This window comes from Tsukamurella serpentis (assembly GCF_054780975.1).
This window is the reverse complement of sequence record NZ_BAAGVH010000002.1, coordinates 1-57,671: the sequence shown is the minus strand read 5'-3', so window position 1 is coordinate 57,671 and position 57,671 is coordinate 1. Positions and strand designations below refer to the sequence as shown.

At 68.8% G+C, this 57,671-nt stretch carries 54 protein-coding genes and 1 riboswitch (1 of these 55 running past the window's edge); of the genes, 43 read left to right on the top strand and 11 right to left on the bottom strand.

Features of this window, described 5'->3' with window-relative positions; genetic code table 11:
* The 13 genes from ACYVHG_RS02695 to ACYVHG_RS02635 all read left to right on the top strand — a co-directional run.
* Positions 1-88: the final stretch of a sugar transferase gene (locus tag ACYVHG_RS02695; protein ID WP_461165905.1), read on the top strand. The gene continues 1,400 nt to the left of window position 1, outside the view; 88 of the gene's 1,488 nt are visible here — the last part of the coding sequence; its start codon lies off the left edge, out of view; its stop codon occupies positions 86-88.
* 76 nt (positions 89-164) lie between these two features.
* Positions 165-1,193, top strand: a complete 1,029-nt coding sequence (gene gmd / locus ACYVHG_RS02690; RefSeq protein WP_461165904.1) for a GDP-mannose 4,6-dehydratase — start codon at positions 165-167, stop codon at positions 1,191-1,193.
* Positions 1,190-2,158 (top strand): GDP-L-fucose synthase family protein, encoded by a 969-nt coding sequence (locus ACYVHG_RS02685; protein WP_461165903.1) that lies wholly within the window; start codon positions 1,190-1,192, stop codon positions 2,156-2,158. Before gmd ends, ACYVHG_RS02685 begins: the two co-directional genes overlap by 4 nt.
* Entirely contained in the window at positions 2,158-3,390 is a 1,233-nt protein-coding gene (locus ACYVHG_RS02680; protein WP_461165902.1) for an alpha/beta hydrolase family protein, read from the top strand. Before ACYVHG_RS02685 ends, ACYVHG_RS02680 begins: the two co-directional genes overlap by 1 nt.
* Positions 3,387-3,926: an LbetaH domain-containing protein gene (locus ACYVHG_RS02675; protein WP_461165901.1), complete on the top strand. Its 540-nt coding sequence runs from the start codon at positions 3,387-3,389 to the stop codon at positions 3,924-3,926. Before ACYVHG_RS02680 ends, ACYVHG_RS02675 begins: the two co-directional genes overlap by 4 nt.
* Positions 3,923-5,161, top strand: coding sequence for a glycosyltransferase (locus tag ACYVHG_RS02670; RefSeq protein WP_461165900.1), 1,239 nt, complete (start codon positions 3,923-3,925; stop codon positions 5,159-5,161). Before ACYVHG_RS02675 ends, ACYVHG_RS02670 begins: the two co-directional genes overlap by 4 nt.
* Positions 5,154-6,482 (top strand): hypothetical protein, encoded by a 1,329-nt coding sequence (locus tag ACYVHG_RS02665; RefSeq protein ID WP_461165899.1) that lies wholly within the window; start codon positions 5,154-5,156, stop codon positions 6,480-6,482. The genes ACYVHG_RS02670 and ACYVHG_RS02665 overlap by 8 nt, the downstream gene beginning before the upstream one ends.
* Positions 6,479-7,633: a glycosyltransferase gene (locus ACYVHG_RS02660; RefSeq protein WP_461165898.1), complete on the top strand. Its 1,155-nt coding sequence runs from the start codon at positions 6,479-6,481 to the stop codon at positions 7,631-7,633. The genes ACYVHG_RS02665 and ACYVHG_RS02660 overlap by 4 nt, the downstream gene beginning before the upstream one ends.
* Positions 7,630-8,400: a hypothetical protein gene (locus ACYVHG_RS02655; RefSeq protein WP_461165897.1), complete on the top strand. Its 771-nt coding sequence runs from the start codon at positions 7,630-7,632 to the stop codon at positions 8,398-8,400. The genes ACYVHG_RS02660 and ACYVHG_RS02655 overlap by 4 nt, the downstream gene beginning before the upstream one ends.
* Positions 8,393-11,218 (top strand): hypothetical protein, encoded by a 2,826-nt coding sequence (locus ACYVHG_RS02650; RefSeq protein ID WP_461165896.1) that lies wholly within the window; start codon positions 8,393-8,395, stop codon positions 11,216-11,218. The genes ACYVHG_RS02655 and ACYVHG_RS02650 overlap by 8 nt, the downstream gene beginning before the upstream one ends.
* On the top strand, positions 11,215-11,937 hold the full coding sequence (locus ACYVHG_RS02645; RefSeq protein ID WP_461165895.1) for an SGNH/GDSL hydrolase family protein: 723 nt from the start codon (positions 11,215-11,217) through the stop codon (positions 11,935-11,937). The genes ACYVHG_RS02650 and ACYVHG_RS02645 overlap by 4 nt, the downstream gene beginning before the upstream one ends.
* A 41-nt stretch (positions 11,938-11,978) precedes the next feature.
* Complete coding sequence (locus ACYVHG_RS02640; RefSeq protein WP_461165894.1) at positions 11,979-13,280, top strand: YveK family protein; 1,302 nt, start codon at positions 11,979-11,981, stop codon at positions 13,278-13,280.
* Positions 13,281-13,282: 2 nt separating this feature from the next.
* A complete protein-coding gene (locus tag ACYVHG_RS02635; protein ID WP_461165893.1) occupies positions 13,283-14,359 on the top strand; it encodes a YveK family protein in 1,077 nt (358 codons plus the stop codon).
* Between the two features lie 13 nt (positions 14,360-14,372).
* Here ACYVHG_RS02635 and ACYVHG_RS02630 read toward each other — a convergent pair whose 3' ends face one another.
* Positions 14,373-15,671, bottom strand: a complete 1,299-nt coding sequence (locus tag ACYVHG_RS02630) for a glycoside hydrolase family 71 protein (protein ID WP_461165892.1) — start codon at positions 15,669-15,671, stop codon at positions 14,373-14,375.
* Between the two features lie 332 nt (positions 15,672-16,003).
* Complete coding sequence (locus tag ACYVHG_RS02625; RefSeq protein ID WP_461165891.1) at positions 16,004-16,387, bottom strand: hypothetical protein; 384 nt, start codon at positions 16,385-16,387, stop codon at positions 16,004-16,006.
* On the opposite strand from ACYVHG_RS02625, the gene ACYVHG_RS02620 reads away from it, so the two are divergent.
* The 5 genes from ACYVHG_RS02620 to nusB are packed head-to-tail and all read left to right on the top strand — an operon-like array spanning position 16,376 to position 19,492.
* A complete protein-coding gene (locus tag ACYVHG_RS02620) occupies positions 16,376-16,714 on the top strand; it encodes a hypothetical protein (protein WP_461165890.1) in 339 nt (112 codons plus the stop codon). The two genes, ACYVHG_RS02625 and ACYVHG_RS02620, sit on opposite strands and share 12 nt — an antisense overlap.
* Positions 16,715-16,766: 52 nt before the next feature.
* Positions 16,767-17,300, top strand: a complete 534-nt coding sequence (locus tag ACYVHG_RS02615) for a YceI family protein (RefSeq protein WP_461165889.1) — start codon at positions 16,767-16,769, stop codon at positions 17,298-17,300.
* A gap of 5 nt (positions 17,301-17,305) precedes the next feature.
* Entirely contained in the window at positions 17,306-18,406 is a 1,101-nt protein-coding gene (locus ACYVHG_RS02610; RefSeq protein WP_461165888.1) for a M24 family metallopeptidase, read from the top strand.
* Between the two features lie 15 nt (positions 18,407-18,421).
* A complete protein-coding gene (gene efp / locus ACYVHG_RS02605) occupies positions 18,422-18,985 on the top strand; it encodes an elongation factor P (RefSeq protein WP_461165887.1) in 564 nt (187 codons plus the stop codon).
* Entirely contained in the window at positions 18,986-19,492 is a 507-nt protein-coding gene (nusB, locus tag ACYVHG_RS02600) for a transcription antitermination factor NusB (protein WP_461165886.1), read from the top strand.
* Positions 19,493-19,498: 6 nt separating this feature from the next.
* Here nusB and ACYVHG_RS02595 read toward each other — a convergent pair whose 3' ends face one another.
* Positions 19,499-21,505 carry an FAD-dependent oxidoreductase gene (locus tag ACYVHG_RS02595; protein ID WP_461165885.1) on the bottom strand — a complete coding sequence of 669 codons (2,007 nt, stop codon included), beginning with the start codon at positions 21,503-21,505 and terminating at the stop codon, positions 19,499-19,501.
* Between ACYVHG_RS02595 and pyrR the strand changes: the two genes are divergently transcribed.
* From pyrR to ACYVHG_RS02520, 15 genes are all read left to right on the top strand, one after another.
* The gene (pyrR, locus tag ACYVHG_RS02590; RefSeq protein ID WP_461165884.1) at positions 21,490-22,134 is read left to right on the top strand and encodes a bifunctional pyr operon transcriptional regulator/uracil phosphoribosyltransferase PyrR; all 645 of its coding nucleotides are present in this window, start codon (positions 21,490-21,492) and stop codon (positions 22,132-22,134) included. The two genes, ACYVHG_RS02595 and pyrR, sit on opposite strands and share 16 nt — an antisense overlap.
* Positions 22,131-23,078, top strand: a complete 948-nt coding sequence (locus tag ACYVHG_RS02585) for an aspartate carbamoyltransferase catalytic subunit (RefSeq protein ID WP_461165883.1) — start codon at positions 22,131-22,133, stop codon at positions 23,076-23,078. The genes pyrR and ACYVHG_RS02585 overlap by 4 nt, the downstream gene beginning before the upstream one ends.
* Complete coding sequence (locus tag ACYVHG_RS02580) at positions 23,075-24,424, top strand: dihydroorotase (protein WP_461165882.1); 1,350 nt, start codon at positions 23,075-23,077, stop codon at positions 24,422-24,424. The genes ACYVHG_RS02585 and ACYVHG_RS02580 overlap by 4 nt, the downstream gene beginning before the upstream one ends.
* A complete protein-coding gene (locus ACYVHG_RS02575; RefSeq protein ID WP_461165881.1) occupies positions 24,421-24,912 on the top strand; it encodes a PH-like domain-containing protein in 492 nt (163 codons plus the stop codon). The genes ACYVHG_RS02580 and ACYVHG_RS02575 overlap by 4 nt, the downstream gene beginning before the upstream one ends.
* Positions 24,913-26,088, top strand: a complete 1,176-nt coding sequence (gene carA / locus ACYVHG_RS02570) for a glutamine-hydrolyzing carbamoyl-phosphate synthase small subunit (protein WP_461165880.1) — start codon at positions 24,913-24,915, stop codon at positions 26,086-26,088.
* Positions 26,088-29,453 carry a carbamoyl-phosphate synthase large subunit gene (gene carB / locus ACYVHG_RS02565; RefSeq protein WP_461165879.1) on the top strand — a complete coding sequence of 1,122 codons (3,366 nt, stop codon included), beginning with the start codon at positions 26,088-26,090 and terminating at the stop codon, positions 29,451-29,453. Before carA ends, carB begins: the two co-directional genes overlap by 1 nt.
* A 5-nt stretch (positions 29,454-29,458) precedes the next feature.
* Positions 29,459-30,256: an orotidine-5'-phosphate decarboxylase gene (pyrF, locus tag ACYVHG_RS02560; protein WP_461166893.1), complete on the top strand. Its 798-nt coding sequence runs from the start codon at positions 29,459-29,461 to the stop codon at positions 30,254-30,256.
* A 24-nt stretch (positions 30,257-30,280) separates the two neighbouring features.
* On the top strand, positions 30,281-30,763 hold the full coding sequence (locus ACYVHG_RS02555) for a cation:proton antiporter regulatory subunit (RefSeq protein ID WP_461165878.1): 483 nt from the start codon (positions 30,281-30,283) through the stop codon (positions 30,761-30,763).
* Complete coding sequence (locus tag ACYVHG_RS02550) at positions 30,760-31,962, top strand: cation:proton antiporter (protein WP_461165877.1); 1,203 nt, start codon at positions 30,760-30,762, stop codon at positions 31,960-31,962. Before ACYVHG_RS02555 ends, ACYVHG_RS02550 begins: the two co-directional genes overlap by 4 nt.
* Before the next feature lie 345 nt (positions 31,963-32,307).
* On the top strand, positions 32,308-32,622 hold the full coding sequence (gene mihF, locus ACYVHG_RS02545; protein ID WP_068520860.1) for an integration host factor, actinobacterial type: 315 nt from the start codon (positions 32,308-32,310) through the stop codon (positions 32,620-32,622).
* A 19-nt stretch (positions 32,623-32,641) separates the two neighbouring features.
* Positions 32,642-33,226 (top strand): guanylate kinase, encoded by a 585-nt coding sequence (gene gmk / locus ACYVHG_RS02540; protein ID WP_461166892.1) that lies wholly within the window; start codon positions 32,642-32,644, stop codon positions 33,224-33,226.
* Between the two features lie 47 nt (positions 33,227-33,273).
* Positions 33,274-33,549 (top strand): DNA-directed RNA polymerase subunit omega, encoded by a 276-nt coding sequence (gene rpoZ, locus ACYVHG_RS02535; protein ID WP_461165876.1) that lies wholly within the window; start codon positions 33,274-33,276, stop codon positions 33,547-33,549.
* 10 nt (positions 33,550-33,559) lie between these two features.
* Positions 33,560-34,798: a bifunctional phosphopantothenoylcysteine decarboxylase/phosphopantothenate--cysteine ligase CoaBC gene (gene coaBC, locus ACYVHG_RS02530; RefSeq protein ID WP_461165875.1), complete on the top strand. Its 1,239-nt coding sequence runs from the start codon at positions 33,560-33,562 to the stop codon at positions 34,796-34,798.
* 42 nt (positions 34,799-34,840) lie between these two features.
* Complete coding sequence (gene metK / locus ACYVHG_RS02525; RefSeq protein ID WP_461165874.1) at positions 34,841-36,064, top strand: methionine adenosyltransferase; 1,224 nt, start codon at positions 34,841-34,843, stop codon at positions 36,062-36,064.
* A gap of 58 nt (positions 36,065-36,122) precedes the next feature.
* A complete protein-coding gene (locus tag ACYVHG_RS02520) occupies positions 36,123-38,048 on the top strand; it encodes a primosomal protein N' (protein ID WP_461165873.1) in 1,926 nt (641 codons plus the stop codon).
* 29 nt (positions 38,049-38,077) lie between these two features.
* Here ACYVHG_RS02520 and ACYVHG_RS02515 read toward each other — a convergent pair whose 3' ends face one another.
* A complete protein-coding gene (locus ACYVHG_RS02515) occupies positions 38,078-38,881 on the bottom strand; it encodes a hypothetical protein (RefSeq protein WP_461165872.1) in 804 nt (267 codons plus the stop codon).
* Between the two features lie 166 nt (positions 38,882-39,047).
* Positions 39,048-40,106 carry an alpha/beta hydrolase family protein gene (locus tag ACYVHG_RS02510; protein ID WP_461165871.1) on the bottom strand — a complete coding sequence of 353 codons (1,059 nt, stop codon included), beginning with the start codon at positions 40,104-40,106 and terminating at the stop codon, positions 39,048-39,050.
* A gap of 143 nt (positions 40,107-40,249) precedes the next feature.
* Here ACYVHG_RS02510 and def point away from each other — a divergent pair, with 143 nt between their 5' ends.
* From def to ACYVHG_RS02495, 3 genes are read left to right on the top strand one after another with little or no spacing between them, the layout of a single operon-like run.
* Complete coding sequence (def, locus tag ACYVHG_RS02505) at positions 40,250-40,780, top strand: peptide deformylase (protein ID WP_461165870.1); 531 nt, start codon at positions 40,250-40,252, stop codon at positions 40,778-40,780.
* Positions 40,780-41,724, top strand: a complete 945-nt coding sequence (locus ACYVHG_RS02500; RefSeq protein ID WP_461165869.1) for a methionyl-tRNA formyltransferase — start codon at positions 40,780-40,782, stop codon at positions 41,722-41,724. Before def ends, ACYVHG_RS02500 begins: the two co-directional genes overlap by 1 nt.
* Positions 41,721-43,079 carry an RsmB/NOP family class I SAM-dependent RNA methyltransferase gene (locus ACYVHG_RS02495; RefSeq protein ID WP_461165868.1) on the top strand — a complete coding sequence of 453 codons (1,359 nt, stop codon included), beginning with the start codon at positions 41,721-41,723 and terminating at the stop codon, positions 43,077-43,079. The genes ACYVHG_RS02500 and ACYVHG_RS02495 overlap by 4 nt, the downstream gene beginning before the upstream one ends.
* Positions 43,080-43,088: 9 nt before the next feature.
* Here the strand turns inward: ACYVHG_RS02495 and ACYVHG_RS02490 are convergent, their stop codons facing one another.
* The gene (locus ACYVHG_RS02490; protein WP_461165867.1) at positions 43,089-43,943 is read right to left on the bottom strand and encodes an LGFP repeat-containing protein; all 855 of its coding nucleotides are present in this window, start codon (positions 43,941-43,943) and stop codon (positions 43,089-43,091) included.
* A 132-nt stretch (positions 43,944-44,075) separates the two neighbouring features.
* Here ACYVHG_RS02490 and rpe point away from each other — a divergent pair, with 132 nt between their 5' ends.
* From rpe to ACYVHG_RS02460, 6 genes are all read left to right on the top strand, one after another.
* The gene (gene rpe / locus ACYVHG_RS02485; protein WP_461165866.1) at positions 44,076-44,753 is read left to right on the top strand and encodes a ribulose-phosphate 3-epimerase; all 678 of its coding nucleotides are present in this window, start codon (positions 44,076-44,078) and stop codon (positions 44,751-44,753) included.
* Between the two features lie 8 nt (positions 44,754-44,761).
* Positions 44,762-45,754 (top strand): bifunctional diaminohydroxyphosphoribosylaminopyrimidine deaminase/5-amino-6-(5-phosphoribosylamino)uracil reductase RibD, encoded by a 993-nt coding sequence (gene ribD, locus ACYVHG_RS02480; RefSeq protein WP_461165865.1) that lies wholly within the window; start codon positions 44,762-44,764, stop codon positions 45,752-45,754.
* Positions 45,755-45,799: 45 nt separating this feature from the next.
* Positions 45,800-45,961: riboswitch (FMN riboswitch) on the top strand.
* Between the two features lie 55 nt (positions 45,962-46,016).
* Positions 46,017-46,664 (top strand): riboflavin synthase, encoded by a 648-nt coding sequence (locus tag ACYVHG_RS02475; protein WP_461165864.1) that lies wholly within the window; start codon positions 46,017-46,019, stop codon positions 46,662-46,664.
* Entirely contained in the window at positions 46,661-47,908 is a 1,248-nt protein-coding gene (locus ACYVHG_RS02470) for a bifunctional 3,4-dihydroxy-2-butanone-4-phosphate synthase/GTP cyclohydrolase II (protein WP_461165863.1), read from the top strand. Before ACYVHG_RS02475 ends, ACYVHG_RS02470 begins: the two co-directional genes overlap by 4 nt.
* Positions 47,905-48,381, top strand: a complete 477-nt coding sequence (gene ribH / locus ACYVHG_RS02465) for a 6,7-dimethyl-8-ribityllumazine synthase (RefSeq protein ID WP_461165862.1) — start codon at positions 47,905-47,907, stop codon at positions 48,379-48,381. Before ACYVHG_RS02470 ends, ribH begins: the two co-directional genes overlap by 4 nt.
* A 34-nt stretch (positions 48,382-48,415) precedes the next feature.
* Positions 48,416-48,868, top strand: a complete 453-nt coding sequence (locus tag ACYVHG_RS02460; RefSeq protein ID WP_461166891.1) for a PH domain-containing protein — start codon at positions 48,416-48,418, stop codon at positions 48,866-48,868.
* Positions 48,869-48,871: 3 nt separating this feature from the next.
* Here ACYVHG_RS02460 and ACYVHG_RS02455 read toward each other — a convergent pair whose 3' ends face one another.
* From ACYVHG_RS02455 to ACYVHG_RS02435, 5 genes are all read right to left on the bottom strand, one after another.
* The gene (locus ACYVHG_RS02455) at positions 48,872-50,377 is read right to left on the bottom strand and encodes an aldehyde dehydrogenase family protein (protein ID WP_461165861.1); all 1,506 of its coding nucleotides are present in this window, start codon (positions 50,375-50,377) and stop codon (positions 48,872-48,874) included.
* On the bottom strand, positions 50,374-51,969 hold the full coding sequence (locus ACYVHG_RS02450) for a GMC family oxidoreductase (protein WP_461165860.1): 1,596 nt from the start codon (positions 51,967-51,969) through the stop codon (positions 50,374-50,376). Before ACYVHG_RS02450 ends, ACYVHG_RS02455 begins: the two co-directional genes overlap by 4 nt.
* A gap of 66 nt (positions 51,970-52,035) precedes the next feature.
* On the bottom strand, positions 52,036-53,502 hold the full coding sequence (locus ACYVHG_RS02445; protein WP_461165859.1) for a peptide MFS transporter: 1,467 nt from the start codon (positions 53,500-53,502) through the stop codon (positions 52,036-52,038).
* A gap of 36 nt (positions 53,503-53,538) precedes the next feature.
* Positions 53,539-54,534 (bottom strand): hypothetical protein, encoded by a 996-nt coding sequence (locus ACYVHG_RS02440; protein ID WP_461165858.1) that lies wholly within the window; start codon positions 54,532-54,534, stop codon positions 53,539-53,541.
* 174 nt (positions 54,535-54,708) lie between these two features.
* Entirely contained in the window at positions 54,709-55,377 is a 669-nt protein-coding gene (locus tag ACYVHG_RS02435; RefSeq protein ID WP_461165857.1) for a DUF4352 domain-containing protein, read from the bottom strand.
* Between the two features lie 371 nt (positions 55,378-55,748).
* Here ACYVHG_RS02435 and ACYVHG_RS02430 point away from each other — a divergent pair, with 371 nt between their 5' ends.
* Entirely contained in the window at positions 55,749-57,662 is a 1,914-nt protein-coding gene (locus ACYVHG_RS02430; protein WP_461165856.1) for a DNA/RNA helicase domain-containing protein, read from the top strand.
* Positions 57,663-57,671: the final 9 nt, after the last annotated feature.

The window sequence follows — 57,671 nt, the reverse complement described above, 5'->3', positions numbered from 1 at the left end:
CTACGTGGAGAACTGGTCGCTCCCCTCCGACCTGCGCATCCTCTGGCGCACACTCCGGGCCGTCCGGGAACACGACGGTGCCTACTGAAACGCCGCTCCGCCTCCAGTACTCCGAACCATCTCCGACCGAGCATCGCGCTCCGACACAGCAAGGACGACACCTGATGACCAAGAAGGCACTGATCACCGGGATCACGGGCCAGGACGGCTCGTACCTTGCCGAGCTGCTGCTCGCCAAGGGGTACGAGGTACACGGAATCATCCGTCGCGCCTCCACGTTCAACACCGCGCGGATCGACCACCTCTACCAGGACTCCCACGACGAGGGCGCGAAGCTGTTCCTGCACTACGGCGATCTGAGCGACGGGGCGCGGCTGGTCACCCTGCTCTCGGACGTCGCGCCGGACGAGGTCTACAACCTCGCCGCCCAGTCGCACGTACGGGTGAGTTTCGACGAACCCGAGCACACCGGTGACACCACCGGTATCGGCACCACCCGGCTGCTCGAGGCGGTTCGGATGTCCGGAGTGGACTGCCGCTACTACCAGGCGTCGACGTCGGAGATGTTCGGCGCGACGCCCCCGCCGCAGAACGAGGACACCGTCTTCTACCCGCGCTCGCCGTACGGCGCGGCGAAGGTGTACTCGTACTGGATGACTCGCAACTACCGCGAGGCCTACGACATGTTCGCGGTGAACGGGATCCTGTTCAACCACGAGTCCCCGCGTCGCGGAGAGACGTTCGTGACCCGCAAGATCACCCGTTCGGTCGCGCGGATCAAGGCTGGTCTGGAGCAGCACCTGTACATGGGCAATCTCGACGCCATCCGGGATTGGGGCTACGCCCCCGAATACGTTGAGGGCATGTGGCGAATGCTGCAGGTCGACGAGCCGAACGACTTCGTGCTGGCGACGGGCGTGCAGTGCACCGTCAAGGAGTTCCTTGTCACGGCCTTCGACCACGCCGGCCTGGACTGGGAGGAGCACGTCCGGTTCGACGAGCGCTATCTGCGTCCCACCGAGGTCGATGCGCTCATCGGCAACGCCGCCCGCGCCGCCGAACTGCTCGATTGGAAGGCGCAGGTGCACGCACAGGAACTGGCGCGGATCATGGTCGACGCCGACATCGCGGCCCTCGAGTGCGCCGGCCGGCAGTGGGTCGACCGCCCCGTCTTCAGTGGGGCGACCGCATGAGCGCCGAATTCGTCGCCGGCCCGCTGCGCAAGGATGCGCTGGTCTACGTCGCAGGGCACCGCGGCCTGGTCGGTTCGTCGATCGTGCGGGCCCTGGTCGCCGCCGGACACACGAACATCACCGGATATCCCAGTTCCGAGTTGGACCTGCGCGACCGTGCCGCCACGATGGACTTCCTCGCCGATGCCAAGCCGGACATCGTGGTCCTCGCGGCGGCGAAGGTCGGTGGCATCGCGGCGAACAACGCAGAGCCCGTGGAGTTCCTCTCCGACAACCTGCGGATCCAGACGAACGTGATGGACGGTGCACTCGCGGCGGGGGTGCCGCGACTGCTGTTCCTCGGGTCGTCGTGCATCTACCCGAAGTTCGCCGAGCAACCGATCCGTGAGGATTCGCTGTTGACCGGCGCTCTCGAGGCGACCAACGACGCCTACGCCATCGCGAAGATCGCCGGCATCATCGGTGTGCAGGCGGTGCGCCGCGAGTACGGCCTGCCGTGGATCTCCGCGATGCCGACCAACCTCTACGGCCCGGGTGACAACTTCTCGCCCGAAGGCAGTCACCTGTTGCCCGCACTGATCCGGCGCTACCGCGCGGCGGTCGACGAGGGCGCGGACGTGGTGGTGAACTGGGGGACCGGTACTCCCCGCCGCGAACTGCTGCACGTCGACGACATGGCCTCGGCGTGCCTGCACCTGCTCGAACACTACGACGGGGCCTCACACGTCAACGTGGGTACCGGGGTGGACCACACGATCGCCGAGATCGCCTCCATGGTGGCCTACTCGTCCGGGTACGGCGGCGTCACGCAGTGGGATGATTCCAAGCCCGACGGTACGCCCCGCAAACTGCTCGACGTGAGCAGGCTCGCGGATCTGGGCTGGTCGAGCGCGATCAAGTTGCGTCGCGGTATCGACGAGACGGTCGCGTGGTACTCCGTGAACCGTGATCTGGTGCGGAGCTGATGGCCGGATTCCGCCGGAGCGTCCTCTCCGCGGCGGCCGGCGCCGTCGTCATTGCTCTCACCGTCACGGCGTGCTCGCCGTTCGCCGAAGGCACGCAGTCCGATTCCCGCAGGCCCCTGCCGCCGCTGCCTCGGTCGACACCCGCACACCCCACCGGCGACGCCGATCAGGTCGGCGAGATCGCCGGGCGGCAGAACTTCGGATCGCTCGACGCCGGTGTGGTGGCCGCGTCCTCGCTCGCGGTCCGGGCGACCTACCGATCCCGGAGCGGGACCACCGGCGAGCCCTCCGTGGTGAGCGGTTCGTTCTTCGTGCCGCGCGGCGCTGCGCCGAGCGGGGGCTGGCCGGCGGTCAGTTTCGCTCACGGCACCACCGGGATTCAGAGCGGTTGTGGCCCCTCGACGAGTGCGGATCTCCGCGGCTTCGCGAGCACCGTGACCCAACTGCTCGACTCCGGTTACGCGGTGGCCCTGACCGATTACACCGGACTCGGGCCCGACGATCAGGCCGGGACCCATCCGTACCTGGAACCGCGGACGGCGGCGCACGATGTGATCAACGCCGTGCGGGCACTGCGCCGGCTCGCGCCGTCGGTCTCGAACCGGTGGGTCGCCGTCGGAAACTCCCAAGGCGGGCAAGCCGCTTGGGCGGCCGCCGAGCACGACCCGAGTTACAGTGCCGGCCTGAAGCTGTTGGGCGCCGCGACGCTGGCGCCCGCCGCCGATATCAGCGGGATCGCGGTGCGCGCGCAGGAGGGCACACTCTCGGCGAACCAGGCGGGGGTCTCGGCGATGATCGTGGCGGGCCTGCAGCGGGCGTACGGCTTCGATCCGTCGCGGGTGCTGAGCGGAGCCGCGACGTCCACCGCGATCCTCGGATGCGACGGCGCCGCCCGATCCGGGCTCGGCAAGCTCCGTCCGCAGGACTTCAAGCCGGTCACCGATGGTGACACCACCGAGTATCGAGACCTCCTGCGCGCCAATTCACTGCCGCAGGCGCCACTGACGGCGCCGCTGCTGGTGGTCAACGGTGACGACGACGACGTGATCCTGCCGGCATGGACCGATACCGCCGTGGCGCGCGCCTGCGCGCTGGGTGGCACCGTCCAGCACGTGGTGCGTCGCGGGGTCGGGCACGCCGAGACCGTGCCCGACGCGGCCTTCGCGCAGTGGATCGCCGAGCGTTTCGCCGACCGTCCGGCCCCGAACGATTGTGGGAGGAGGGCCGAATGAACCGGTTCGATCTCGCGGGCTTCACCGGAGCCGGCTACGACAAGGGCCGTCCGCTGCCGGTTCAGGCGCTGTGGCTCGCGGTCTCAACGACGATCGTGCAGCGCTGGTGGTGCCCGGCATCGCTGCGGGTGCGGATCCTGCGCGCCTTCGGGGCCTCGATCGCCGACGGTGTCTTCATCCGGCAGGACGTCAAGGTGCACTGGCCCTGGAAGCTCACCATCGGTACGAACAGCTGGATCGGAGAGGGCGCCTGGATCCTCAACATCGAACCCGTGGTGATCGGCGCCGACACCTGCATCTCGCAGGAGGTGCTGCTGTGCACCGGCAGTCACGACCGTGACAGTCCCACGTTCGAATTCGACAACGGTCCGATCGAGATCGGCTCGTCGGTGTGGGTCGCCGCCCGGGCCACCGTGCTGCGCGGCGTCCGGATCGGCGATGGCGCCACGGTCGGTGCGACCGCACTGGTGGTCTCCGACGTGGCCCCCGGAGAGACCGTTGTGGCACCCGCAGCCATCGTGAAGGGAGTCCGATGAGGATCACCGTGGTCGGTGTGAACTACGCGCCCGAACCCACCGGCATCGCTCCCTACACCGCCGGCACCGCCCGTGGACTCGCGGCTCTCGGCCACCGGGTCACGGTGCACACCGGATTTCCGCACTACCCGCAGTGGGAGGTGGCGCCCGAGTACCGGGGACGCGGGCGGGTCGTCGAGGACGACGGCCCGGTCACCGTGGTGCGACACCCGCTCGCCGTCGAGCCCGGCACCGGCACCCGTGGCCGGATCCGGATGGAGGCGGGCTTCGCGGCGCGGGTCCTCGGCGCCCGCTGGGAACGGCCGGACGTGGTGCTCGTGGTGAGCCCTTCGCTGTTGTCCGCCGCCGCGACGGTGGCCCGGGCCCGCGCCGCCCGGATCCCGGTCGGTGTGCTGGTCCAGGATCTGTACGGCCTCGGGGTGGTCGAGACGGGGGCGATGGCGGGTCCCGTCGCCGGGCTGGTCGCGGGGCTCGAACGCCGGACGCTGCTGCGCGCGACGTCGGTGGCGGTGATCCACGACAAGTTCGCCGAGCAGGTGACCGGTATGGGGGTGCCCCCGGAGCGGGTTCGAGTGATCCGGAACTGGACCCACGTGGACGTCGCTGCCTTCGCCGGTATCGGCGAAGGCGACCGGTTGGCCCGCCGCCGGGAGCTGGGTTGGCCGGATGACGAGACGGTGGTTCTGCACGCCGGGAACATGGGCGCCAAGCAGGGTCTCGACAACGTGGTCGAGGCGGGCCGTCGCAGCGACGGCCGGCGCCTGCGCTTCGTCCTGCTCGGTGACGGCAACCAGCGCGAGAGCCTGGAGCGCGCGGCACTCGGAGTCGATGCGGTGCAATTCGTCCGTCCGTTGCCCGATCCGGAGTTCGTGGCCACCGTCGCCGCCGCCGACGTCCTCCTGGTCAACGAACTGCCCGAGGTCGGTGACATGGCGGTACCGAGCAAGCTGACCACCTACGCGGCCGCCGCGCGCCCGGTCCTCGCCGCCACTCGCTCGGACAGCGCATCGGCGCACGAGATCCGCACCGGTGGTTTCGGTGTGGTGATCCCGCCCGCCGATCCGTCCGCCCTGCGCGACGCGGCACTGGCGATCACCGCCGATGCCGACGGTGGCCGCCGGATGGGCGCCGCGGGTGTGCGGTACGCCACCGAGGTGCTCGACGAGAGCACCGCGATCTCGGCCTACGAGCACTGGTGCACCGACCTCGCCGCCATCGGTCGTGGCCGTGGTTGAGGGGGCCGCGCGGCGCGCCGGCCGGGGCGTGCCGTGGACGGCGGCGCGGGAGGGCGTTCGGGTGGGTCCGCTCGACGTCCTCAACGCCCACGACTACTGCGCCGCGATCATCGGCCCTGTGCAGGGCGGCTCGCCCGACGAGGTGCACAGCTGCCTGCAGGCGCTGGCCGACGAACTCGGGGCGCAGGCACGCATCGGCCTGCGTCCCCGGACCGATTCCCGGATCTGGGAGTACGACAGCCGGATCGACGACGCCTACGTGGTGACCGACCGGATCACCGTGGCCGGGCTGGAGGACCTGCTGGCGGATCTGATCAGCCGTCCGCACGCGCGGCCCGTCGAGGTGGGATCGGCGCAGGGGTACGTCTCGTTCGCCTACGACCACGGGATGGGCGACGGCAACCTGTACGCCGCGATCATCTCCACGGTCTCCGGGGCGGCGGACCACGACCGGACCCGAGAGCGCCCCGAGCTCGGCCTGGCCGACCCGATGCGGGCCCTGGTTCGGCAGGCCCTCGCCGAGGACCGTGAGGAGTTCACCGCTGCGATCCTGGCGAACCTGCAGCGCGTCGGCCGCCGGATCGTGCAGCGCCGGAACACTCCCGCAGGTGCCGCCCCGGCACCGGCGGCGCAGGAAGGCGCGCTCGCCGTGGTCACCGTGCGCTCCGGAGCCGACCTGCTCGGCCGTCTCGACGCCCGCCGCAAGTCGGGGGACGCCCCGCTCAGCCGGGCGGCGGTGATCTCCTTCCACCTGCACGGCGGCCTGGTCGCAGCGGGTTTCGACCTCGTCGACGAGGTGGAGATGCTGGTCGACCTGCGTCGCGCGACCGGTCCCGGCGCAAAGGGAACACTGGCGAACGTCTTCGCCGTCGTCGACGTACCGCTGCGTCCGGCGGACAGCCTGGGAACCTTCGAAAGCGCGCTCACCGCATCCGTGCGACCGGCCCGCGCCGTCGCCCGCCTGCTCACCTCACTCGTCGTGCGGTACCCGGTGCACCGGATCCGGCAGGCGCTGCCTCGGCGCACGGCGGCCGCGGCGCGCACCCGCACCGAGGGGCCGGCGCACCTGACCATCACCGACCTGTCCCAGGCCCCGGCACTGCGGAGGATCCACTGGATCGACGACGACCGACCCGCGGTGCACGCGGTGGCTGTCGGCCCCGGTACCCCGGCGCACATCGCGGTCGCGGTGACCGAGGGCCGGGGAGTACTCAACGTGACCGCCACCTTCGACGGTGGCCGGTTCCCGGCCGAGCGGGTGCGTGAGGGCATCGAACGCGCGCTGCGCGAGGTCACGGCGTGGATCGAGGCCCCCGCGTGACCGGGCCCGGACGGCGACTGCGGATCCTGTCCGTGGTGACACTGGTGTCACCGGACGGGGCCTTCGGCGGGCCCCTGTCGGTGGCGATCAACCAGGCCAGGGCGTTACGCGCCGCGGGCCACGAGGTCGTGCTCGCCGCAGGGGCCACCGGCTACGACACCGCACCGACCGAGATCTCGGGGGTACCGGCACGACTGTTCCCCGCGCATCGGGTGCTCCCGATCCCCGGCTACGCGGCGATGCGGGCCAGGGGACTGAACCGGTGGCTGCGGGGCGTGGTGTCCGGTTTCGACGTGGTGCACGTGCACCTCGCTCGTGACCTGGTCACGATGCCCGCGGCCATCGCGGTCCGCAGGGCGGGGGTGCCGTACGTGGTGCAGACCCACGGCATGATCATCGCGGGGTCGAACCCGGCGTTCGGCCCGATCGATCGGATCTGGACACGATCGGTGGTGGGCGACGCCCGCGCCGCCTACTGCCTGGACCAGCGGGAGGCGGACGACCTGCGTGCCGTTCTCGGTCCGACATCCGCGCGAGTGCGGCTGCTGCGCAACGGGATCCTGGCCGATGAGCGGGACACCGCCGTGCGTCCGCTGCCCCCTGAGGTGCTCTTCCTCGCGCGGCTGCATCCACGTAAGGGGGCCGGCGTCTTCGCCGCAGCCGCACTGGAGCTGCTGCGGCGGGGAGTCCAGGCCCGATTCCGGGTGGCCGGGCCCGAAGAGGGAGCCGAGTCCGAGGTGGACGCCCTCGTCTCGGTGGCCCGCTCCGAGGGATTCGGCGAGGACCGTCTGCGGCGCGAACCGCCGGTACCGCCCGAGCAGGTCCCGGCCCGGATGGCCGGAGCCGCGGTCTTCGTGGCTCCGGCGGTCCGCGAGCCCTTCGGCATGACGATCGTGGAGGCCCTGTCCGTGGGTACCCCCGTCGTGGTCTCCGATGACGGGGGCCTCGCGGACTTCGTGCGCCGGACCGATTGCGGCCGGGTGGTCGAAGTGGGCGTCGGCACGGTGGCGGACGCGATCGGCGACCTGCTCGCCGATCCCGATGCGGCGGCCGCGTGCGGCCGGCGCGGCCGCGCAGCGGTACAGGCGCAGTACGGAATGGACGGCATCGTCGCGGATCTCGTCGCGACGTATCAGGAGGAGGCCGGATGAGCAGGACTCGCATCATCGCCGCGATCGTGATCGCGGTGATCGCCGCGGTCGCCGCATGCTGGTGGGGATTCACCCGCGGCGACCGGACCCCGCCGCCGGGGCTGTCCGTCTCGCTCGACCTCGCCAAGACACCGGACGGCGCGGTACCGGGGGAGTTCGGACCGGGCCTGCCGACGATGGTCTCACCGGCCGCACCCACCGATCCGGGCAGCCGTATGCGAGTGGCGGGAGGACGGCTCGTGTTCGTGCCGACCGCAGCGGAATCGGCCGCCGCCTACCTGAGCACCCCGGACCTGCGGCGGCCGATCACCGAGATCGGTGCGCGCTTCACCTTCCTTCCCCCGGTGAAGGGTGGTGACCCGGCTCCGAAGGGCAACGCCGGAGCGGTGGCCCTGATCGTCTCATCGAAGGTCGAGAACCGGATTCCGCAACCGGTGACGCCACTTCCGGTGCACCTGGTGATCAATGCGATCAACTGGAACTTCGCGGTGCAGCCGACCGATCCGACCGCACCGTTGGTGGTCCTGGCCGCAGGAGCCTTCAAGACGCAGCTGCGCGAGGACGGCAAGCAGTCGTACGAGGCGCGCGTGAAGCTCGACGGCTCCACCGCCGAACTCACCCTGCCCGACGGCTCCCAGCGCATCATCACCGATGACCGGATCAGTACCTGGCGCGGCTCCTTCGGAACGTTCGAGTTGTACTCGAACCACGCGGCCGCCGACACCCGTGGCGCCTTCGACAAGGTCTGGGCGAGTGCCGGTGGATAAGAAGAACGCGCTCGCGGGCTCGGCGGACCAGGTGTTCGCGAGCCTGAGCAACGGGCTGATCCTGTACGCCCTCGCGGTGGTCACCGGCGTCGACGACTTCGGTTTCCTATCACTGCTGTTCACCTTCCTCGCCGCGGGAATCGGCCTGTTGCGCGGCGCGCTGGGAACACCCCTGTTGCTGGCCGCCGACCGGGGCGCCGACGGGGTGCATGCGGAGGGACGGTTCGCGGTGTCGGTGGCGGCCGGGGCCGGGCTCGTGGTGGGCGCGATCATCGTGGTGTGGACGGTGGCCGGGGGACACCCGCAGGCGATCGTGCTCGGCGTGGTCGCGCCGTTCGTGATGATGCAGGACTGCCTGCGGTACGTGGCGATCGGCTCGGGAGCGCCTCGGGTCGCGGCGACGTGGGACGGTCTGTGGTTCGCCGGATCCGCGGCGCTGCTCGTGACCGCCTGGTTCGTGCCGTCCTCGCTGGACCAGGGTGTGCTGATCTCCGGCTGGGCTGTGCTCGGCCTGGTCGCCGCCGCCGGCATGGCGGTTCGGCTTCGGATCCGTCCGCGGATCGCGGGGCTCGTGCAGTGGTGTCGGGAGGATCTGTGGCACCGGGTGCGGTTCGGGCTCGACGCCGGTCTCGAACAACTCGGTGTTCTCGCGGTCCTACTGATCAGCGGTGCGGTGATCGGGAACGCCTCGGCCGGGGCGCTACGTGGCGCCGTAGCCGTTCTCGCGCCGTTCGCGGTACTCACCGCCGCGATTCCGCTGGTGGTGATTCCGGCTGCGCGCCGATCGGGCGCCGCCGGCGAGCGCACCTGGTCGCTGCTGCTGAAGATCGCCGTCGTCTCCGCTGCGGGTGCACTGATCTTCGGCCTGGTGGCGGCGGCGCTACCGGCGTCGATCGGCCGGCTGCTGTTGGGCGAGACGTTCCTCCCTGCTCGTCCGGTGATCGCGGTGATGGCGGTGGAGTACGCGATCAGCGCACTACTGTTCGCGATATCGACGTGGCTCCGCGCCCTGAAACTGAGCCGGGATCTGCTCGTCATGAAGCTGGCGCACGTGGCGCTGGCCTTGGCGCTGTGCACCGGCGCCGCGTTCGTGCTGCACACCGCGCTCGCGGTCGCGGTGGCGATCGCGGTGTCCACCGCGATCATCGTCGCGGTCGCGCTGATCGCATTGCGGCCGTGGCGCCCGCGGTCGGTCGCGGACCGGCCGGCGACGTCCACCGCGCTCGCCACCTCCGAAGCGTCCCCAGCGGCCGGCCGGATACCGGGCCGGTCGGGTATCCGCCGCCGGCGCCGGGTGCTTCCGGAACCCGGGTGGAAGACGGTGATCGGGACCTGGACCCTGGTGCTCATGGCCGTCCTCATCCCGGGACTGTTGATCTCGACCACCGCATCGCCGTCGGAACCGGACTGGCTCGGCACGCTGGTGGTCACGACGGTGGTGTCCGTGCGGTTCGCCTTCCTCGTGGGCGCGGGAGAGCGGCGGCTGTTCGAGATGACCTTCTGGGTCTTCACCTATGTCTTCATGGGGTTGGCACCGATGGCGCAGCTGCGCCAGCACTCGTTCCCGGACACCGTGTTGCGCACCGATTGGACGGCCAACAACCGGGCCACGGCGGTGGTTCTCATCGGGATCGTCGCCTTCTTCGTCGGTGCCGCGTTGGCGCGCAGACGGCCCTCGACCGAACGTGCAGCCCTCCGGGCCGGCCACGCGGAGGGGGCGGGAGCCGCGTCACCGGCGGACGGGGGCGCGTCCGCGGGCGTCTACGGTGACCTGTCGTACTGGCGGGTGGTGGCGCTGTCGCTGGTGGCGATCGCGTACAACGTGGTCTACCTGTCCTCGGTGGGGTTCGCGCAGTTCGCCATGACGAGGTACGACGCCTACTACAACCACGTCGCGGTGTGGGGCTCCGGGGCCGGTGGTGTGCTGATCCGCTCGTCCGTCGGAATGACCATCCTGGTCGCGGTGCTGGCACTGATGCGACTGTGGCGCATCATGCGGGCGACCGGCGATCCGGCGGACCGGAAACGGCTCTGGCTGGTGGGCCTGCTTCTGGTGGTCGCGGGGCTGCTGCTCGCCGACACCTTGAACCCGATCTCGAACGCGCGGTACCTCGCCGGCACGGCGATCCTCGCAGTACTCGCCGCCTTGGGCCTGTTCGCGACATCGGCACGGTTCCGCGTGGTGGCGCTGGGCTTCGTCTGCGCCCTGGTGCTGCTGTTCCCGTTGGCCGACGCCTTCCGCTACTCCACCAGTGGAGAGTTCAAGTCGAAGGGCCCGCTCGACTCGCTGTTGTCGGCGGACTACGACTCGTTCGCACAGGTGAATAACGCGATCACCATCGTCGAGCGGGACGGGCTCAGCGTCGGACGGCAGTTCCTGGGGGTGCTGTTGTGGTTCTTCCCGCGTGCACTCTGGCCGGACAAGCCGGTCGACAGCGGCATCCTGATCGCCAACCAGCGCGGCTACCGGTTCACGAATCTGTCTGCGCCGCTGTGGTGTGAGGCCTACCTCAACGGTGGGATCATCGCCGTGATCGGCGTCTTCCTCGTAGTCGGGTACGCCCTGTACCGCTGGGACACCAAGCTCGACGCGCAGCTTCGGCAGCTGCCCATGCCGGGGATCATCGGCTGCGTGATGCCGTTCTACATGCTCATCCTGCTGCGCGGCTCACTGCTGCAGGCGATGTCCTATCTGACGGTGGTCTACCTGTGCTACTTGGCGGTCCGGAGATACCCGCCACGAAAACAGGTAATGGCGCCCGCGGAACGGTTGATACCCAGATCGCTGCAGCCGCTACCGGAGAGGGGGCGGCCATGAGCGCCCGCAAGTCCCGCGCCGCCGCGCTGTACGTCATGATCGTGGCGGTCTCGGTGATCGTGCTCGCCGTGTCGATCACCTTCGCCTGGCAGCGGACCACCGGGTCCGCGACGCCCGCCACATCGGATTCCGATCAGATCGGCCGACCGGTTTCGATGCTGATGATCGGGGACAGTTTCGTCGGTGGCGCGGGCGACCCGTCGTTCCCGCTGTACTGGACACTCGTCGCGCAGGACATGGGCTGGATCGGCCGGATCGACGCCGTCGGCGGCAGCGGGTACTCGCCGAATACGATGCGGCCGCCCTTCATCAGTCGCATCGACCAGATCAAGGCGTCCTTCCACCCCGACGTGATCATCGTCGACGGTGGCCGCAACGACCTCGGTCTGCCGGCGACGACGGTCGCGCCCAGGATCCACCAGTTCCTGCGGGCGCTCCGGGACGCCTTCCCGAAGGCGGCGGTGGTCACCGTCGTCCCGACGTACGTGACCGATCTGATCCCGCCCAACGAGCCGGGGATCCGGGACGCGATCGTCGCGGCGTCCAAGGACATCAGCGGGTACGTGATCGACCCGGTCGCGGAGGGCTGGTTCCGTGGGCGCGACCTGAAACCGCTGCTGTGGCGGGACAAGATCCACCCCGGTGCCGAGGGGAACCGGTACTACGCGGACCGGATGGTGACGGCGTTGAAGGCACTCGGGCTCAGGCTCGGGCAGTGAGGACGAACCAGTGAGGACGAATCAGTGAGGAGGGACCAGTGATGAGCTCGGTGCGATCTTCGATCATGCGGTGGCTGTTGCTCGGACTCGTCGTGGGCTGCGCCTGCGGTGGTGCGGTCGCGGCACTGTGGCCACCGTCTTTCAGCGCGACGGCGCGCGTGATGATCGCGACGCCGGAATGGAACGACTCGACCGGCATCGGCGACGAGCAGGCCGCAGCGAACGCCACCGCCTACGGCGACGAGTTCACCCAGCAGCGGATGTCCTCCTACCTCGAACTCGCGGAGTCGACGAAGGTTCTCGGCCCTGCGGCGAAGGACCTGGGTGCGGGCAGCGCCGCCGACCTGCGTTCGTCGGTGACGACCCGGCTGGTCACCGATTCGGTGATGCTCGACGTGGGTGCGGTCAGTGATGATCCGCAGCGGGCGGCCGATATCGCGAACGCGGTGGCGCGTCGTCTGGCGGACGCGATCCGCGAGGTCGAACGGCCGACCACCAACGCCAACTCCCCGGTCCAGCCGGTTCTGGTGACGGGAGCGGTGGCCCCTGCACGGGCCACCACGCCGCACCTGCTGGTGATGCTCGTCGGCGGAGCGGCTCTCGGCTCGGCGATCGCACTGACGGCCGTCGTCGCGGTGCGTAGGGGCAGGGTCCGGGTGGAACGGGTCGATGGTGGGCACACGGTCGGGGGTCTGCCGCTACTCGGTGACCTCGGTGACCGGCACGGTGTCGACGAGGCGCGTGCGCGGCTGCTGTTGGCGATCGGGAAGGACACCGGTGAGCGCTCCCGGCGCGGTGCCCATGCGACCGACGACACCCCGGTGATCGCGGTGATCGCTCCGGGGCCGGCCGGTTACGCGGTGGATTCCGCGGAGCGTCTGGCCGCTTCGGTCGCGGCGACCGGCCGGAAGGTGGGCGTGGTGCGTGCGGAATCGGTGGCCACCGGATCGGAGGACGGAGAACCGGCACTCGTCGGCGAGCCGATGGCGGGGACCGCCGGTGTGACACGGTTCGCACTCGGAATGCCACCCGAGGCGATCGCCGGGTACGTCGGGTCCTCGGGGCTCGCCGAGGCGTTGGGGGACCTGACGCGAGCGGCGGACGTCGTCCTCATCGCGGCCGGATCCGCCGAGGGCGCTGCGGTCCCGCTCGGTGTGGCGACCAGCGCCGGCTCGTGCGTGCTGGCGGTACCTCCGGAGGGTTCGGCGAGTGAGCTCGCGGACCTGCTCGCGGATCTCGACCTGCTCCGCCGTGAACCGGTCGGCGCCGTGATCGCCCCGGAACCACCGGATTCCGGTGTCAGTGAACTCATCCCCGAAACCTCTCTTGTGAACGGACAGTGATTGTGGAATACCTCAAGCTCGGTTGGAACGTGCTCAAGCGGCGCTGGTACGTGCCCGTTCTCGCGCTGGCGCTGGCCGCGACCGCAGTCGGCCTCACGGTGGGTTTCTTCCCACCCGAGAAGCAGGCTTCGGCGACGATGTTCCTGCGTGCACCCGATGTGAAGACCTCGGCCAGCGCCTACCAGGGTGATCTGTTCTCGCGCCAGCGGATCCAGACCTACCGCGACTTCGTGACCAGTCCCGATCTCGCCCGGATGGTGATCAAGCGGCTCGCGGTGGGCGAGACGCCCGGTCAGCTGATCGCCAAGACCACCGCGACCTCGAACAAGGACACCGTGCTGCTGACCATCTCGGTGACCGACCCGGACGCCCAGCACGCCGCGGACCTGGCGAACGGCTACGCGGCGGTGTTCGCCGACTACGTCGCGCAGATGGAGCACGTGCAGAACAACCCGGACGTGCCGCCGTTGGCCACCCTCGTCTCACCCGCGGACGCGCGTGACGCGACCACCACCGGGATGAAGTTGTGGGTCCTGTTGAGCGCGGCCGGCGCTGGTGCGGTGGTGCTCTCGTTGCTGGCGATCTGGCTCCTGGAGTACTGCGATCGCCGGGTCCGTTCGCGTCGCCAGGTGGAGAACGCCGTCGGGGCGCCGGTGCTGGGCGTGATTCCGCCCGCTGCAGCGCTCTCCGGTGACGACGTGGACGACGAGGTGACCGACGCCGTCGGACGGATCGCGGTCAACCTCGGGGAGCGGGTCCGTGAGCAGGGCACCCTGCTCGTGGTCGGTGTGCCCGCGGACGCGGATGCCGAGGGGGTCGCAACACTGCTGGATACGCAACTGCGGCAAAGGAATGCGACGGTGTCGGTGGTCACCGGACCGGACGATCTGGGGTCCGCCGAGTTCGCTTCGGCTGTGGCGGAAGCCGACGGTGTGCTGGTCGTGGCCGTCGCCGGCCGGACCAATGCCACGCTCCTGGCGCAAGCGGCGCGCGAGGCGGAACTGGCCGGTACGCCGATCGTCGGCGCTGTGGTCAACCGTAGCCGGCAGACCGCCACCCCGGCGGGCGTCTACGTCTAGTCCGATGTCGTACTCAGCGCCCGCTCGACGCGACGACGTACTGCTCGTCCTGGACGTAGGGCGTCGAGGTGACCTGATTGCTGGAGAAGGTCACCGCGACCCACGTATTGTCCCGGAAGATCCCGGCGGCGATGTCACCGGTACCGAGCGGGAAGTTGCAGGTGGTCACACCGCGGCCGGGTATGGAGCACGGTGTGATCGCGCCGGAGACCGCCACCGCACCGTATCCCGCCGCGGTCGAGAAGGCCACGACCTCGATGGTGTCCTGGGGGGCGTTACTGCCCGGCCCCGGGTACATCAGCCGTTGCGTGGGATAGACCGGCCGGGCCGCGAACGACTGGGTCCGGTGCACCACGTAGACCATGTCGCGCACGATCGTCGGCGGACCCCACTTGAACGTGGTGAGGAAGTAGGCGTTGAGATCGAGCAGGGCCCACCGGTGTTTGAGCGACGGTGCGAACGACGTGGTCTCGGCGTAGTCGTTCCAGGTGATCATCTGCGTCCACTCCGCGGATTGATCGGTGGCGATCTTCCAGGTGTTGCGCAGTGCGGCCGAGCCGACCGCCTCGTCGAAGCGGCCCTGACTGGGCCGGTTGTCCTGGAAGAAGATCGGAGCCATCCAGATCCGGCCCGCTGCGTGTGCACGGCGGGTCAGATCGACCAGGGTGCCGCGTGCGCTCGATCCGGGGTCCGCGGCACCGGGGCTGCGGGCGCCGCCCCAGGCGCTGAGCCCGTAGCTGATCGGGGCGAACGTCTCCAGGTGGGTGTTGGCGTCCAGCAGGATCGGCACGAACGCCACCTGTTTGCCGATCTTGCCGGCGAGCTGCGTGAGAACGGTCGTCCACCAGGCGACGTTCTGGCGTTCGGCGAGGAAGGCGCTCAGCACCGGGCGGCCGTCGGGGAGTCTGGTCACGGCGGGCGAGACCAGGTAGCGGGCGAACTCGTCGACGAAGGCCGCCGGGCTGAGACCGCCGAGCGGGCCGGCCATGTCGGCGATCGGCATGATGCTGAACCCGTTGCCGGTCGCCGCTGCCGCCGCCTGGAGTTTCAGGGGCACGTCCGATTGGGTGGACGGCAGGATGATGTCGACGCTGAAGCCGTCGATGCCGGCCGAACGTGCCTGAGCGATATCGGTGTTCAGATCGGCGGTCTTCCAGTCACCGGCAAGTGGAGCACGGGGAGCCGGGCGGTCGCGGAGGTAGCCGCCGTAGGCCGCGTGCTTCCCGTTCTCGCCGCCCGGGGTCATCAATTGGGTGGCGTAGTAGTCCGATGCGCCGTCGACATTGTCGTACGAGATCGGGAAGTTCGGCATGTAATGAGCGAACACGCGGCGATCCGACGCGGAGGTGGGCATGTCGAAAGGCAGATTCGTGGACGCGACGGTGGAGATCGAATGTCGGCTCGTCGTCTGGCTGAAATGAAATGCGGCCGCGCTGGCCACCAGGGATACGACCGCTACGATGGCGATTGCTTTCGTGGACGGGGTCCCGCTGGAGCGAGGCATGCCGAATCTCCCTGCTGTGAACGGCCGGCGTTGTCGGCTCGAGTGAACCGCTACAGTCTTATTGAATCGATGCGCCGAATCAAGCAGGCGCGCAGTGTCTTAGGTATGAAGAAGGAGATCGCATCGTGAGGTACCTAGAGCTACTGTGCTGGCTGCTCCCCGCGTCGCGGACGAAGAATCGCATTCTCAAAAGGTTCGGCCGAAACGTGCATCCGGATGCCCGAATAGCGCCGAATCTGGTGTTCGGTGTTCGCGATGTCATCATCGGGCGGGATGCGTACATCGCCGTTGGAAACGTCTTCCGCGGGTTGTCGTTGTTGCAACTCGACGACGAGACGGACATCGGTTCCTGGAATTGGATTTCGGCGCATCCGATTTATCAGGGAATCGACCCGCGGTCCGGAACCCTTTACCTCGGATTCCGGGCGCGGATCGGAAGTCGTTGCTATATCGATTGCTCCGGAACTGTTGTTCTGCGAGCGCTGTCGTCGCTCGGTGGGAACCGGGTCACGGTGCAGACCCATGAGCCGGTCCTCACCACCGCGATGCAGACGGTGGGGCGCGTCGAGCTGGGGGAGTCCGCCCTCGTCTCGAGCAACACCGTTCTGCTCCAAGGGGCTGCGATGCCGGCGCACTCGGTGCTGGCCGCCCACGGAACCCTGCTCGCGCCCCGGGAGGGGGACGAGATGAAGCCGGGCGTCTACGTCGGGACGCCCGCCAAGTGGAAGGCCGACATCGACGGAGCGTGGTTCAGTCGCGACTTCCGGGAGATCACCGAGCACCGCGTGGTCTCCGTGCAGGGTGTCACCGACGCCGACCGTGAACGTCCCGAGCAGGTCCGCGAGCGCTGAGCGGCACGGTCGTCCCGATCGTCAAGCCCTCCGGCGGCGTACCGTCGAGTGCGTGAGCGAGACCACCATCGACCAGGACTCCGGCGTACTCGAGGTGCACACCGACGTCGCGGGTCGCTCCGCGAGACTCGGGCACCGTCTGGTGCTCGCGCCCGCGACGTGGCGCACGGTCGTCGGAACCGACGACGGTCGCCCGACCCGTATCGACGTCACCGTCGAGGCCTCGTCACTGCAGGTGATCTCCGGGCACGGCGGACTCACCCCACTCTCCGCACCCGAGCGCGCGGTCGCCACCGCCAACGCGCATCGCTCGCTCAAGGTCAAGGACTTCCCTCTGATCGAGTACCACTCCACGTCCGTCGACTCCGCCGATGGGGGCTTCGATGTCCGCGGAACACTCACCATCTGCGGGAGAGCGCGGCCGTGCGAGTTCGCGCTGCGTCACGAGCCGGATCAACCGTCCGGCACCCTCGCCGCCGTCGTCTCCGTCGCCCAGACCGACTTCGGGATCAAGCCGTTCTCGCTGATGATGGGGACTCTCTCGGTCGCGGACGAGGTCACCGTGCTCGCTCGCGCGATACCCTGAGGGGTATGCCCGCCGCCATCGACGATCACGCCCGCCGCCGTGAGAACCTGCGAGCCGCGCTCGCGGGTCACGAGCCCGCGCTGGATGCGCTCCTGGTCACCGACCTGGACAACGTGCGCTACCTCTCCGGATTCACCGGTTCCAATGCCGCGCTGCTGGTCGGTGCGGATCCCGGTGGTGACGCGATCGCGACCGATGGGCGGTACCTCACCCAGGTCGCCGAACAGTCCGGTGACCTGCGCGCCGTCATCGAGCGGGACGTTGCGAAGGCGCTCCTCGCCGAGGCGGAGCAAGCGGGGGTCGGTGCCGTCGGCTTCGAGGCGACGGCGCTGAGCTACGCCGACCACAGCCGCCTCGCGGGCGAGAACGGCCCTCGGTTCGTACCCACCGCCCGCCTGGTCGAGCGGCTGCGTGAGGTCAAGGACCAGGGCGAGATCGAACTGCTCCGCCGGGCCTGCGCGATCAGTGACCAGGCTCTCGCCGCCCTGGTCGAGGAGGGGGCGATCACGCCCGGTTCCACCGAACGGCAGGTCGCCCGGCGGCTGGAGAACCTGATGTACGAGTTCGGCGCGGAGGCGGTCGCGTTCGAGACGATCGTCGCCGCCGGAGCGAACTCGGCGATCCCGCACCACCGGCCCACCGAGGCCGTCCTCGCCGCCGGTGACTTCGTCAAGATCGACTTCGGCGCCCTCTACCAGGGCTATCACGCAGACGAGACGCGCACCTTCGTGCTCGGCGAACCCGCGGCGTGGCAACGTGAGATCTACGACCTGGTGCGGGCCGCACAGACCGCCGGCCGGGAGGCCCTGGTTCCCGGCGCCGACGTTCGCGCAGTGGATGCCGCTGCGCGGTCGGTGATCGAGGCCGCAGGTTACGGCGAGCAGTTCCTGCACGGCCTCGGGCACGGAGTGGGCGTGCAGATCCACGAAGCCCCGACGCTGGGCAAACTCGGCAGCGGTACACTGTCCGACGGTGCTGTGGTCACCGTGGAGCCGGGTGTGTACCTCCCGGGCCGCGGTGGAGTCCGCATCGAGGACACCCTCGTGGTCCGCGGCGGCGGACCGGAACTGCTGACCCGCACCACCAAAGACTTGATCGCACTCTAGGAGAATCGACACAACGTGGCATCGACTGCTGATTTCAAGAACGGCCTGGTCCTCAACCAGGAGGGCCAGCTCTGGCAGATCATCGAGTTCCAGCACGTGAAGCCGGGCAAGGGTCCCGCCTTCGTGCGCACGAAGCTCAAGAACGTCGTCTCCGGCAAGACGGTCGACAAGACCTTCAACGCCGGCGTCAAGGTCGAGGTCGCCACCGTCGACCGCCGTGACTTCAGCTACCTGTACCACGACGGCTCCGACTACGTCTTCATGGACGGCGAGACCTACGACCAGATCAACCTCGACGAGGCCAAGGTCGGCGACGGTGCCAAGTTCCTGCTGGAGAACATGCAGGTCCAGGTGTCGATGCACGAGGGAGAGGCGCTGTTCGTCGAACTCCCGATCTCCGCGGAGTTCGTGGTCAAGCACACCGACCCGGGCCTGCAGGGCGATCGCTCCACCGGCGGCACCAAGCCCGCGACCCTGGAGACCGGCGCAGAGATCAACGTCCCGCTGTTCATCAACACCGGCGACAAGCTCAAGGTCGACACCCGTGACGGCAGCTACCTGGGGCGCGTGAACTCCTAAGTGCCCGAGCAGTTTGAGAATTCGCGCTCCAAGGGCCCGAAGAAGTCGGGCGCTCGACACCGAGCGCGCAAGCGAGCCGTCGATCTCCTCTTCGAGGCGGAGGCGCGCGGCGTCACCGATCTCGACGGTCTCCTCGACGAGCGCCGCCGTCTGGCTGCCGACGATGCGGCCGTAGCACCGGTCTCCGAGTACACCGCCACGCTGGTCACCGGCGTCGGCCTCGACCAGGACCAGGTCGATTCGGTGATCTCCTCGCACCTGACCGGCTGGACCCTGGAACGACTTCCCGCAGTCGACCGCGCGATCATGCGGATCGCGGTGTGGGAGCTGTTCAACGCCGTCGACGTACCGCCGGCGGTCGTGGTGGACGAGGCCGTGGAGCTGGCCAAGGAACTGTCCACCGACGAATCACCGACCTACCTCAACGGTGTATTGGGCAAGGTCGCCTCCCTGGCGCCGCAGGTACGAGCGGCCGCGGCGGCGCAACCGGCCGAACGCTCCGAGTAGGAGAGTTCACTTCCCGAGCCGGGCGGCCAGCGCTCTCGCGTTGCGCAATGCCAGGGCCTGGACCGTCCCGATCGGGTGCACACCGCATGCGGTGGGCAGCATCGACGCATCGGCGAGCACCACGTTCGGTACATCCCATAGGGCGCCCTCGGGATCGGCCACGCCCCGTCGGTTCGACGAGGCCATCCGGGCGGAGCTCATCGGCTCCGTCGATCCGATGGCGATCTCGCCGACGCCGTATCCGGCCGCGTGCGAGCGCTCCAGGAACCGCTCCAGCGACTGCTCGCCCGGTACGTAGTCACCGCCGCGCTGCTGCCCGGTGAAGATGCGGCGCGCCCCGGCGGATTCCAGGATCCGAACCGCGGTGTCGACCCCGGTGCGCAGGTGGGCGCGGTCGGCCTCGGCCAGCTCGTACCGCACCGACGGTTCGCCGGAGGCGTCCATCGCCAGCTCGCCAGCACTGCGATCGCGGACCACCACTCGCACCACCGACAGGTGCGGCAGTTGGCGCATCACATTGAGGTGCTCGGTGGAATTGCGCCACGGAACGAAACTCGCCGCCAGCGCCGGGGTCAGCGGGATGGTCTCGTAAAGGGTTCCGAAACCGTTGCCGTCCAGGTTGGCGTGCGCGTCGCTGAAGCACGCCGACGGCGAACCCTCCCACGGATTGACCGTCTCCCCGAAGACCCCGAGTGCGGATGCGGTGGGGTGCAGATGCAGGTGCTTGCCCACGTGGGGACCGCCGATCCCGGAGCGGGCCAGCAGTGCCGGGGTCTGGAAACCGCCCGCAGCGACCACCACCGCGCTGCAGCGCACCGTCAGCCACGAGCCGCCGAAGGTGCGGGCGGTCACGGTCCGCGCCCGCCCGCCCTGTATCTCGATGCTCCTGGCCTCGGCGCCGGTCACGATCCGGGCTCCGCGCTTGTGCGCATCCCGCAGCCAGGTCTGTGCGGCGTCCTGCTTCCCGGCGACCCGGCTCGCCGACCCCCAGCGACCGTCTGCGGTCGCGGGCTCCCCGGCCTCCGGCATCGGTACCGGCTGCACCGGCAGGCCGATGCCGCGGCAGCCCTTCTCCAGCAGTTCGTCCCGCACGGACAGTGGGGTAGTGGCGATAGAGACGTCGGAGCGCCGCCACACCTCGTCCAGGGCGGCGTCGAACTCGGGCCCGGTGTCGATGCCGCGGTCCGCCCAATCGGCCCGGACCTGCTCCGAGGGCCGGAAGTAGCCGCCGTGCGAGACGGTGGTGCCGCCGCCCAGGCATCGCGCGGTGATCAGGTACGACTGGCCGTTCTCGCTCCAGAACGGTCCCGGGGCGTACAGCTGGTCCAGGTTCTCCGAATCCGTGTCGCCGATCTCCAGCGGGGAGGGGTAATCGCCCCGCTCGAGGACCAGCACGTCCAGACCGGCCTCGGCCAGCGCGGCGGCGGCGACCGCGCCGCCCGCGCCGGAGCCGATCACCACCACGTCGCAGGCGGTGGTGGCGTCGATCTGGTACCGGGTAGGGGTCAATGGACGCAGTGCCCGCATGGTGCGTGCCCGTGGTTTCTTCGGGGGCGCGGGGCTGACGTAGCCGATCGCCGACATCAGCTCGGCCCCCGGGCCGTGATCGCCGCCGGCACCGCCGGCCGCGTAGTACGACAACAACGCGATGTTGCGCAACCGCTTGAACAGCATCCGCTTCTGCACGAACCGGGAGCGGGACAGGTCGATGAGCACCTTCTCCCGGTCCGCTGCGGACAGGTCCGCGAACCGCTGCCCGCGCGTGCCCAGCACGGTGGTGCCGAAGATCCGGTTGTCGAACAGTGACAGCGACTGCGACAGCGAGATCCCGTCGCTATCGCGGGGGCTGCGATCGGCATAGGAAACGGCCAGTTCACCGGCGCTGACCGAGCTCGCCGACGGGACCGCCACGCCGTCGCCCGGAGCGAACGCATCCACGATCGCAGAGAGCGTCTCGCGCTGTCTGGTCGACAATTCCATGAACCGAACGTACTGGTATGCTGCGTCTTGCATCAAGGCATCCTTTAAGTCCGTCCCGAGAGGCGGAGCGAGCCGTCCGGAGAGGCGGAGAAGGAGGTCACGTGGCTCGGGAACTCATGTCCGCGGCCGATGTCACTCGTACGGTGGCACGGATCGCGCATCAGATCATCGAGAAGACGGCCTTAGACAGTGCCCGCTCGGACGACGCCGGCCAGCCGGCTCCGCCCCGAGTCGTTATGTTCGGCATCCCCACTCGCGGCGCTGTTCTCGCCGCTCGGCTGGCCGCCGACATCGAGGAGTTCTCCGGGGTGAACGTGCCCGTGGGGCACCTCGACATCACCCTCTACCGTGACGATCTGCGGCACAAGCCGCACCGTCCCCTCGAACGCACCACCGTTCCGCCCCAGGGCGTCGACGATGCCCTGGTGATCCTCGTCGACGACGTCCTGTTCTCCGGCCGTACGGTTCGCGCCGCACTGGACTCGCTGCGCGATATCGGCCGCCCCGCTGCGGTGCAACTGGCCGTGCTCGTCGACCGTGGGCACCGGCAGTTGCCGATCCGCGCCGATTACGTGGGGAAGAACATCCCCACCTCCCGGGCCGAGGACGTGCAGGTCCGTCTGCAGGAGAAGGACGGCGAAGACGCCGTGGTGATCGAATGAGCCGGCATCTGCTCTCCGCAGCGGATCTCGACCGCGACCGCGCCGAGGCCGTCCTCGACGAAGCCGACCGGCTGCAGCAGGCGCTGCTGGGCCGAGAGGTCAAGAAGCTGCCGACGCTGCGCGGACGCACCATCATGACCGTGTTCTACGAGAACTCCACCCGCACCCGGGTCTCGTTCGAGGTGGCCGGCAAGTGGATGAGTGCGGACGTGATCAACGTCTCCGCCTCGTCGAGCTCGGTGGCCAAAGGGGAGTCCCTCCGGGACACCGCGCTGACCCTGCACGCCGCGGGCGCCGACGCGCTGATCGTGCGGCACCCGGCATCCGGTGCGGCGCAACAGATCGCTGCATGGACCAATCCCGCGGGAGCGGCCCTTGGGCCGGTGGTGATCAATGCTGGTGACGGCACCCACGAGCACCCCACCCAGGCCCTGCTCGACGCGCTGACCCTGCGACAGCGGCTCGGTGGCATCGAGGGGCGCCGCGTGGTGATCGTCGGTGACGTCCTGCACAGTCGGGTCGCCCGTTCCAATGCTCTGTTGCTGTCCACACTCGGCGCCGAGGTCGTGCTCGTGGCGCCGCGCACCCTGCTCCCGGTGGGCGCCGACACCTGGCCGGTCACCATCGCGGACAGCCTGGAAGCGGAGCTCCCGGGGGCCGACGCGGTGATGATGCTGCGCGTGCAGGCCGAGCGGATGAACGGCGGCTACTTCCCCAGCGAGCGCGAGTACTCGGTGCGCTACGGGCTCAACGCGCAGCGCGCCGCCCTGCTGCCCGAGCACGCCGTGGTGCTGCACCCGGGACCGATGCTGCGCGGTATGGAGATCGGGTACTCGGTCGCGGACTCCGCTCAGGCAGCGGTGCTGCAGCAGGTGAACAACGGAGTGCATGTACGGATGGCGGTGCTCTTCCATCTGCTGGCAAAAGACGGAGGAGACGAATGAGCCTGCTGCTGAAGAACGTTCGGCCCTACGGTGAGGGTGAGTCGATCGATGTCGCGGTCGACGCCGGTGAGATCGTCGCGATCGGCGCGGATCTCGGCCGGCCCGAAGGTGCCGAGGTCGTCGACGGCAAGGGAGGGGTCCTCCTGCCCGGCTTCGTCGACCTGCACACTCATCTGCGCGAGCCCGGACGCGAGGACACCGAGACCATCGAGACCGGCTCCGCGGCCGCCGCGGTCGGTGGATACACCGCTGTCTTCGCGATGGCCAACACCTCGCCGGTCGCCGATTCCGCCGTCGTCACCGACCACGTGTACCGGCGCGGTCAGGAGGTCGGCCTGGTGGACGTGCACCCCGTCGGCGCGGTCACCGTCGGACTCAAGGGCACCAAGCTCGCCGAGATGGGCATGATGGCCGGCGGCGCCGGAAGCGGAGTGGCCGGGCCGAACGGCGCGCGGCCGGGGCGTGTGCGGATCTTCTCCGACGACGGTGTCTGCGTAGCGGACCCACTGCTGATGCGGCGGGCGCTCGAGTACTCGGCATCGCTGGGTGTGGTCATCGCGCAGCACGCGGAGGAGCCGAGACTGACCGAGGGCGCCGTCGCGCACGAGGGTCCGGCAGCGGCACGCCTGGGACTGACCGGGTGGCCGCGCGCCGCCGAGGAGGCGATCGTCGCGCGCGATGCCCTGCTCGCCCGCGACGCGGGTGCCCGGGTACACATCTGCCACGCGTCTACCGCGGGCACCGTCGAACTGCTCGCCTGGGCCAAGGCACAGGGGATCGCCATCACCGCCGAGGTGACCCCGCACCATCTGCTACTCGACGACTCCCGGCTGGCCACCTACGACGCCGTCAACCGGGTGAACCCGCCGTTGCGGGAGAGCTCGGACGTCGTAGCGCTGCGGGCGGCGTTGCGCGACGGCGTGATCGACTGCGTCGCCACCGACCACGCGCCGCACGCCGAGCAGGACAAGTGCTGCGAGTTCGCCGCTGCGCGGCCGGGCATGCTCGGGTTGGAGACCGCGCTGGCGATCGTCGCGCAGGTGATGGTCGAGCCCGGTGACCTGACCTGGCGCGACGTCGCCCGCATCCTCAGTGAGAAGCCGGCGCAGATCGCGCGGCTCGACGACCAGGGGCGTCCGATCGAGGTGGGAGAGCCGGCCAACCTCACGGTGATCGACCCGGATCACGGTTGGACGGTACGGCCGGACGACCTGGCCAGCCGCTCGCGGAACACCCCCTTCGCGGATCTGAGCTTCCGGGCGAAGCCCGTGCTCACCGTGCTCCGCGGCAGGGTCACCGCCCGAGACGGTGTGGCCGCGGCCTCCGGAACGGGGGACCGCTCGTGAGTATCAGCGATCTGGCGACTCTGCTGCTGGTGCTGGTCGTCCTGGTGGTTCTGTTCTCCCTCATGGCGCTCGGGTGGCGCCGCCGCGGGCGGCGGCAGGCCGCAGCCGTCGGCGAGATCCCCACCACCCCGCAGGCGCTCGGCGAACTGGAGTTCGGGCCGGTCTCGGGTGTGTACATCGGTAGCACCGTCGCACCGCACTGGCAGGACCGGGTCGCGGTGGGGGACTGGGGTTACCGCGCGAGCGTGAACCTCAGCCGCTACACCGGTGGTTACCTGATCGAGCGCGGCCGCGGCAACCCGATGTGGATCGCCGACGACAGCATCATCGAGGTGCGCCGCGCCTCCAAACTCGCCGGGAAGGTGATGCCCGGCGACGGCCTGCTGGTGCTGCGCTGGGAACTGCCCACCGGCACCGTCATCGACACGGGCTTCCGTGCGGACGACAAGACGACGTATCGAAAACTGATGGACGTGAGGGAAAGTTAGATGGCTGCCGACAACAAAGCACTGCTGGTCCTCGAGGACGGCACGGTGCACCGCGGAGCCGAATACGGCGCAGTCGGCCAGACCCTCGGCGAGGCCGTCTTCTGCACCGCGATGACCGGCTACCAGGAGACTCTCACCGACCCGTCGTACGCCCGGCAGATCGTGGTGGCCACCGCGCCCCAGATCGGCAACACCGGCTGGAACCATGAGGACGGGGAGAGTCGCGGGAGCGGCGCGAGCGGGCCGGAGCGTGACAGCGGGAAGATCTGGGTCGCCGGTTATGCGGTGCGCAATCCCACCCGCCGGGTGAGCAACTGGCGGGCCAAGGGCACCCTGGAAGGTGAACTGGCCGACCAGGGCGTCGTCGGCATCGGCGGCATCGACACCCGCGCGCTGGTGCGCCGGCTGCGTGACAACGGCTCGATGCGCGCAGGCATCTTCTCCGGAGACGCCCTGGCACCGGAGGCCGAACTGCTCGACCGAGTCCGTGCACAGCCGTCGATGAAGGGCCTGAGCCTGGTCAGTGAGGTCTCCACCGCCGAGTCCTACACCATCGAACCGGCGGGACCGGCGGGCACCGAGCCCCGATTCACCGTGGTCGCGGTGGATCTGGGGATCAAGACCAATACCCCGCGGATGTTCGCCGAGCGCGGTATGCGGGTGCACGTGGTGCCCTCGACCATCACCCTCGATGAGGTGCGATCGTTCGATCCGGACGGCTTCTTCCTCTCCAACGGCCCCGGTGATCCGGCGACCGCCGAGCACGAGGTCGAACTCACCCGAGGAGTGCTCGATGCCGGCCTGCCCCTGTTCGGCATCTGCCTGGGCAACCAGTTGCTGGGCCGCGCCTTCGGGCTCGAGACCTACAAGATGAAGTTCGGCCACCGCGGTATCAATATTCCCGTGGTGGAGGATTCCACCGGGCGGATCTCGATCACCGCGCAGAATCACGGCTTCGCCCTGGAAGGTGAGCGCGGCGCAGAGTTCGACACCCCCTTCGGGCGCGGACGGGTCAGCCACGTCTGTGCCAACGACGGTGTCGTTGAAGGCGTGGAGCTGATCAGCGGCCGTGCCTTCTCCGTCCAGTACCACCCCGAGGCCGCGGCCGGCCCGCACGACGCCGCGTACCTCTTCGACAACTTCGCCAGCATCATGAGCACCACGGGAGACAAGTAATGCCTCGGCGCAGCGATATCCAGCACGTCCTGGTGATCGGCTCCGGGCCGATCGTGATCGGCCAGGCCTGCGAGTTCGACTACTCCGGTACCCAGGCCTGCCGAGTCCTGCGTGCCGAGGGCCTGCGGGTCTCGCTGGTCAACTCGAACCCGGCCACGATCATGACCGACCCCGAGTTCGCCGACGCCACGTACATCGAACCGATCACCCCCGAGTTCATCGAGAAGGTGATCGTCGCCGAACGCGACAAGGGTTTCCCGATCGACGCCGTGCTCGCCACGCTGGGCGGGCAGACCGCGCTCAACGCCGCGGTGGGGCTGCACGAGCAGGGCATCCTCGACAAGTACGGGATCCGCCTGATCGGTGCCGATTTCGACGCCATCCAGCGTGGCGAGGACCGGCAGATGTTCAAGGACATCGTCGCCAAGGTCGGCGGCGAATCCGCCCGCTCCAAGGTCTGCTACACCCTCGACGAGTGTCGGGAGACGGTCGCCGAGCTGGGCTACCCCGTGGTGGTGCGCCCCTCGTTCACCATGGGTGGCCTGGGTTCGGGCATGGCCTACGACGAGGACGATCTGGTGCGCATCGCCGGCGCCGGGCTGGCCGCGTCGCCGACCGCGAACGTGCTCATCGAGGAGTCCATCCTCGGCTGGAAGGAGTACGAGCTCGAGCTGATGCGCGACGGCCGCGACAACGTGGTCGTGGTGTGCTCGATCGAGAACGTCGACCCGGTGGGCGTGCACACCGGTGACTCGGTCACCGTCGCCCCGGCGATGACGCTCACCGACCGCGAGTACCAGATCATGCGCGACCAGTCGATCGCGATTCTGCGTGAGGTCGGTGTGGACACCGGCGGCTGCAACATCCAGTTCGCCCAGGACCCGCGCGACGGCCGCCTGGTCACCATCGAGATGAACCCGCGCGTGTCCCGCTCGTCCGCGCTGGCCAGTAAGGCCACCGGTTTCCCGATCGCGAAGATCGCCGCCAAGCTGGCCGTGGGCTACACCCTCGACGAGATCCTCAACGACATCACCGGCGAGACGCCGGCGTGCTTCGAGCCGACCCTCGACTACGTGGTGGTCAAGGCCCCGCGGTTCGCCTTCGAGAAGTTCCCCGGTGCCGATGACACGCTCACCACCACCATGAAGTCGGTCGGCGAGGCGATGAGCCTGGGCCGCAGCTTCGCCGAGGCCTTCGGAAAGGTGATGCGCTCGCTGGAGACCAAGCGGCACGGATTCTTCACCGGTGCCCCCGCCGGCAGCGCGGAGATCACCGCGAGCGGGCTCGATGACGGAGCGACCCTCGATGAACTGCTGGAACGGATCAAGGTCCCCAAGGACGGCCGCTACTACCTGATCGGTCGCGCCTTCGAGCTCGGCGCAACGGTCGAGCAGATCTTCGCGTCCACCAAGATCGACCCCTGGTTCCTGGAGGAGATCAAGGCGATCATCGATCTCGCTCTTTCGGTGCGCACCGCGGACCTGACGCCCGAACTGGTCCGCACCGCCAAGAGTAACGGCCTTTCGGACCTGCAGATCGCCGAACTGCGCGGCGTCGGCGAGGACGAGATCCGCGCATACCGGCACGAGCACGACATCCGGCCCGTCTACAAGACGGTGGATACCTGCGCCGCGGAGTTCGAGGCCAGGACGCCGTACCACTACAGCAGCTACGAGCTCGATCCCGCGGCGACCAGTGAGGTGGCGCCTCAGACCGAGCGGCCCAAGGTGCTCATCCTCGGTTCCGGGCCCAACCGCATCGGCCAGGGCATCGAATTCGACTACTCATGTGTGCACGCCGCGCTCACGCTCAGCGAGGCCGGCTACGAGACCGTGATGGTCAACTGCAACCCGGAGACCGTCTCCACCGACTACGACACCGCGGACCGGCTGTACTTCGAGCCGCTCACCTTCGAGGACGTCCTCGAGGTCTACCACTCGGAGGAGCGCTCCGGCAGTGGTGGCCCCGGCGTGGTCGGCGTGATCGTCCAATTGGGCGGTCAGACCCCGCTCGGACTCGCCGCTCGGCTCAAGGCCGCCGGACTGCCGATCGTCGGTACCTCTCCTGAGGCGATCGACCTCGCGGAGGACCGCGGCGAGTTCGGTCGTGTGCTCACCGAGGCCGGGCTACCGGCCCCGAAGTTCGGCACCGCAACCACCGCCGACGGTGCCCGCGAGGTGGCGGCCGGAATCGGCTACCCGGTGCTGGTGCGCCCGTCGTACGTGTTGGGCGGCCGCGGGATGGAGATCGTCTACGACGAGCAGTCGCTGCTCGACTACATCTCCCGCGCCACCGAACTCGCCCCGGACCGGCCGGTGTTGGTGGACCGCTTCCTGGAGGACGCGGTGGAGATCGACGTGGACGCACTCTGCGACGCCACTGGTGAGGTGTTCATCGGCGGCATCATGGAGCACATCGAGGAGGCCGGAATCCACTCCGGCGACTCGGCCTGCTCGCTGCCCCCGACCACCCTCGGTCCGGCCGATATCGACGCCGTCCGCCGGGCCACCGAGGCGCTGGCCCGGGGAATCGGCGTGCACGGCCTGATGAACGTGCAGTACGCCCTCAAGGACGATGTGCTGTACGTGCTGGAGGCGAACCCCCGCGCCTCGCGGACGGTGCCCTTCGTCTCGAAGGCCACCGCCGTGCAGCTGGCCAAGGCGTGCGCGCGGGTGATGCTCGGCCAGAGCATCGCAGAACTGCGCGAGCAGCAGATCCTCCCGCGTGAGGGCGACGGCTCGCGGATGCCGATCGACGCCCCGGTCTCGGTCAAGGAGGCTGTGCTGCCGTTCAACCGGTTCCGCCGCGCAGACGGCACCGGCGTCGACTCGCTGCTCTCCCCGGAGATGAAGTCCACCGGTGAGGTGATGGGCGTCGACCGCGACTTCGGCACCGCCTTCGCCAAGTCGCAGACCGCGATCAGCGGCTCGCTGCCGGCCACCGGAAACGTCTTCGTCTCGGTCGCCAACAAGGACAAGCGTGCCCTGATCTTCCCGGTCAAGCGGCTCGCCGATCTCGGTTTCACCATCCTGGCCACCGCCGGCACCGCGGACGTGCTGCGCCGCAACGGGGTCCAGGTCGAGACCGTCCTCAAGCACTCCGATCCGATCGGTGAGGGCGAGCAGTCCATCGTCGAGAAGATCAAGAACGGCGAGGTGGGGCTGATCATCAACACCCCCTACGGCAACACCGGACCGCGCGTGGACGGCTACGAGATCCGCACCGCAGCGGTGCAGGCCTCGGTACCGTGCGTGACCACCGTCCAGGGAGCCTCCGCGGCGGTGCAGGGCATCGAAGCGGCCCTGCGCGGCGGCATCGGCGTCAAGAGCCTGCAGGACATGCACGCGGCCCTGGTGAACCTGTGACCCTCGTGGAGCCGTTCGGACGGCGCGTCGCCGCCGCCGTCGCCGCGCGGGGGCGGCTGGTGGTGGGCATCGACCCGCACCCGCCGCTGCTCGCCGCATGGGGGCTGTCCGACGATGCCGCCGGGGTCCGCGAGTTCGGCTTGCGCTGCGCGGAGGCCTTCGCCGGCGAGATCGGCTTCGTCAAACCGCAGGTGGCCTTCTTCGAGCAGTTCGGCGCCGCCGGGATGCTCGCGCTGGAGGAGGTGATCGCGGCCTGCCGTGCGGCCGGGGCGGTGGTGATCGCCGACGCCAAGCGCGGTGACATCGGATCCACCATGGCCGGCTACGCCCGCGCCTGGATGGGGGATTCGCCGCTCGCAGCCGATGCGGTGACGCTCTCGCCCTATCTCGGGTACGGCTCCCTGGCGCCGGCCGTGGACGCTGCGCGTTCCGCCGGCCGCGGCGTCTTCGTCCTGGCCCGCACCTCGAATCCGGAGGGGGCGCAGGTCCAGGCCGACGGTGTCGCTCAACGCATCGTCGACGCCGCCCGCTCGGACAACGCCGACGGTACCGGCACCGTCGGACTGGTGGTCGGTGCCACCCGTGACCACGGTCTCGACCTCACCGGTCTGGCCGGTCCGATACTCGCACCGGGACTGGGCGCGCAGGGAGCGTCACCGTCGGACCTGCGAGCCGTTTTCGGCCCCGGGGCGATGGTGCTTCCCAACTCCTCCCGGCAGGTGCTTTCCGCAGGTCCGCAGGCATCGTCGATCCGCGATGCCGCCCTGTCTGTGCGCGATGAGGTGGAGCGGGCCCTGGGCTGAACCGGGCGGACTATTGTCGGCAGCGTGAACGTCGATGTGACTCCTTTGCCCGGAATCGGAGTACGGAAGGACTTCGAGCTCAGTACCGGAAGGCGGGTCGGGGTGGTGGCCCACCGCGACGGCACCGTCGAGCTGTTCCTCTCCGAACTCGACGACCCGGACGCCTGTGCGGCTCAGGTGCCCCTCAGCGGTGAGGAGGCCGGGGTGCTGGCGAATCTGCTCGGCGCACCGCAACTGGTCGATCAGCTGCGCCGCGAGCACCGCGAACTGGAACAGATCGACACTCGGCAACTGCAGATCGGCGCGGGCTCCCCGTACGACGGGCGTGAGCTGGGGGAGACCCGCATGCGCACCCGCACCACGACCTCGATCGTCGCGGTGATGCGCGCCGGCGGCGTGCACCCCTCACCCGGACCGGAGTTCGTCTTCACCGCCGGAGATCTGCTGGTGGTCGTGGGTACGGCCGCGGGACTCGATACCGCAGCGCAGATCCTGGCGAACGGGTGAACCTGCACCTCAGCGAGGGCACCGTCGCACTCATCGAACTGGGTGCGATCTTCTTCGTGCTCGGCTTCCTCGGCCGGGCGGCACGCAAGGTGGGGATCTCACCGATCCCGCTGTACCTGATCGGCGGGCTCGCGTTCGGTGTGGGCGGGGTGATCCCGCTCGGCCAGGCGAGCGAGTTCAGTGCCACCGCCGGGGAGATCGGCGTGATCCTCCTGCTGCTCATGCTGGGGCTCGAGTACACCGCCGCCGAACTGGTGGCGGGGATGCGCAAGTCCTGGTCGGCGGGACTGCTCGACATCGCACTCAATGCCACGCCCGGCGTGATCGTGGCGCTGGTGCTGGGCTGGGGGCCGACCGGTGCGCTGGTACTCGCCGGGGTCACCTACATCTCGTCGTCCGGTATCGCGGCGAAGGTGCTCAGCGACCTGGGGCGGCTCGGGAACCGGGAGACACCGGTGGTGCTCTCGCTGCTGGTCTTCGAGGATCTGGCGATGGCGGTGTACCTGCCGATCCTGACCGCCGTGCTCGCCGGCCTGGGCCTGATCGGCAACATCCAAGCGGTGATCATCGCGCTGACGGTGGTGGGCGTGGTCCTGGTCTCCGCGCTGCGCTTCGGACAGCGGGTGTCGGCGATCATCTACAACGAGGACCGTGAGGTCTTCCTGCTCAAACTGATCGGCGCCGCACTGTTGGTGGCCGGTCTGGCTTCAGCGATGCAGGTCTCCGCCGCGGTCGGCGCGTTCCTGCTCGGTATCGCGATCTCCGGGTCCATCGCGAACCAGGCGGTGCGACTGCTCGAACCCCTGCGGGATCTGTTCGCGGCGCTGTTCTTCGTGGTCTTCGGCCTGAACACCGATCCGCGGGCGATTCCGCCGGTACTCGGCTGGGCGGTGCTGCTGGCGGTGATCACCACCGTGACCAAGCTGGTCACCGGTTGGTGGGCGGCCGAGCGGGCCGGAATCGCCCGGATGGGACGGGCGCGGGCGGGGGCGGCCCTGGTCGCGCGGGGCGAGTTCTCCATCGTGATCGTCGGCCTCGCGGTAGCGGCGGGTGCGGTCGACGGCCGGGTGGCGGCTCTGGTCACCACCTACGTGTTGATCATGGCGGTTCTCGGACCGATCGCGGCGCGGGTCGTGGAGCCGGTGATGCGCCGCGGCTCGCGGGCCGGCCGGCGGGTGCGGGTGCGTTCGTCGCCGTGATCCGCGGCGCGCTGGTGCACTCGCACGCGCTCCGGTGGCGGCCCGACACGCCCGGGACGGAACTTCGATCTTGACGTTTTCGCAGGTCACATGAGTTCCACCCGTCACAGCGCGTCCGGGTCCACACGGTTCGTGTGGATGATGAATCACATTGCGCACCAATGCTATTCCGACGATCTGTGACCGGAATGGCCGATTTGTGCGGTGTTCGTTGGGCGGGGGTGTACAGCACGGCCAAACCGCAGGTGAGAGGGGGGTGGGGTTCCCACCGGTAGTCAATCGTGGGTACCGTCGATCCAGTCGCAAGTTCGCGGCAGGACCTAGTACATCGAAGACGGAGGAATCGTGGCCCTTCCCCAGTTGACCGACGAGCAGCGCGCCGCTGCTTTGGAGAAGGCAGCTGCCGCTCGTCGCGCACGCGCCGAGCTGAAGAACCGGCTCAAGAGCGGTGGCACCACCCTGCAGCAGGTGCTGAAGGACGCGGAGACCGATGAGGTTCTCGGCAAGATGAAGGTCTCGGCACTGCTCGAGGCTCTGCCCAAGGTGGGCAAGGTCAAGGCTCAGGAGCTGATGACCGAGCTGGAGATCGCTCCCACTCGCCGCGTCCGCGGCCTGGGTGACCGGCAGCGCAAGGCGCTGCTCGAGAAGTTCTCCGCCTGACACACACGTGTCCGGAGTAATTCCCGCGGGCCGGAGGGGCCGACTGGTTGTACTGGTCGGCCCCTCCGCCGTCGGTAAGTCATCGGTGGTCGGCCGCCTCCGTCAGGAGGTCCCCGACCTGTTCTTCTCGGTCTCCGCTACCACGCGCGATCCGCGCCCCGGTGAGGTGGACGGCCAGGACTACCATTTCGTCGGCGAGCAGGGCTTCGATCGTCTCATCGCCGACGGCGACCTGCTCGAATGGGCGGAGATCCATGGCGGCCTGCAACGCTCGGGCACTCCGGCGAAGCCGGTGTACCAGGCGCTCGACGAGGGCCGTCCCGTGCTGGTCGAGGTCGATCTCGCCGGTGCCGCCAGCGTCAAGGCCGCCCTGCCGGAGGCGGTCACCGTGTTCCTCTCACCTCCCACCTGGGACGAGCTGGAGCGCCGGCTGCGCGGCCGGGGCACCGAGAGTGCCGAGGTCATCGCCCGGCGATTGGAGACGGCGCGGGCCGAAATGGCCACCCGTGACTCCTACGATGTGGTCGTCGTGAACGACGACTTGGACCGAGCAGTGGCTCGGTTGGTATCCTTGTTGGTCGGCCCGCTCGCGCCACGCGCGTAGACTGGGCGAGACCAGCGAACTTTGATGATCTGTGACGTAGGAGACGCGTGAGCACCACCACCACCGAGGCCGTGTACGACCAGCCGCTCGGCATCACCAACCCGCCGATCGACGAGCTGCTCGACCGCACCTCGTCGAAGTACGCGCTCGTGATCTACGCGGCCAAGCGTGCCCGCCAGATCAACGACTACTACAACAGCCTCTCCGACGGCATCCTCGAGTACGTCGGCCCGCTGGTCGAGCCGGGCCTGCACGAGAAGCCGCTGTCGATCGCGATGCGCGAGATCCACGAGGATCTCCTGGAGCACACCGAGGGCGAGTGACTAACCGCCCATGATCATCGTCGGGGTCGGTGGAGGGATCGCCGCCTACAAGGCGTGCGCGCTGGTCAGGTACTTCGCTGAGCGCGGGCACGAGGTGCGGGTGATCCCCACCGAATCGGCGCTCAGATTCGTCGGTGCCGCCACCTTCGAGGCGCTCTCCGGTCATTCCGTGCAGACGGGCGTCTTCGAGTCGATCCCCGAGGTGCCGCACGTGCGGCTCGGGCAGAACGCCGACCTGGTGGTCATCGCGCCGGCGACCGCGGACCTGCTCGCGCGATCGGCGCAGGGCCGCGCCGACGACCTGCTCACCGGGACGCTGCTCACCGCACGCTGCCCGGTGGTCTTCGCGCCCGCCATGCACACCGAGATGTGGGAGCACCCCGCGACCCGCGCGAACGTCGCGACCTTGCGCGAGCGCGGCGCCGTCGTCCTCGAACCCGCGTCCGGGCGTTTGACCGGTAGGGACACCGGAGCCGGTCGGCTGCCCGAGCCCGAGGAGATCGGATTGCTGGCCGATCTGCTCCTGGAACACCCGGGCGCCCTCGAACGTGATCTCCAGGGGCGCAAGGTGGTGATCTCCGCAGGTGGAACCAAGGAGGCGCTGGATCCGGTCCGGTACCTCACCAACCGCAGCTCCGGGAAGCAGGGTTACGCCCTGGCGCGGATCGCCGCCCAGCGCGGGGCCGATGTCACTCTGGTGGCGGGCAACACCGTCGGGCTGACGGACCCGTCCGCGGTGAGCGTGGTCCGCATCGCCTCCGCGCTGGACCTGCAGGCCGCGATGGCCGAACACGCCGCGGATGCCGACCTGATCATCATGGCCGCCGCGGTGGCCGATTACCGGCCCGCCGACGTGGCCGCCACCAAGCTCAAGAAGGGCGCCGACGGCCGCAGCGATGCGCTGGAGACGATCACCATGATCGAGAATCCGGATGTACTCGCCGGCCTGGTCGCCGCCCGCGCCGACGGCGGTCTGCGCAGCGACGCCGTGATCGTCGGATTCGCGGCCGAGACCGGCGACGCCGGTGGCACCGTCCTGGAGTACGGACGCGCCAAGCTCCGCCGCAAGGGGTGTGACCTGCTGGTCCTCAATGCGGTCGGCGACGGTCGGGCGTTCGAGGTCGACGAGAACTCGGGCTGGTTGCTGGGGGCGGACGGCAACGAGACCGCGCTGCCGCTGGGTTCGAAGTCGGCCATGGCGGCGCGCATACTGGACGCTGCCGTCGTCCGGGTGCTCGCCGCCGGGTAGTTTCCACTGAAATCGCAAAAGAAGTCGAGAGGACGTCCGAACGTGGTTGCTGGGTATGCCAATTCCGCCCACCGTCTGTTCACCAGCGAGTCGGTCACCGAGGGGCACCCGGACAAGATCTGTGACGCGATCTCGGACTCGGTGCTCGACGCCCTGCTCGCCGAGGATCCGACCTCGCGCGTCGCCGTCGAGACACTGGTCACCACCGGCCAGGTGCACGTCGCCGGCGAGGTCACCACCTCCGCCTACGCCGACATTCCCAAGATCGTCCGCGACAAGGTCCTCGAGATCGGCTACGACAGCTCAGCCAAGGGCTTCGACGGCAACTCGTGCGGTGTGAACATCGCGATCGGTGCGCAGAGCCCCGAGATCGCACAGGGCGTCGATCGCGCCTACGAACACCGCGTCGACGGTGGCGCCGATGAGATCGACGCGCAGGGCGCGGGCGATCAGGGCCTGATGTTCGGCTACGCCTGCTCGGACACCCCGGAGCTCATGCCGTTGCCCATCTCCCTGGCGCACCGTCTCTCCCGGCGGCTCACCGAGGTGCGCAAGAACGGCACGCTGCCGTACCTGCGTCCGGACGGCAAGACCCAGGTGACCATCGAGTACGCCGGTGAGCAGCCGGTGCGGCTGGACACCGTGGTCATCTCCAGCCAGCACGCCGCCGATATCGACATCGACGCCATGCTCACCCCGGACCTGCGCCAGCACGTGCTGAACTCGGTGATCACCGATTTGAACCTGCCCAGCCTGGACGCCTCCGACGTGCGACTGCTGGTCAACCCGACCGGCAAGTTCGTACTCGGCGGTCCGATGGGCGATGCGGGATTGACCGGCCGCAAGATCATCGTCGACACCTACGGCGGCATGGCGCGTCACGGCGGCGGCGCCTTCTCCGGTAAGGACCCGTCGAAGGTGGACCGCAGCGCCGCGTACGCGATGCGCTGGGTGGCCAAGAACGCAGTCGCCGCGGGTCTGGCGGAGCGGGTCGAGGTGCAGGTCGCCTATGCGATCGGCAAGGCTGCGCCGGTCGGCCTGTTCGTGGAGACCTTCGGCACCGAGAAGATCGACCCGGTGAAGATCCAGCAGGCGATCACCGAGGTCTTCGACCTGCGTCCGCGGGCGATCATCAACGAACTGGACCTGCTGCGTCCGATCTACGCGCCCACTGCGGCGTACGGGCACTTCGGGCGCACCGACATCGATCTCCCCTGGGAGCAGACCAACCGGGTGGACGCGCTGCGCTCCGCCGTTGGCCTCTGACGAAGCGGTTCCCGCCGAGGTGAGTGCGGTCGATCTACCGATTGCCAGGGTCCTGCCGATGCTGCAGGTCAGTCACCTGGATCGGGAGTTCGACTACCTGGTGCCTCCGGATCTCGACGCGGCCGCGCAACCCGGCGTTCGGGTGCGGGTGCGGTTCTCCGGGCGGCTCGTGGACGGCTACCTGGTGCAGCGGCTCCCGCACAGTGACCACGAGGGCCGGCTGGCCGGCCTCGATCGGGTGGTCTCTCCATTGCCGGTGCTCACCCCGCCGGTGCTGGCGCTGGTGACAGAGGTCGCCGAGCGGTACGCCGGGACTCGCGCGGACGTGCTCCGTCTGGCGATTCCGCCGCGGCACGCCCGGGTCGAGAAGGCACTGCTCGACAAGCCCCCTGTCGAACCCGCGCGTCCGGAATCCTCAACGGAAGCCCCACTGGGCGAATACACGCACGGGGCACAGTTCGCGGCCGCGGCCGCCGCAGGACGCGCGCCTCGCGCGATCTGGCAGGCCCTCCCAGGGGAGGACTGGGCGGCCCGGATCGCGGACCTGGCGGCGGGTGTGGTCGCCGCCGGCCGGACCGCCCTCCTGATCGTCCCCGATCAGGCCGATCTGGATCGGCTCGCCGAGGCGTGCGCGCACCTCGCGCCCGCGGTACTGGCAGCGGGCCTGGGCCCGTCCACTCGCTACCGGCGCTGGCTGCTGGCACTGCTCGGCGGGGCCAAAGTGGTGATCGGAACCCGCAGCGCGGCCTTCGCGCCCCTCCCGGACCTCGGTCTGGTCGCACTGTGGGACGACGGTGACGAGTCCCTGGTGGAACCCCGCGCCCCGTATCCGCACACCCGGGAGGTGCTGGCACTGCGCGCGCACCGGGAGGGCGCGGCTCTGCTGATCGGCGGCTACGCCCGCACTCCGGAGTCCCAGGCGCTGGTGGACGCGGGCTGGGCGGCCCAGATCGTCGCGCCACGCGAACTCGTACGCTCGCGTTCGCCCCGCATCCTCGGTACGGCCGATTCCGATACCGCTCTCGCCCGAGATCCACTGGCCCGCTCGGCCCGGCTGCCCGCGGCCGCGTTCAGCGCCGCCCGCACCGCCCTGGATGCCGACCGACCGGTCCTGGTGCAGGTGCCCCGCCGGGGGTACGCGCCCGCGTTGTCCTGCGAGCGTTGCCGTACCGCGGCCCGGTGTCGGCGGTGCCACGGCCCGCTGGAGCAGTCCGCTCGTGGTGGCCTGGTCTGCCGGTGGTGCGCCCAGCCGGATACCGGGTACCGGTGCCCCGCCTGCGGCGGTACGGCCATGCGGGCGGTGATCGTGGGCGCCACCCGGACTGCGGAAGAACTCGGCCGGGCCTTCCCGGGTGCGGCGGTCACCGTCTCAGGCGGCGACGCGGTCCTCGCTCAGGTGGCGGGCGGGAAGCGCCTGGTGGTGGCCACCCCCGGTGCCGAACCGGTGGTCGAGGGCGGCTACGGCGCGGCCCTCCTGCTCGACGGGTGGCTGCTACTGGGCCGGGCCGACCTGCGGGCGGGCGAGGAGACCGTGCGCCGATGGTTCAACGCCGCCGCCCTGGTGGCCGCTGACGGCACCGTGGTCTGCGGCACCGATGCCTCTGTTCCCGCCGTGCAGGCGCTGATCCGGTGGGATCCGGCCGGTTTCGCCGCCACCGAACTCGCCGAGCGTGCGGAGGTGGGATTCCCGCCCGCGGTGCACATGGCGGCGCTCGACGGTGCCGAGGCCGACATCACCGCGGTCGCATCCTCCGCGGAGCTCCCGGCCGGTGCCGAGATCCTCGGCCCCGTCGATCTACCGCCCGGAGTGCGCATTCCCGGTGCAGCCGACGACGGTCCGCCGCCGCAGCGCCTGCTCATCCGCGCCGCGCGGCGCGACGGGCGGGCACTGGCCAGATCGTTGTTCCTCGCCCAGGTCGGACGGAGCCTGCGCCGCGAAGGCGATCCGGTGCGGATCCAGATCGACCCGCTTCGCATCGGGTAGACACGTGCGGTCGATTGGAGAACCGGCAGCTACTCGAACTCGCCCTCAACCACGTCGCTGGTTGTGGCGATGAAGTCGGGGTTCATTTCGAGATCAACGTCGAACTCACCAGCGAGATTCTTCGCGAGTACGTCTGCGAGGCGGTGTCCCATCGGCCTGAATGTCGCGTAGGTCAGGCCTCCGGAGATGACTCCACCCACGACAGGCACGGCTTTGGTGATGGTCTTCTCCACAGTCTTTTTGGTGACCTGCTTGCCGACCAGCGCACCGACCTTCTTGACGAGCGGATACCACGCCGTCTTCGTCAATGCCTGTGCGGCGACCTTCTTACCCACGTTCGCACCGGCCACCTTCGATGTCTGCGACACCAGAGCCGCAGCGCCGGATGCGCCGAACATGGCGCCCAGGTACGCGATGATCCTGACCTGTGCGGCCTCGGAGAGATCCGCTCCGCCGCCGTCGAACAGTTCATCCTCGCCAAAGAGGTAGGCGATCTTCTGCGAGAGGTTAATTGCGAACGCGAAGTACTGGGCGACATCGGCGCTACCCGCCGCAACCATGATCGCGGGATTACCAGGCAGTCCCGTGGCGAAGGAGGCCAGAGATGTCTTCGCGGCGCTGTCCTTCACCACAGTCCGCGCTTTGCGGCGTAGAGAATCGACCGTGTACACGGTCTGCGGTCCCTGCTCGAGGATGACTTGAAGGTGTGGCGAACCACTGAACTGTTTGTGGAGAAAGGCCTCTCGGTCGACCCGAACGACCGGAAGATTGGCAACAGCCCCCACAGTTTGCAGGACAGTGCCGTAGAGCTTGTCTTGAGAGCTGTCGTTCATGTTTACCCCACGTGTACTTCGTGCGCCGCGGTCGGTGCACCCAAGACCGACAGTTTGACACCTCAAAGCGCAATGGGCTCGGTTATTCGCCCTGATCCTGATGGATGTGCCAGGAGTCCGGCAATAGCATCCGCCGATCGGCTCGCTGAGCGATCGGACGACCGAATCACTTCCCGCCGCGCTGGCGGAGTTCGTCGGTGTAGCGCAGTATCGCCTTCTGGACCACCGGCCAGTAGCGGTTCTGGGACTGCGAGGGCAGGTACACGTTGTGGCCGGCGCCGGGCAGCAGGACCACTTCGCCGCGGCCCCCCTTGGAACTGAGAGCGGCGATGAAGGCCTCGCAACCGGCGGGCCGGACGATGCGATCGGCGGTGCCGTTGAAGCAGGTCACCGGGACCTTCGGGTTGATGTTCTGGATCGGATCCGCCACCGCGAACTGCTGTGGGAACTCCTCGGGCAGACCGAGGAAAAGGCGGGTGTTCACGTTGCCGTCGGCGACTGCGCGACGCATGTCGAGAACGCCACCCATCGAGACCACCGCCGCCGGGGTCACGGCGGGCACACTGCCCATGGCGCCGGGGGTGAGCATCGACCGCGCCGAGGCCCACACCGCGAGCTGGCCGCCCGCGGAATGTCCGGCCACGACCACGTTGCTCAGGTCCAGGTTCGGAGCATGCTGGGCCTTCACCGCCTGTAGGAAGTCGATCGCCGCGGCGGTGTCGGTGAGCGTCGTGGGATAACCGCCGCCCGCGCCGATCCGCCGGTACTCGACGTTCCACACCGCGACGCCGTGCGAGACCAACGAACGCGCCATCTCCGACATCGACGACGCGGCCGACGGAGTGCGCCAGCCGCCGCCGTGCAGCAGCACCACGACGGGGACCTTGTCCGGGAGGGTGGGCATCGTCGGGTGGGTGCCGAGCGGGCCGCCGGAGGCGTTCTGCTCGATCGCCGGGTTCATCGGAAGGTACAACTCGCCGAAGTTCTGCTCCGGGTCCGAAAGGCCGTCCGGCACCGTGTACTGGATCCGCTGCGGCTCGGTGACCGGGAACTTGCCGACGATGGAGGCCTCTGTCGCCGGGGGATACGAGGGCGCGGGGGCCGCGCTCGACGACGACGGGGCACTGCGCATCCCCTGGGGGGTGGCAGTGCAGCCCGCGCTGATGAGCACAGACAGTCCTACGGCGACACCGATCAACGGCCGCCGGGCGCGCGCGTGGAGCACGTCGACCCTCTCTCGCCCGGCGGGGCGGTATCCATGGCGTGTGTCCGAATTCTAAGGCAATCCTGCCCCGAACTCCTACTGTGGTCCGCGCCACGCTGTGACGCGCCGGTCCGTGGATCTGATCGGGCCTGGATAATGGCGGTATGAGTGTTCTTCCCATCCGCATCTACCCCGATCCCGTGCTGCGCACCCCCGCGGACGAGGTGACGGTCTTCGACGCCGATCTCGCCAGGCTGGTCGACGACATGATCGAGACGATGCACCACCACGACGGTGCCGGTCTGGCCGCGCCGCAGGTCGGGGTCTCCAAGCGGGTGTTCGTCTACGGCTGTGGCGGTCGGGAGGGGCACATCGTCAACCCGGTCTGGCGTGCGGTGGGCGAGGAGTTGCAGACCGCCGCCGAGGGGTGCCTGTCGATCCCCGAGGTCCGCGGCATGTGCACCCGCCACATGCAGGTGGTGGCACAGGGCGTGGACGTCACGGGTGCGCCGGTCACCGTCGAGGCCACCGAGATCCTGGCCCGTTGCATCCAGCACGAGACCGACCATCTCGACGGTGTGCTCTACCTGAGCAGGCTCGATCCCGATGAGCGCAAGGCCGTGATGAAGATCATTCGCAGCTCACCCTGGTTCACCGATCCGGCGGCGACACTCGTCAACGGCGGTCGCAGCTGATGCGGCTGTTGTTCGCGGGTACCCCGGAGCCCGCCGTCCCGGCCTTGCGGGCCCTGCTCGACTCCGAGCACGAGGTGGTGGGCGTGCTCACTCGACCGGATGCGCGCTCCGGTCGCGGCCGTGGCGTACGCCGCTCGCCGGTGGGCCGGGTCGCCGACGAGGCCGGCATCGACGTTCTCACCCCCGCATCCTTACGAGACCCGCAGGTCCAGGCGCAGATCGCCGAACTGGCCCCCGACTGCTGTCCAGTGGTCGCCTACGGCGCGATGATCCCGCCGGAGTTCCTGGACGTGGCCCCGCACGGCTGGGTCAACCTGCACTTCTCGTTACTGCCCGCGTGGCGCGGCGCGGCACCGGTGCAGGCCGCCCTGGAAGCCGGTGATGAGCTGACCGGGGCGTCGACCTTCCGGATCGAGGCGGGCCTCGACACAGGACCGGTGTTCGGTGTACTCACCGAGAGGATCCGTTCCGACGACACCTCCACCGCCCTGCTCGGCCGGCTCGCCGAGCACGGCGCGCAGTTGCTCGTGCGGACGATCGACGGTCTCGAGGCGGGCGCCCTGGAGGCCCAGCCGCAGTCGGAAGACGGTGTCTCGCATGCGCAGAAGGTCACCGTCGACGCTGCTCGGGTGCGTTTCGACCGCCCCGCCGCGGCGGTGGACCGGCACATCCGTGCGATGACCGATGCGCCCGGTGCATGGGTGCCCTTCGGTCCGGCGCGCCTGAAACTGGGGCCCGTCGTCATCGATCCGGAGGCCGCCGAGGGTGGCCCGCTGGCGCCGGGGGAACTGCGCGTCGGTAAGCGGGAGGTGCACATCGGTACCGCCACCGCGGCGGTGCGACTGGGCACCGTGCAGCCGCCCGGCAAGAAGCCCATGCCCGCCGCCGATTGGGCGCGCGGCACCCGCATCGAGTCCGGCACGATCATCGGAGTTGACCAGTGACCGACCCCGCTCGCAGCGCAGCGCTGCAGACCCTCGAAGCCGTCCGTCAGCGCGGCGCCTACGCGAATCTGGTGCTGCCCGGATTGCTGCGGGAGCGCAAGCTCAAGGGACGTGACGCCGCATTCGCGACCGAGCTGACCTACGGCACCTGCCGTGCCCAGGGGCTACTCGACGCAGTGATCGAGAACGCTTCCGGTCGTTCGGTCTCCGACATCGACGGGCCGGTGCTCGACGCCCTGCGGCTGGGGGTGTACCAGCTGCTGCGCACTCGGGTCGGCGCGCACGCCGCGGTCTCCGAGACGGTGGATGCAGTGAAGGAGAGCTCGGGCCGGGGCGCCGCCGGGTTCGCGAATGCGGTGTTGCGCAAGGTCTCCAAGGACGATGAGGACACCTGGGTTTCCCGGGTGGCCCCCGCGGCCTCCGATGATCTGCTGGGGCACTTGGCGATGCAGTACGCGCATCCGCGGTGGATCGCGGAAGCGTTCTGGGAGTCGTTGCGGGCGAACGGTGTCAGGTCGATCGGTCAGGTGCAGGCATTGCTCGCCGAAGACGATTCCCGCCCACCCGTGCACCTGGTGGCGCGACCGGGGGAGATCTCCGCGGACGAGTTGGCGCTGATCGTGGGCGGCGAGACCGGGAGGATCTCGCCCTACGCGGTGTACCTACCGGGCGGCGATCCCGGTGCGCTGGAACCGGTTCGCGACGGACTGGCGGGCGTTCAGGACGAGGGCAGTCAGCTCGTGGCGCGGGCACTCGCGGTGGCGCCGGTCGAGGGCGCCGACGGTGGCCGCTGGCTGGACCTGTGCGCCGGGCCGGGCGGTAAGGCGGCATTGATGGGCTCGCTGGCCGAGATCGACGGTGCCCGGGTCGATGCGGTGGAACCTGCGGAACACCGCGCCGAGTTGGTGCGCAAGGCGACCAAGGGGCTTCCGGTGGACGTGCACGTCGCCGACGGCCGTGAGAGCGGTCTCGCGCCCGGTTACGACCGGGTGCTGGTGGACGCTCCGTGTTCGGGTATCGGGGCGCTCCGCCGGCGGCCCGAGGCGCGGTGGCGCAAGCAGCCCTCGGACGTCGACGGCCTGACCGCACTGCAGCGTGAACTCCTCGTGGCGGCAGCGGGTCTCACTCGATCGGGTGGCGTCGTGATGTACGCGACGTGTTCGCCGCATGTGGCGGAGACGATCGGCATCGTCGGTGATGGGGAACTGCTGGCGGCCGCCGGGCTCGAACGGCTCGACACCCGTGATCTGATGCCTGCCACCGATCTACCGCTCGGCGACGGGCCGCACGTGCAGTTGTGGCCGCACCTGCACGGCACCGATGCCATGTTCTTCCAGGCGCTGCGCAAGCGGTGAGTGGGGGCGTCAGCCCTTGAGGACGCCGCCCTTGGTGAATTCCTGGGTCAGCACGCCGCCGGGGCCGGGCTTGGCATCGCCCTTCGGGTAACCCATGCCGAAGGCGCCGCCGCCCTTGACCCACTGGTCCTTGATCTTGCCGGTCACCAGGTGGGCGCCCGCCTCCGGAGACCAGACGATCGATCCGTTCTGGAAGTCGTTGTAGGCACCGGCCACCGAGCCGGGGGTGCCGCCACCGACGCCGAGCTCGCTCATCAGCGGGTAGCCGAGCTTTCCGGTGGGACCGCCCTCCTTGAGGTACAGCTCCCGGATCGCCCCGGTCACGCCGGCTGCCTTACCGCCGTTGACCTTCGGATTCCAGTAGATGGTTCCGTTGGTGAACTCCTGAGCCTTTGCGCCACCGGCGATGTCCTTCTCGACGCCGAGCGGCTGGCCGTACTTCTTCTGGCCGCCGTCCTTGGTGAAGGCGTCGTTGATCGCGCCGCTCACCGGGAACTTCAGCGGCTCGTCGGGCTTGGCGTCGGTGGCCGGTGCTCCTGCTGCGGCCTGGCCCGCGAGCAGTTCGGCGAGCAGCTTCTGGGCGTTGGGGTCGCTGCCGAACATCTTCACCAGTGTCGCGACGTCAGTGGTGGGCAATTGGCCGGTGGCCATGATCTGCTGCACGTTCGGGTTCTTGGCGAGCTCGGCGAGTGCGGGCTGCGCTGCGGCCGGCACCGCATTCGCGGTGGACACCAGGGGCGCGCCGGCTGCCGGAGCCGCAGGAATAGCAGGTGCTGCAGGCTCGGCGAGCGCGGGTCCCGCGGTCAGGAAGGTAGCGGCGGCGACGGCCACGACCGTGGTCAGGGTGGTTCGTGCGATCCGCATGACGGCCTCTCGACGATTGACGGCACGAGTGTTACTCGCGTGACTAATGATGCTGATGTTACTAAAGTGACTCGTTGACTTCAATCCGCCTGAGCGTCGGCGTGGTGTGGGGTAGGACATACAATGCTGCGTATGCCTTCGCCGATGATTGCGCCGTCCATCCTGTCCGCCGATTTCGCTCGGCTGGGTGCGGAGATCGACGCCGTGGGGGGACCGGACGGCGCCGACTGGGTGCACGTGGACGTGATGGACAACCACTTCGTTCCCAACCTCACCCTGGGGCTGCCCGTGGTGCAGAGCCTGCTCGGAGCCACCACGATCCCGCTGGACTGCCACCTGATGATCGACGACCCCGGCCGCTGGGCGCCCCCGTACGCCGAGGCCGGGGCGTACAACGTGACCTTCCACGCCGAGGCCACCGACGATCCGGTCTCCGTGGCCAAGGACATCCGGGCCGCCGGCGGTAAGGCCGGCCTGGCGATCAAGCCCGGCACCGCGTTCGAGCCCTACGCCGAGATCCTCAAGGAGTTCGACACGCTGCTGGTGATGAGCGTCGAACCCGGATTCGGTGGCCAGTCGTTCATCGCCGACGTGTTGGAGAAGGCCCGCGCGGCGCGGCGGCTCGTCGACTCGGGGGAACTGCGCCTGCTGGTCGAGATCGACGGCGGGATCAACGCCGACACCATCGAGGCTGCCGCGGCGGCGGGGGTCGACTGCTTCGTGGCCGGGTCGGCGGTCTACAACGCCGCCGACCCCGCCGAAGCGGTACGCCGCCTGCGCGCCCAGGCCGCTGCCGTACCGCGTCCCTGAGCATCGCCGTGGAGGTGCACGCCGCGCTGGAGATCGCGGTCGCCGAATCGGCGGCCGCACGCGGGATCAGCACGCCGAATCCGCCGGTCGGCGCGGTGATCCTCGCCGCTGACGGCACTGTCGTCGGTCGTGGCGCCACAGCACGCGCGGGCGGCCCGCACGCCGAAGTCGTCGCACTCGCCCAGGCCGGCGCCCAGGCACGAGGGGGGACCGCGGTCGTCACCCTGGAACCGTGCGATCACACCGGCCGCACCGGGCCTTGCACGCAGGCACTGATCGCAGCAGGAGTGAGCCGCGTGGTGTACGCCGCCGCGGACCCGAACCCGATCGCCGCCGGCGGAGCGGGAACGCTGCACGCGGCCGGAGTGCACGTCCGATTCCTGGACCTCGAGCCGTGGCCGCTCACCGAATGGCTGTTCCGGCAGCGCCACGGAAGACCCATGGTCACGGTGAAGCTCGCCGCCACCGTCGACGGGCGGATCGCCGCCCCGGACGGCACCAGTCAGTGGATCACCGGTCCCGCCGCCCGGGCTCGGGCGCATGCCGAACGCGCCGCGCTCGACGCGATCATCGTGGGAACCGGCACCGTCGCCGCCGACGATCCGGCGCTGACCGCCCGGCGCCCGGACGGCTCGATCTACCCGCATCAGCCGCACCGGATCGTTCTGGGGGAGCGGGAGCTTTCCGCATCGGCCCGAGTCCTCAGCGGTCCCGGACGGGTGAGCGTGGTTCGTTCGCACTCCCCGAACGAGGCCCTCGCCGCCGCAGGGGAAGCGGTGAACGTACAGGTCGAGGGCGGATCTCAGGTGATCGGTGCCTTCCTCGCGGCAGATCTCGTGGACCGGGTACAGGCGTACATCGCCCCGGTCCTGCTGGGCGCGGGACTGCCCGCGCTGACCATCCCCGGGGTCGGCACCCTCACCGACGCGACCCGGCTGCACCTGGCCGACGTGGAGCGGATCGGCGACGACGTCCTGCTGACTCTGTTGCGCTCGCGCTGAGCCCAACACTTGGGGGCGCGCGCGACGAGTGCTACCTTCGGAAGTGGAAGTTCTCAGGGCGGGGTGCGATTCCCCACCGGCGGTGATGGACTCCGGGCGATCCCGGTGTTCGAGCCCGCGAGCGCCCCGGACCACTAGGCCGGGGGTCAGCAGATTCCGGTGCGATCCCGGAGCCGACGGTCATAGTCCGGATGGAAGAGAACAACGCGGGCGTATCCCGCGTCGTCGTGCCGCCCTGCGACCGAAGTGTCAGGAGCGGCGCATGTTCACCGGCATCGTCGAAGAGCTGGGCGTGATCACCGCCCGCGACGACCTCCCCGATGCGGCGAGATTCACCATCGAGGGGCGACTCGTGACCTCGGACGCGGGTCACGGCGACTCGATCGCCGTCAACGGAGTGTGCCTGACCGTCGTCGACGTCGGCAACGGTGCCTTCACCGCCGACGTGATGGCCGAAACCCTGCGTCGCAGCTCCCTGAGCAAACTCGGCCCCGGTGACCGGGTGAACCTGGAACGTGCCGCCGCCGTGAACTCCCGCCTCGGCGGTCACATCGTGCAGGGCCACGTCGACGGCACCGGATCGGTGCTGAGCCTGCACCCCTCCGAGCACTGGACCGCGGTTCGGCTCGCGCTGCCGGCGAACCTGGCCCGGTACGTGGTGGAGAAGGGTTCGATCACCATCGACGGTGTCTCACTCACCGTCTCCGCACTCGGTCGCGGTGACGGCGCAGACGCCGACGCGCACTGGTTCGAGGTCTCCCTGATCCCCACGACCCTCGAACTGACCACCCTCGGCGGCGCCGAGCCGGGCACCGTCGTCAACCTCGAAGTGGACATCGTCGCGAAGTACGTCGAACGCCTCACCGGCTTCGCCGCACCGGCCGGCACCGACCAGGAGAATCAGTCATGACCAGGTTCGACACCGTTGAGCGTGCGATCGAGGACATCGCCGCCGGTAAAGCCGTCGTCGTGGTCGACGACGAGGACCGCGAGAACGAGGGCGATCTGATCTTCGCCGCCGAGAAGGCCACCCCTGAGCTGGTCGCCTTCATGGTCCGCTACACCTCGGGCTACCTGTGCGTGCCGCTCGACGGCGCCACCTGTGACCGCCTCGGCCTGCCCCCGATGTACTCGACCAACCAGGACAAGCACGGCACCGCCTACACCGTGACCGTGGACGCGAAGGCCGGCGTGGGCACCGGCATCTCAGCCGCCGATCGGGCCACCACGATGCGCGGGCTGGCCGACCCGCAGTCCACGGCCCACGACTTCACCCGCCCCGGGCACGTGGTGCCGCTGCGGGCCAAGGACGGTGGCGTGCTGCGCCGGCCCGGGCACACCGAAGCGGCCGTCGACCTCGCGACCATGGCGGGACTCGCCCCGGCCGGAGTGATCTGCGAGATCGTCTCCGAGAAGGACCCGGGCGGGATGGCCAAGTCCGATGAACTGCGGGTCTTCGCCGACGATCACGGGTTGGCGATGATCTCCATCGCCGACATGATCGCCTGGCGCCGCAAGCACGAGAAGCACGTGGTGAAGATCGCCTCGGCGCGGATCCCCACTCGCTACGGTGACTTCCAGGCCGTCGGCTACACCTCCATCCACGACGACGTCGAGCACGTTGCACTGGTCAAGGGCGATATCACCACCGACGACGGTGCCGACGTGCTGGTGCGCGTGCACAGTGAATGCCTCACCGGTGACGTCTTCGGGTCGCTGCGTTGCGACTGCGGTCCGCAGTTGGACGCCGCCATGGAGATGGTGGCCCAGGAGGGTCGTGGGGTGGTGCTGTACATGCGCGGCCACGAGGGGCGCGGCATCGGCCTGATGCACAAGCTGCAGGCCTACCAGTTGCAGGACGGGGGTGCCGACACCGTCGATGCGAACCTGCAACTCGGACTGCCCGCCGATGCCCGCGATTACGGGCTCGGTGCGCAGATCCTGGTGGACCTCGGGGTCACCTCGATGCGCCTGCTGACCAACAATCCGGCCAAGCGGGTCGGCCTGGACGGCTACGGCCTGCAGATCACCGAGCGGGTCGCGATGCCGCTGCGTGCGAACGCCGAGAACATCCACTACCTGCGCACCAAGCGTGACCGCATGGGGCATGACCTGCGCGATCTCGACCACTTCGATCAGGGGGGTACCGCGTGAGCGGCTCCGGAGTACCGGACATCGACCTGGCCGGTGCCGCTGACCTGCGGCTGGCGATCGTCGCCTCGCGGTGGCACGACACCGTCTGCGAGGCACTGCTCGCGGGCGCGGTACGCACCGCCGAAGCCGCCGGAGTCCGGCAGGTCACCGTCGAGCGCGTGGCCGGCGCGGTGGAACTGCCGGTGGTGGCGCAGCAGCTCACCAAGAACCACGATGCGGTGGTGGCGCTCGGAGTGGTGATCCGCGGCGGAACCCCGCACTTCGAGTACGTCTGTGATGCACTGACCGCGGGGCTGCTGCGGGTGTCGCTGGACGCCGGTGTACCGGTGGGCAACGGCGTTCTCACCACCAATACCGAGGCGGAGGCACTGGACCGCGCCGGACTTCCGGGGTCTGCGGAGGACAAGGGTGAACAGGCGGCTTCGGCGGCTCTGGACACCGCACTCACGCTGCGTCGGCTGCGCTCCCTCTAGGGCCGGCGCCGGGTATCCGTAGAATGGGCTGGTGATGACTGACGCCACCACGAAGCCCGTCCTCGAAGTGACCCCGCGCAAGATCAAGGTGTACGCGTGGTCGCTCGCCGTGGTGACGGTGATCGGTCATGCGATCGTCGCCTGGCTGCTCAAGGCCGGAGGTGACTCCGGGATCGCGTTCCGGCTCTCCGACCAGATCGGCATGGTCGTGATCGGCATGATCCTGGCCTTCGGAGCACTGCTGTTCACCCGGCCGCGGCTGCGGCTGGGCCCCGACGGCGTGACCGTGCGGAACCTGATCAACGAGAACACCTACAGCTGGGACCTCGTGCGCGGATTCACCTTCCCCGAGGGGGCCCAGTTCGCGCACCTCGACCTGCCGCAGGACGAGTTCGTCGCGGTGTGGGCGATCCAGGCCCGGGACGGCGAGTACGCAGTGCAGTCGCTGGCACGGGCCCGCGAGATCGCGGACGAGTACCACCGCTGACCGTCAGCGTCGCCGCTTCGCCTTCGGGATCGTGCCCGCACGCCCGTGCAGCAGGGTCATCAGCTGGGTGAACATCCCCTCCTGGGCGGCCGTCCGGCCGAAACTGGTGAGGTTGAGCGGCGGATCGAAGCGCTTGCGCGCGATCGACTTGGCGTAGCTGAACTCGCGCAGACCGTCCTCTCCGTGGATCCGCCCGAAACCCGACTCACCGACCCCGCCGAACGGGAGGTTCGGGACACCGGCGAAGGTGATGATCCCGTTCACCGCGGCCATACCGGAGCGGATCCGGTCCGCCAGTTCCATCCCTCGGGCCTTGGAGAAGACCGTTGCGGCCAGACCGAATCTGGTCGCATTCGCCAGGTCCACCGCCTCGTCCATGGATTCGACCCGCGCGACGGTGACCGTCGGCCCGAACGTCTCCTCGGTGACCGCCAGTGAATCCTCCGGGACGTCGACCAGCACCGTCGGCTGTACCCAGCGTTCGCCGACCGCGCCGGAACCCCCGACCAGTGCGCGGCCACCGCGGGCCAGCGCGTCCTCGATATGCGATGCGATGATCGGGAGCTGCCCGGGCATCGTGATCGGCCCGATCTTCGAGTCGTCGGCGTCGTTCGCGGTGATCTCCCGCGCCTTGGCGGTGAGCTTGTCGACGAACGGCTGGTAGACGTCCTTGTGCACGTAGACGCGTTCGACCCCGACGCAGGTCTGTCCGGCGTTCGCGAACGCGCCCCAGGCCGCGGCATCGGCGGCGGCGTCCAGGTCCGCGTCGTGGTCGACCAGAAAAGCGTCCTTACCGCCGGCCTCGATCACCACCGGTGTCAATGTCTGTGCGCAGGCGGCCATCACCTTCTTGCCGGTGTTCGTCGATCCGGTGAAGGCGATCTTGTCCGCGCCCGAGGTGCACAGTGCTGCACCGGTCTCGCCGAGACCGGTCACGGTCTGCAGAACCGGTCGGCCCACCGCCTCCTCGAAGGTGCGGGCCAGCCACACACCCACCCCCGGTGTGTATTCGGAGGGCTTGAAGACGACCGCGTTGCCCGCCGCGAGCGCGTAGGCGATCGATCCCATCGGCGTGAACACCGGGTAGTTCCAGGGGCCGATCACACCGACGACTCCGAGTGGGTGATAGCGGAGCGTCGCAGCCTGATTGACCATCAGCAGTCCCGCTCCGACTCGGCGCGGGCCCAACACCTTCTTGGCGTGCGCTGCCGCGTAGGCGAGATGGTCGATGCCCAGCGATGCCTCGAGCAGCGCGTCCCCGTGCGGTTTGCCGGTCTCGTCGTGCACGATCTGCGCCAACTGGTTGATCCGCCGGGTGATCACGCCCTTCCACGTGGTGAGGGCCTGCTTGCGACCGTCGAAGCCGAGGTCGCGCCACCAGTCGCTCTGTTCCCGGGCGCTGGCGACCACCGCACGGACGTGTTCGGGCGAGTGGATCGGATACGTGTCGACGACGTCGCCGGTGCGCGGGTCGAGGGAGTCGAAGGTCTGTGTCCGGGGCTCGGTCATGCTGCGTTCCTGATCTCGTCGGCCGCCTTCTCGGCGATCATGATGGTCGGTGCGTTGGTGTTCCCGCGGGTGATCACCGGCATCACGGAGGCGTCCACCACGCGCAGCCCCTCCGTGCCGCGGACCCGCAGTGCGGAATCCACAACGGCGTCCTCACCGCTCCCCATCGCGCAGGTCCCCACCGGGTGGTAGAGGGTCTGACCGAATCTGCGGATCAGGGCGAGCAGATCGTCGTCCGACGGCGACTCGGGCAGGTGCCAGGGCGCACCGAGGTACTGCGCGAGCGGTCCCTGCCGGCACATGTCGACGGTGGCGCGGGCACCGGCCAGCAGCGCCTCGAGATCCTCGGGGGCGCCGAAGTAGTTCGGATCGATCTGCGGATGCCAGTTCGGGTCCTTCGACCGAAGCCGCAGTCGGCCGCGGCTCTTGACGTCGACCAACGTCGGACCGCAGATGAATCCCCGCCGGGTGGGTTCGTGCAGCATGTTGTCGTAGAAACCCGATCCCATGACGTGGTACTGCAGATCCGGCAGCGGGAGATCGTCGCGGGAGCGGAAGAAACCTCCCGCCTCACCGCCGTTCGACGCCAGTGGACCGGTTCCGCGCAACTTCCAGCGCAACAGGTTCGGAAGCGACTTCGCCTCCATCAGGTCCGGGGCGCCGTGCGTATCGAAGACGACCGGCACCACCGGGTGATCGTGCAGGTTCTCACCCACGCCCGGTAATGCGACCCGGACATCGATCCCGTACTCGGCGAGATGCTCGGCCGGGCCGATTCCGGACAGCATGAGCAGGTGCGGAGAGTTCACCGCACCCCCGCTGATGATCACCTCGCGGCGCGCGCCGACGGTGTGTTCGGTTCCGCTCTGGGCGAAGGTCACTCCGCGGGCGCGGTCACCGTCGAACTCGATCCGGCGGGCCATCGCGCCGGTCGCGATCGTGAGGCCGGGACGCGAGCGTGCGGGTTCGATGTACGCCTTATCGGTGGACCATCGTCGTCCGCTGCGGCAGGTCACCTGGTAGCGGCCGACTCCGTCCTGGGTGGCGCCGTTGAAGTCCGGGTTGCGGCGCAGGCCGGAGCTGACGGCGCTGTCGATCCAGGCATCGACCAGTGGGTGCGTGTAGACGCGGTTCTCGACGTTGAGCGGGCCGCTGGTGCCGTGGAACCGGTCGGTGATACCGGTATTGCGTTCGGCTTTGCGGAAGTAGGGGAGCACCTGCTCGTAGGACCATCCGGTGGCGCCGTAATCGTTCTCCCAGGCATCGAAATCAGCACGATTGCCGCGGATGTAGATCATCGCGTTCATCGACGAGCAGCCGCCGAGGGCCTTCATCCGCGGCCAGTAGGTGGGCCGGTCGTCGAGGTGCTTCTGCGGCGCGGTGGTGTAGTTCCAGTCCCATCTGGTCTTGAACAGGGCGGCGAAGGCCAAGGGGATGTCGATCTCATCCGCCTTGGCCTCGCCGCCCGCTTCCAGCAGTAGTACGGAGGTGCCCGCGTCTTCGGACAGCCGGGCCGCCACGACCGCGCCGGCGCTGCCGGCTCCCACCACGATGTAGTCGTACTCGTCCGCCGGCACCGAGACTCCTCGCATCGATTCGATCGTTCGATGACGAAGCTACTCGCGCCGGTGGCGGGCGTGACCGGATTCGCGCAGGTTCTACGCGCAGACCCCCGGTGCGAGCCGCTTGATCATCGGCGTCAGGCCCACGACGATGAGCCCGATGACGATCGCGGTGCCGCCGAGCACCAGGAAGTACGGCGCCTCGTCGTCCTGGTCGTAGAACGTGGCGAGCCGGCCGGCCAGCGCGGTGCCGAGGCTGATCGACAGGAAGTTCAGGGCCACCATCTGAGTGGAGAAGGCGCGTGGCGCGAGCTTGGTGGACACGCTCAGTCCGACCGGGGAGATGCACAGCTCGGCGAGCGCGAAGATCAGCATGATGCCGAGCAGTCCCAGCAGGGGGGCGGTGTTCTTCCCGGCGGGCATCAGCAGGAAGGCGAGGAAGGCGACGCCGATCCCCATGGTGCCGATCGCGAACTTGATCGGTGAGCTCGGCTGCCGCGATCCCAGTTTGGTCCACATCGCGGCGAAGATCGGCGCGAAGATCAGGATGTAGACCGGGTCCACGGACTGGATCCACGACGCCGGGAACTCCCAGCCGCCGAGTCCGCGGTCGAGCCGCTCGTCGGCGTAGACGGCCACGAAGGTGAACATCTGCTGGAACAGTGCCCAGAACGCGACCTGCGAGCAGAACAGCGGGATGAAGGCCTTCACACCGTTGCGTTCGGCATCGTCGACCCGGCTACTGCGGAGCAGGAAGAGGAAGTAGGCCACAGACAGTGCGATGACGGTGACGATCACCGCGTCCACCAGGTTCGCCGCGCTGATCACGCCCAGCAGGATCAGCCCGACGAACACTGCGATCGCTACCACGGCGCCGATGGCGACACGCTGGATCTCGCTGCGGGAGGCCGGATTCGGCACCTCCTGGCTGATCCGGGGGAGCATCTTGCGGGTGAGTGCGTACTGCAGCAGGCCCAGGCCCATGCCGACCGCGGCGAGACCGAAGCCCCAGTGGAATCCCTGGGTGGTCTGCAGGTAGCCGGTGAGCAGTGGTCCGATGAAGGCGCCGAGGTTGATGCCCATGTAGAACAGTGAGAAGCCCGCGTCGCGGCGTGTGTCCCCGGCCGCGTAGAGGTCGCCGACCACCTTGGTGGCGTTGCCCTTGACGCCACCCGAACCGACCGCGACCAGTACCAGGCCGATGGCGACGCCGGCCGCGCCCGGGATGAGTGCCAGCGCGACGTGGCCCGCCATCACCAGGCAGGCGGAGTAGAACAGGGTCCGCTCGGCGCCGAGGAGGCGGTCGGAGACCCACGCGCCGGCGATGGTGGACAGGTAGACGAAGCCGCCGTAGGCGCCGACGATGCCGAGCGATGTGGTCTTGTCGAAGCCGAGACCGCCTTCGGAGGCGGTGTAGTACAGGTAGTAGGCGAGGATCGCCTGCATGCCGTAGAAGGAGAAGCGCTCCCACATCTCGACACCGAACAGGTTGATCAGGGGCCAGGGGTGCCCGAAGAAGCGGGTATCGGGTTTGGAGGGTGGTGTGGATTGTGCACTGTTCATTGCCCGATGTAACCATGTTGCGGCGGAATCGGGGAGTCAGCGAAGCAGGTTGGTGCGGGCCACTTGTTCGCGGAGGAAGTGGAACTGCGCGTCCAGGCTGGCCTGCAGGTCGCGCAGTTCGGCCGCGTGCTGTTGGAACCGGATGGCGTCGGCCTCGTTCACGACGGCATCGCGATAGAGCTGATCGAGCAGTTCGCGGTGTGCGCCGGTGCTGGTGCGGTCGAGCGACTGCAGGTCGCTGAGAAGGCGTTCGACGGGGCGCAGCTCGCCCAGGTACTCGGCGAGCGCCGCGACGTGATCGCGCAGCGCGTTCTCCGCCATGCGGGCGGCGCGGACGTACTCGTCGACGTGTTGGGCGAGCGCCTGCGAGACCGACGAATCACCGGATGGACGAGGGGTTTCGGTGCGCATGCGCCAAACGCGGTGGGCCCGGTGGCTGATGTCGAGCAGGGTGGCGTCGAGGTTGATGCGGACCCGGTGGTGGTCGAGGATCGGGTTGTTCCAGGCGGGGGAGCGGCGGATCTCCTCGGTCAGTAGGACCGCCAGCCCCACCAGGCGGGTCTCGACTCGGGTCTGGCCGGGTTCGGCGTCCGGATTCCAGGCGGGAGTGCATTCGGCTTGGAAGGGCCACGGATTCGCGGCCAGGCGAGCCTGCTCGCGTTCGGCGAGTCGAGTCTTGTGCTGGTTGAGTTGCCAGGCACGGACACCCGCGACCGCGGCTGCGGCGAGCAGCAGGAAGATCAGGCCGGCGTCGACAGCGTGGCCGATCGCGAACACGGCGATCGATCCGATGATCCATACCCATGCCGGAACGCCCCACGGCGCGCGCGGTTGTTGGATCTGTGCGAGGTAGGCGGGATTGTTGCTCGCGGTGTACCGCCGGTACGCGTCGTCGACCGTGGCGGCGTTCAGGTTCTGCAGGTAGGCGGAGGCGTCGCGGGCGGCGATCTGTGCGTGCTCGCGCCCGACCGGCACCGCATCAGCTGCGGCGGCCACGCGTGCCGCGATCTCCTGGGGCACGGTATCGGTCATCGGTACCTCCTCCTGTGTCATCGAATGTACCGATTCCGAGCGGGCCCAGATCTGTGGAGTCCATCTGCGCATGAGCACGTCCCGTGCGCCCAGGCGGATGTCCGTAGTGGGCCGGTCGTAGGCTGTCGCTCCGGCCGCCGACGGTTCCGCCGGCGGCCGGAGCGACTCGTCGGACTACTTGAGTGCGACCTTGGATCCGCCCGAGAACATCGAATCGTGCAGTTCGATGGTTGCCGGAGTGGCGTCCTTGGGCATGTCGAAGACCAGCTTGACGTTTACGGTGTTTCCGGGGTTGATGTTGTCCCACACGGGAACGTCGGAGTCGCCGAGTGCGATCTGCGCCATCGAGTCGGACTCGAACGTGCGGCCCTGGCTGTCCTTGAGCTTCTGTGATCCGGGAGAGAAGCTCTGCGGCTTCGTGCCGATGTTCTTCACCGTCATCGAGACGATCACGAACTGGCCCTGGGCCTTCTTCGCGAGGTACGGGTTGTCGCCGACGTTCGTCAGTCCCGCCTCGAAGCCGGTGACCACGAACTCGAACTTCCCGTCCCGGACCGCGGAGTTGAGTCCGGCCGCCGTGGGGTCGGGCTTCGAGGCGGCACCGGCGGCCGGGGCGGATGTGGAGCCGGAGGCGGTCTCGTCCTGCTTGTCGCCACCTCCGGTGGCAACGGAGATCACAACCAGGAAGGCGATCACTGCGAGCACGATCCACGGCCACTTGCGCTTCTTCTTCGCCGGCGGCGTGGGAGGTGCGCCGTACGGCGCTGGGCCTGCCGAGTAGGGCTGACCGTGCCCGGGCTGGCCGGGTTGGCCGGGCTGCAGCGGGAAGGACTGCTCTGACATGGGGGATCCTCATTTCTTGGGATGCGGGAACCACGGGTGGCGGGAAGTGCCACTCGTGCAATGACGGACCGTGCCGTCGATCAGGTTGCGGTGCGCTACCGGCGCGCCACTGGAGAACGATGACTATTAGTTCCGTTCAGAATTCTTGTGCGTGTGGTCATTTCATCCTCCCCAGGACCTGATGGAGAGACCCTCGCACCGGCCACTGACAAGTTTTTCGATCGCACGCTGATCAGCGGCTGGGCGATAGGGGTGCGAGCCGTCGTGATGCCGATCGGTTCGCGGTAGTCTCACAGGTAGCGGTCCGACGGAACTCTCGCCAGGGCAGATCCCCTCCGCACGACTATTCGTGCTGCCCAGGGGGATCTGGCGTGACATTGCTGCGGGTCACTGCGAATCGACTGATCGAGGAGTACACCTCGGAGTCGCTCGTGGAGAAACTGCTGGAGCGCATGTTGTTCGAACGCGGGATCCGAGTGGGCGACGCCGAGCAACGCTCGTGGAGCAATAGCCTCCCGCAACTGGCCACTGACCTTCGTCACGGAGGTCTCGGTGATGTCGAAATGCTCATCGAGTACAAGCTGCCACTCTCATCCCGGCGCGCAGACGTCGTTCTCGCCGGTGTGCACCCTGCAACAGGTGCACCGTCCTACGTCGTGGTCGAGCTCAAACAGTGGTCATCGGCACGGATGTTCGAGGGCGATCCCGCAATGGTGACGGTTCCGCACCTGGGTGGTCCGATGTTGCATCCTGTAGCGCAGGTGGCCGGTTATTGCGAGTACATCGGCGACTTCGCGCGGACGCTCCGTGGGCAGGACGATGCTCTGGCGGGCCTCGCATACCTGCACAATGTAACCGACCCCGGTTCTGTCGCGGACCTTGCGCAGTTCCCCACCTCACGAACAGGCAGGTTGTTCACCGGAGCCGATGTGACGGCGATGCTGGAGTTCCTGCGCACTCGCCTGGCGCCGGGGGCGCCATCCGGATACGCCGCGGAGGCACTGCTGAACTCGGCCGCAGCACCGTCGCAGCAATTGTTGTCAGTGGCGGCGGAGGAGGTACGCGAACGGCAGGTCTTCCACCTTCTGGGGAATCAACGGCTGGCTGTCGATCTCGTATTGCACGACGTGGAACGGGCGCGTTCGGCGGACACCAAACGAGTTGTGGTGGTCACCGGCGGACCAGGCAGTGGAAAGAGCGCAATCGCTCTCGCACTGCTCGGAGATCTCGCGCGACGAGGCAGGACGGTGCTGCACGCGACGGGGTCGAGATCCTTCACCACGACGCTTCGCCAGGTTGCGGGCGCACGGTCGCCGCGAGTGCGATCCATGTTCAAGTACTTCAATCAGTTCATCGCCGCTGATCGAAACGGCCTCGATGTTCTGATTCTGGACGAGGCGCATCGCATTCGTGAGACGTCGGCCAATCGGTACACCCGAGCGGCTGACCGCACCGGCCGTCCACAGGTCGACGAATTGATAGCGGCGGCGCGGGTGCCACTGTTCCTTCTCGACGAGCATCAGGTGGTGCGACCAGGGGAACTCGGGTCCCTGAGTCAGATTCGGGCGTACGCGGCGTCTCTGGGGCTGGAGACCATTCATATCGCGCTCGACGACCAATTCCGGTGCGGCGGGAGCGAGCGATACGTCGAGTGGGTGCTCGACCTCGTCGGCTTGGGTGAACGGGATCCTTGGCAGTGGACGGGAGACGACGGCTTCGAGGTTCGCTTAGCCGAGACCCCTTGGGAACTGGAACGAATGCTCGAGGAGCAGCGTGACAAAGGGTACTCGGCGCGGATGACTGCGGGGTACTGCTGGCCCTGGAGCGATGCGACTGCGGACAGGACCTTGGTGCCGGATGTCGCCATCGATGACTGGGCTCGTCCTTGGAACTCCAAGTCGGACAGGCGCATGGGTGAGGTGCCCCCGTCCCAACTCTGGGCAACGGAGTCCGGCGGCTTCGGCCAGGTCGGATGCGTCTACACCGCGCAGGGGTTCGAGTACGACTGGAGCGGGGTGATTCTCGGACCGGACATCGTCTGGCGCGATGGACGGTTCACCGTGCAGCGCGATGAGAACCGCGATCCCAGTCTGAAGTCCAAGAAGAACCTCACGGACGTTCGGTTCGACCTGCTGATCAGAAACACCTACAAGGTGCTGCTCACTCGCGGCATGGCCGGCACCGTTCTGTACTCGACTGACGAAGAGACCCGCGAGGCGCTCCGGCGTCTGGAGCTTGACCCGGTTTCCCGGACAGTTGACGTGACGGCTTCAGGCTACCGATGAGGCGGCCTG

What these genes read in the sequence shown, in the direction of transcription:
- ACYVHG_RS02580 (WP_461165882.1), top strand. Translation starts at nt 23,075, where the DNA reads ATGAGCCTGCTGCTGAAGAACGTTCGGCCCTACGGTGAGGGTGAGTCG.
- rpe (WP_461165866.1), top strand. Translation starts at nt 44,076, where the DNA reads ATGCCTTCGCCGATGATTGCGCCGTCCATCCTGTCCGCCGATTTCGCT.
- ACYVHG_RS02625 (WP_461165891.1), bottom strand. Translation starts at nt 16,387, where the DNA reads ATGGGTCTGCACCGTGACCCGGTTCCCACCGAGCGACGACAGCGCTCG.
- ACYVHG_RS02435 (WP_461165857.1), bottom strand. Translation starts at nt 55,377, where the DNA reads ATGTCAGAGCAGTCCTTCCCGCTGCAGCCCGGCCAACCCGGCCAGCCC.
- ACYVHG_RS02595 (WP_461165885.1), bottom strand. Translation starts at nt 21,505, where the DNA reads ATGCAAGACGCAGCATACCAGTACGTTCGGTTCATGGAATTGTCGACC.
- ACYVHG_RS02460 (WP_461166891.1), top strand. Translation starts at nt 48,416, where the DNA reads ATGACTGACGCCACCACGAAGCCCGTCCTCGAAGTGACCCCGCGCAAG.
- def (WP_461165870.1), top strand. Translation starts at nt 40,250, where the DNA reads ATGAGTGTTCTTCCCATCCGCATCTACCCCGATCCCGTGCTGCGCACC.
- ACYVHG_RS02450 (WP_461165860.1), bottom strand. Translation starts at nt 51,969, where the DNA reads ATGCGAGGAGTCTCGGTGCCGGCGGACGAGTACGACTACATCGTGGTG.
- carB (WP_461165879.1), top strand. Translation starts at nt 26,088, where the DNA reads ATGCCTCGGCGCAGCGATATCCAGCACGTCCTGGTGATCGGCTCCGGG.
- ACYVHG_RS02585 (WP_461165883.1), top strand. Translation starts at nt 22,131, where the DNA reads ATGAGCCGGCATCTGCTCTCCGCAGCGGATCTCGACCGCGACCGCGCC.
- gmd (WP_461165904.1), top strand. Translation starts at nt 165, where the DNA reads ATGACCAAGAAGGCACTGATCACCGGGATCACGGGCCAGGACGGCTCG.
- ACYVHG_RS02440 (WP_461165858.1), bottom strand. Translation starts at nt 54,534, where the DNA reads ATGACCGATACCGTGCCCCAGGAGATCGCGGCACGCGTGGCCGCCGCA.
- ACYVHG_RS02680 (WP_461165902.1), top strand. Translation starts at nt 2,158, where the DNA reads ATGGCCGGATTCCGCCGGAGCGTCCTCTCCGCGGCGGCCGGCGCCGTC.
- ACYVHG_RS02455 (WP_461165861.1), bottom strand. Translation starts at nt 50,377, where the DNA reads ATGACCGAGCCCCGGACACAGACCTTCGACTCCCTCGACCCGCGCACC.
- ACYVHG_RS02515 (WP_461165872.1), bottom strand. Translation starts at nt 38,881, where the DNA reads ATGAACGACAGCTCTCAAGACAAGCTCTACGGCACTGTCCTGCAAACT.
- ACYVHG_RS02490 (WP_461165867.1), bottom strand. Translation starts at nt 43,943, where the DNA reads ATGCGGATCGCACGAACCACCCTGACCACGGTCGTGGCCGTCGCCGCC.
- pyrR (WP_461165884.1), top strand. Translation starts at nt 21,490, where the DNA reads ATGCTGCGTCTTGCATCAAGGCATCCTTTAAGTCCGTCCCGAGAGGCG.
- coaBC (WP_461165875.1), top strand. Translation starts at nt 33,560, where the DNA reads ATGATCATCGTCGGGGTCGGTGGAGGGATCGCCGCCTACAAGGCGTGC.
- ACYVHG_RS02470 (WP_461165863.1), top strand. Translation starts at nt 46,661, where the DNA reads ATGACCAGGTTCGACACCGTTGAGCGTGCGATCGAGGACATCGCCGCC.
- ACYVHG_RS02645 (WP_461165895.1), top strand. Translation starts at nt 11,215, where the DNA reads ATGAGCGCCCGCAAGTCCCGCGCCGCCGCGCTGTACGTCATGATCGTG.
- ACYVHG_RS02520 (WP_461165873.1), top strand. Translation starts at nt 36,123, where the DNA reads ATGCTGCAGGTCAGTCACCTGGATCGGGAGTTCGACTACCTGGTGCCT.
- ACYVHG_RS02610 (WP_461165888.1), top strand. Translation starts at nt 17,306, where the DNA reads ATGCCCGCCGCCATCGACGATCACGCCCGCCGCCGTGAGAACCTGCGA.
- ACYVHG_RS02685 (WP_461165903.1), top strand. Translation starts at nt 1,190, where the DNA reads ATGAGCGCCGAATTCGTCGCCGGCCCGCTGCGCAAGGATGCGCTGGTC.
- ACYVHG_RS02655 (WP_461165897.1), top strand. Translation starts at nt 7,630, where the DNA reads ATGAGCAGGACTCGCATCATCGCCGCGATCGTGATCGCGGTGATCGCC.
- ACYVHG_RS02500 (WP_461165869.1), top strand. Translation starts at nt 40,780, where the DNA reads ATGCGGCTGTTGTTCGCGGGTACCCCGGAGCCCGCCGTCCCGGCCTTG.
- carA (WP_461165880.1), top strand. Translation starts at nt 24,913, where the DNA reads ATGGCTGCCGACAACAAAGCACTGCTGGTCCTCGAGGACGGCACGGTG.
- ACYVHG_RS02675 (WP_461165901.1), top strand. Translation starts at nt 3,387, where the DNA reads ATGAACCGGTTCGATCTCGCGGGCTTCACCGGAGCCGGCTACGACAAG.
- ACYVHG_RS02475 (WP_461165864.1), top strand. Translation starts at nt 46,017, where the DNA reads ATGTTCACCGGCATCGTCGAAGAGCTGGGCGTGATCACCGCCCGCGAC.
- ACYVHG_RS02640 (WP_461165894.1), top strand. Translation starts at nt 11,979, where the DNA reads ATGAGCTCGGTGCGATCTTCGATCATGCGGTGGCTGTTGCTCGGACTC.
- ACYVHG_RS02670 (WP_461165900.1), top strand. Translation starts at nt 3,923, where the DNA reads ATGAGGATCACCGTGGTCGGTGTGAACTACGCGCCCGAACCCACCGGC.
- ACYVHG_RS02630 (WP_461165892.1), bottom strand. Translation starts at nt 15,671, where the DNA reads ATGCCGAACTTCCCGATCTCGTACGACAATGTCGACGGCGCATCGGAC.
- ACYVHG_RS02445 (WP_461165859.1), bottom strand. Translation starts at nt 53,502, where the DNA reads ATGAACAGTGCACAATCCACACCACCCTCCAAACCCGATACCCGCTTC.